The sequence below is a fragment of the Bacillus sp. E214 genome (assembly GCF_008087365.1).
Taxonomy (GTDB): Bacteria; Bacillota; Bacilli; order Bacillales; family Pradoshiaceae; genus Pradoshia.
This window is the reverse complement of the sequence record NZ_VENN01000005.1, coordinates 57,672-115,342: the sequence shown is the minus strand read 5'-3', so window position 1 is coordinate 115,342 and position 57,671 is coordinate 57,672. Positions and strand designations below refer to the sequence as shown.

The window sequence follows — 57,671 nt, the reverse complement described above, 5'->3', positions numbered from 1 at the left end:
CTGGTCTATATAAATGAGTGACTGTTTTATTCTATAAGATGGCTGTATTTTATGTCAATCATTCGTTGCAGGTATATATTTTCGAGAGTAGATAGATTAGAAAGGGTGGTTGAGGTAATAAATTAGTTCTTCCAATGAAAAGAGATGAGTAGATGGGGTTGTAATAGAAATGGTCCCTTAAGGCTAAGGGACCATCATAACTTTAAGCAGCTAATAGCTGTTTCTTGATTAATATTTCTCGATCGGCAGCATAAACAGGGCGATAGCCGTTTGTAATTAGGTTTTTAATATAGATTTTATTATAGATAAAGGCGAAAACGCCGCTTGTTAGCAATGCGCCTAATCCAAATAGAAAAAGATTGATTGTGATGGATATACCAAGCATAATAATCGCCCATTTATAGTCTTTGCGAAATAAAGCAGGGAATATTCCAAAAAAGAGAGTAGTCCAACTGAAGCCAAGCTTGACCTCTTTTATAATGCCATCCTTGTTTATTAGAGATATTTTCATACAATCACTCCTGGTTCATATAGTTCCATCATAAAAGAATTTTTAAAATGAATACATGGTAGTTTATAGAAGCATGTGTATGGTATGCAGATAATTTGAGTAATAGGGAAATATCTATCATATAGGATAAAGGGCCGAACAGAATGAGGGGAATGGTAGGTATAGGAGCTCTTACTTTGGCAAACTCATAATAAGAAAAACGGACAGCGACTAGAACTCGCTGTCCGTTTCGTATAGCTGTATCGATTTTTACCAATCCCAAAGCAAGACGAACATGGAACCGAAGATGGTAACTAGGGCTACAAATAATGCATAAAGGATATTGGTATAGAGTGTTCTTCTTTCCTTGGATTCATTAATATGCATGAACAGGAATATCTGCAAACTTGCTTGTAAGCCAGCTGTGATAAGCAAAATAGCCATTTTAAATCCAAATGATATCTCCAGGAAAAGAACTAATAATGCTGCCACTGTTAGAGCGATGGATGATAAAAATCCTATGATATGCTCTTTAGGGAATAACTTAGCCATTTTACATCAGTCCTTTCAGGTAGACGAAGCTGAAGATGAAAATCCAAACAACGTCCAGGAAGTGCCAGTACAGTGAAAAAATAAATGCTTTATTGGCAGTAAGGTGATTAATTCCGCGTCTGCTCACTTGTATCAGAATTGCGATTCCCCATAGGATTCCTCCGGTTACGTGGGCTCCGTGTGTTCCAAGCAATGTAAGTAATGCAGAAGTGAAGCCGCTTGTTTGGATGGAAGCTCCTTCGTGTACATAATGGAAGAACTCATAAATTTCAATGCCTAGGAAGGCTAATCCAAGGACAAGTGTAATCGAGAACATAACCATCATTGCTTTTTTCATGCCCATCCGCATAGCGTGAATCGCGATCCCAATCGTAAAACTACTTGCCAAAAGAATAAAGGTTTCAGCTAAAACTCCGCCAAGAGCGAAGATATCGCTCCCGGCAGGCCCATCACCTGTACGATTTTCCAGTACAAAGTAGACAGTAAACAGTGTAGCGAATAATACAATCTCTGCTCCAAGGAAAATCCAGAAGCCCAGTATCTTAAGCTGATTTTGTTCAGTACTATATTCCAATGGTTGAGAGGCATCTAATTTCATTCTGTCTCACCTCGCAATTTTCTTTCTTCTTCCTCAATTTCTTTCACAGATATATGGAACCCATGATCATCATTGAATGAACGTACAAACATTAGATAGATAATTGGAATCGCAGCGATAATAGCTGGAATCCACATACTAAATACCATAAAGAATCCCCAGAAGAAGAATGCCACTGCCATTAGAAACGGTTTAAAGTCACTGCTAGGCATGTGAATTTCTTCGATTTTTCGTGTGAACAGATTATGTGTACCTTTTTTGTGATCCCACCAGGAATCTACAGAATCCACTTCGGGAGTAATGGCAAAGTTATAGGCTGGAACAGGTGTTTTTGTAGCCCATTCCAATGTACGGCCACCCCACGGATCTGAGTCTCCTTTTAGTCTTGGAGCATAACGGAAGCTCCAGTAGAAGCTATAAACGAGAACAATGAATCCAATTGCTAAGCCTACAGCACCTAATGATGCGATAAGATTCAAAGGTCCATACCCAGTTTCTTCAGAGTACGTATACATTCTTCGGTTCATCCCTTTAAGTCCCAATGCGAATAGAGGCAGGAATGTAACGTTGAATGAAATAGAAATAATCCAGAATGCGATTTTTCCTAATTTCTCGTCTAATTTAAATCCAAAGATTTTAGGGAACCAGAAATACATACCCGCAAGTACCCCAAACACTGTACCCGGTATTAAAACATAGTGGAAATGGGCTACCAAGAACATTGTATTATGATATTGATAATCCGCACTTGCCATCGCTAGCATAACCCCTGTGACTCCACCAAAGGTGAAGATTGGTATGAATGCCAGGGCATACAGCATTGGCGTGGTAATTTCAATTTTTCCTTTATACATCGTAAGGAGCCAGTTAAATATCTTAACTCCTGTAGGTACAGCGATTAACATCGTAGTAATCGAGAAGAAGCTGTTTGCCATGGCACCTTGACCCATCGTATAGAAATGGTGAACCCATACAGTAAAGGATAGGGCAGAGATGGCAAGCATACTGAACACCATTGATTTGTATCCATACAGATTTTTTCTCGCGAATGTTGAAATAACCTCACTGAATATACCAAAGGCAGGAAGAATAACGATATATACTTCAGGATGGCCCCATACCCAGAACAGGTTAGCCCAAAGCATATCCATTCCGCCATCTTGCATAGTGAAAAATTGTGTACCAAACAAACGGTCAAACATCATTAAGGCAAGAGCTACTGTTAAAACAGGGAAAGCAAAAACGATAATGATGCTAGTGATTAAAATAGACCATGTGAACATTGGCATTTTCCATAGAGTCATACCAGGTGCTCTCATTTTTAAAATTGTAACGATAAAATTAACACCCGTTAGCAGCGTCCCAATACCGGCAATCTGAATCGCAATACTGTAGTAGTTATTCCCCACAGTAGGGCTGAATTCTATACCTGCAAGCGGGAAGTAGGCTGACCATCCGGCATCCGGTGATCCACCAATAACGAACGAGATATTAAATAACATTGCTCCGGCAAAAAATAACCAGAAGCTGATTGCATTTAAATAAGGGAAAGCAACGTCACGCGCCCCAATTTGAAGAGGCACTACAATATTCATTAAACCAATGATAAATGGCATTGCCATAAATAAAATCATAACCACGCCATGCGTTGTAAAGATTTCGTTATAATGCTGTGCATCAAGCAGTCCGTTTTCAGGCCTAGCCAACTGGCCACGCATTAATAAACCATCAACACCGCCGCGGAATAACATAACTAAAGCACAGAGAATGTACATAACCCCAATACGTTTATGATCAACAGTGGTAAGCCATTCATCTTTAAGCCAGCGCCATTTCTTAAAATAAGTCAGGCCGATAACAATAGCCAGCGAAACGGCGACAATACTTACCATTGCGCCATAGATTAACGGGCCACCATGTACTATAAATTTATCCCAATCCAAGGTTGTAACTCCTTTCTTATGAAAGCTTTAATTTTAATGATTTGAATGATCTTCGTGCTCTGTATTACCTTTTTCTGTATCTTCATCAAACGTGTTGTCTGCATCATCGCTCTCGTTTGATGGAGATGGCTCAGAACCATGATGATGTCCTTCAGGTGGAGGGCTGAAATCCAAGTGAGTAGAAGAATATGATTGTCTGCCGACGTGTGCTGTATCAAGCAGCTTTTCAAATTTTTCTTCTGTTAACTTGCCTTCATTTGCTTTTACTTCACTAACCCATTCTTCGAAATCATCTGGAGTCATAGACAGTGCTTCAAAATCCATATGGGCGTAACCTTCACCACTGAAGTTTGCATTTCTCCCCATCATGGAAGCAGGTGTTTCAGCTACAAAATTTAATTTTGTTACCATGTCACTCATGGCGTATTTCTGGCCACCGAGCTGTGGAATCCAGAAGCTTGTAATTGGTCCGTATGAATATAGACGGAATTCTACTACTCTATTAGTTGGAATGTTTACATAGTTAACCGTTTCAATACCTTGCTCTGGATAACTGAAATGCCATTTCCAGTTTGAAGAAGCTGCGTAGATAACCAATGGTTTTTGATCTTCATAGCCTTTTGGCTTTCCTTCTACTTCAAATGTAGTTTTAACTGTGACTACAGCTAATATGGCTACAATAATAATTGGTATGACTGTCCATGTTATTTCAAGCGCCTTGCTGCCTTCCATATGTGGCGGCTCGTAATCTTTTGGAGCTTTGGATGCTCGGTATTTATATAAAATAACGATAAAAAGTACATATACTACAAGCACAACAGCTGCCATTAAAGCCATTGAGAAAAGAATGGCATTGGATTGTGTTTTTGCAACAGGACCATTTGTGTCGAATACAACCCAGTCACATCCCGCTAACATAAGAATAGACGCCATCATGGAACTCAAAAGTGCCCATTTTTTATTCATATTTTTCCCCTTCCTAATGTAATAAGTAAATTTAAGCTATGTAAGGGAAATTCATGTAAATCTGCACACCTTAATAGTTATAATTTCCCTTGATTGCTGCTATTTAGGTATAATTCTTCCTTTTTCCATAGCCCCTGATTTTCAATATAATAACTGAATTTCAAAATTACAAATATATGAAACTAAAAGAAGACATGGAAATCTTCAATTTTGACAAAGTTGTGAACAAATTAACAATTAATTATATTCTTAGAATTTATTGTAAAATTGTCGCTTTAAAGTAGCATTTTTATGTGAATACTAGGATGTGAAATCTGAAAACGCCTATTATATAGAAAAAGGCTTTCGATCAGTATCAAAAAGGCTTAAACTTATGAATAATCTAGATAAGTGAAACGGAGTTATACAATGAAAGAAAAAGATTATGATGATTTATTACATATAAAAACAGTCGGTAATCAAACTGGATTTTATAATTCTATGCATTATCACCGATATGAGCCGACTCCGTATTGGGTTTTAGAAAAGTTATTGGATGAGTATGACCTTAATAGTGATGATCATATGGTCGATTTTGGATGCGGAAAGGGGAGACTAAATTTTTTTCTTCATTACAAAACAGGGGCATTTGTAAGTGGGGTAGAAATGAATGAACAATTTATTAATGAAGCTGAGGAAAATCTCAAGAACTATAATTACAAGGGGAAAGACCGAATTCAATTTCACTGTTGTCTGGCAGAGGAGTTTCAAATTCAACCAACTTATAATAGGTTTTATTTCTTTAATCCTTTTACGATACAAATATTCCGCCAGGTTCTAACGAACATTCTGTTGTCCGTTGAAGAAACATATCGCGAGGTACACCTAATATTATATTATCCATCTGAGGATTATATATATTTTCTTGAAAATCAATCTGTGTTTGAACTACACAAAGAGATTGTTCTAAATGAAACGAATCCGTTTGAGAGAATACTGATCTACCGGCTAGCTTATTAAATTGAAAAAGGCGTTCCCATTGGAATGCCTTTTTTCGTATAAAATATCAGAAGGTTTATGGAGTAGTGGTAGATTCAGTAATATAAACAACCAATTTGTAGCTCTTTAGGGCAAACAGCCGGATACCTATCATTAATTTGGGCTTGGCCTTTTTTCTGTTTTTTCTTCATATGGTTCCACATGAACATGGACACGATAGACTCCATGATCCTTCATTAAATCCTTTTCTACAAGAGTAGCAATATCATGGGCTTCTTTAATATTTAACGTGTTGTCTACCAAAATAATGATATCAATGACTTCATTATTTCCGTAATTTCGTCCCATAATTTTTTTAATTCCTTTAACCCCTTCTATTTGGTCAATGGAATTTTGATAGATTTTAATCTTAGACTCATCAAAGCCATCTGATAAGTAATGGGATGCTTCTCTAAAAATATCCCAGGCTGTTTTGCAAATCAATAACCCTACGAGTATGGCAGTAATTGTATCGAGGAAAGGCATATTTAGCTGGGAGCCGAATATGCCAATTGCTGCTCCAATACTGACATACGCATCAGAAATATTGTCTTTGGCAGCAGCTTTAACGGAATGGCTGTTGATTCTTTTTGCTAGCTTTATATTATAGCGATAGACGAAGTACATGACGAGGGCGGAAAAAATCGCCGTGTATGCTGCCGTTATATCAGGTATATTTTTTTCCCTGCTTAAAATGGATTGGAATCCATCCGTTAGAACTTGGATACCTACTGTCATCATGATAAAAGAAGATAGGAGAGAGGCAATCGACTCACTTTTCCAGTGCCCATATGCATGATCGCTATCGGGAGGCCGCTGGGAAACTTTTAAACCAATTAATACAGCTACTGAGGCAATGATGTCAGTTATATTGTTCAGCCCATCTGCACGTAATGCTTCAGACTCACTTATATATCCAACAATCAGCTTTAATATGGAAAGAAATACGTATGCAGCAATGCTTAGGATTGCTCCGCGTTCACCTAATTTAAGGTCCCTGTATTTTTGTTTCTCCAAAAAGGTCACCTCAAGTTTTTTATTGAATTCACCATTACTTATTAGTATAGAATAAATCCATAAAAAAGAGCATTCCAATTAATTAATCATTTGGAATACTTTTGTTTTTTATTTCCCGATTAATTCACGCTGATGCAATTCATTTTCAAATCTTTGATGAATGACGTGAGTGCCATCCCTGCGTTTGATAATGAATGGTTGCCAGTTGATGAGAACTGATTATACGTGCAAGGATCAGATAGTAAATGGACTGAGGAAAAGATTAAAAATCGTTATTTGGAAATGTTTTATCCATCTGAACAAAAATGGCGTGATAAAGCAATTGATGATTATGAGTAAGGTCTAACGGGAATATTGACTAACCGTCAAGTAATACAATAGATTTGAATTATGAGTCTACACCGAAGATACAGCATCCTATTGATAAATCAAATATCGGGGGTATTAAGGCGTATGAATCCATTTATGAAAGCCGCTGTTGAAGAAGCGTATGAAGGAATTAAACAAGGGCATGGCGGACCTTTCGGAGCTGTCATTGTCAAGGATGGTAAAATCATTGGAAAGGGCCATAATATGGTGGTTAAGGAGCTTGATCCAACCATGCATGGAGAAATAGTTGCGATTAAGGAAGCATGCCTTCATGAAAATCATTATGACCTATCCGGAGCAGAGCTTTATACAACGGCTGAGCCTTGTCCTATGTGCTTAGGGGCCATCCTTTGGGCAGGTATCACGACTGTTTATTATGGATGTGATCGATTGGATACAGATAAAATAGGGTTTAGAGATGATGTCTTTTATAAAATGATTGATGGGAAGCGTTCATATGATTTACAGCGAGTTGATCATGAAGAATGTAAGGGATTATTCAAGGCCTATCAAGCAATCGAGAATAGAGTTATATATTAATAGTGATTCGGAAACTGAATAAATTTTTTAATCAAGACCTGATGTAATACCGTCCAGTCCAATCTAATCATAAAGGAGAATAAACATGTCCAATAGTTCTCATGTTATCCCAACTAATGATTTCAGAAAAATCTTAATGGGACGCCGTTCCATAAAAAGTTACGATCCTATGGTTAAAATCAGTCATAAAGAGATGACAGCAATATTCAGTGAAGCAACCAGCGCACCATCTTCAACGAATCTACAGCCTTGATTTTTTCTTGTTATAGAAAGCGATGAGGCAAAAGCAAAATTGATGGATATTGCCTCACCGACCAATCATAAAAAAATTGATACATCAGCGGTGACGATTGCAATTTTTGGCGACTTGCACAATACATTAAAAGCTGATGAGATTTATAGCGCAAATGTAGAGCTTGGGTATATGCCTGCTGAATATAAAGAACGCCAGCTTGAAGGTGTTTTAGGATGGATTGCTTCACTAACTGAACAGGATCGCAGAGATATCGTCATGACCGACTGCGGCCATGTAGCTATGCAATTGATGCTTGTGGCTCGTGCTCACGGATATGATACCAATCCTATTGCGGGATTCGATAAAACCCGTATTAATGATGTGTTTGGATTGGATCAAGAACGACATGCTCCGGTCATGATTATGACCATGGGTAAGGCGGCTGATAATGGATTCCCGACTATGCGTCTTGCAGTAGACAAAGTTGTCGAATGGAAATAAAGAGGTCACAAATGAATGTGTATGGTAGGGGCAGGTAATAACCTGCTCCTTTTCTATTGACTATGATAAAGGGATATTCTGCGACAGTCTCCTGTATATTTAAGTAACTGTCACTATTCTTTAAAGTAGTTAGTTAACCTTTAAGGATTTGATTGTAAAGTTTATGGTGTCGCTTACTAGATGTCTGCTATATAGAAATTCCCCTGCTATATTCAACGAATAAGTCAGAATAACAGAGATGGAGAAAACAATTTGTTTTCTCCATCTGTTTTATAAAAGCACTGTATAGGAAACCTCATATATTTAAATTCCCCATACCATGCCTGCAATACGGGTATACTCAACATTATTTAAAAATAACTGCAATGCTTGTAACATACCTGTAGTATCAGTAAAGAATCCTCGATTATTAAATACCTGTCAATAATTATTTTATAGGATAAAAGTGGGGATTTTACAAAAAGAGGGACTTGATATCCGGAATATGGAAAAAAGAGAGATTTAAGCAGGACTGTTGATATATCAATATATTAAGTTAGGTGTGCGCTATATGAGAAGGATGTCTATTATCCTATCTCGAGGTGTCTGGTAGTTTATGGTTCAAATGTTACAAAAAACTCATGTTACGATGTCTTTGTCGATTAAACAAACATCATGACAGGAGGAGATTTACCAATGAAACATAAACTTATCGTTACAATTGCAGCAGCCGCAGCGCTTTCCATTACAGCTATAACAGGAGCGGAGGCAGCCAGTGTATCTTCTAAACCGAATACAACAACTTCATATAAAGTGATGATCAGCGGAGGCATTATTAAATTTCCATGGGGATCTGTTCAACTTCCAACTATTGATAAACCAAGTCAGGATACGGATTCTGGTTCAAACAATGCCGTGGAACAAAATAAACCAAGTACGGATGCTCCAACTGTGGAAGAAGATAATTCTGATTCCAATGATACAGAATCAAACGATTATGAAGTAAGTGCATATGAGCAGGAAGTACTAGAACTTACTAACGCGGAACGTGAAAAACAAGGCTTAAAACCTTTAACACTAGATACAGAGCTAAGTAAAGTAGCGCGTATCAAATCAGAGGATATGCAGAAGAATAACTATTTCAGTCATACAAGCCCAACTTACGGATCTCCATTTGATATGATGAAACAATTTGGCATTTCTTATAGAGCGGCAGCTGAAAATATTGCTATGGGTCAACGCACGCCAGAAGAAGTAGTAAATGCGTGGATGAATAGTGACGGTCATAGAAAAAATATCTTAAGCTCCAGCTATACACATATCGGAATTGGTTATGTGGAGAACGGCAACTACTGGACACAAATGTTTATAGGCAAATAAGAGAGTACTATAAATATAGATTTTATATAGACTGTCCCAAAAGGAAGTGAAAACTTATCTTTTGGGACATTTTTTTATTAGCATTAATGAATGTTCCAAGCTAGAAAGCCTTTTCCTGTGTTTTTTTCCTGGCAGCATAGTATGTTATACTGTGATTTAATATTCTGGTATAGCAATTTATAGGTAAGGAAGGGAAGCTATGAAGCAGCTGATCATATCAAAAACATTGATATTTATCTTTGTTATCCTTTTTGTGACAGGCTTTGAGGCTGTGTTTGGGCAGCATAATGTTTTGATTGGGGTCACGACTGTGGTTGCTCTGCTCATGTATTTAGAGAGGGATTTTACTGTATCCCCATGGAAGAGTTTCATGCTGATTTTGGCAGTCAATTTGTCCCAAGGAATATTTGGTCAACTGGCCTTGATCAATCCCTGGGTAGGAATTTTAGTAAACTTTATCGCTATGTTTATTGTAGGATACTTTTTCACATCTAACATAAAAGGACCTATCCAAATTGCGGTTGGTTTGCAATATTTATTCATTTTGACCGATCCAGTTCCGTTGGAGGAATTCCCATTGAGACTAATGTCTCTGGTTGCAGGGGCTTTGATTATCATGATGGTACAATGGGTATTTAATAGAAGGAAATTATCTAAAAGGGGCAATCATTATTTCTTGCAGGTATGTAGCCATTTGCAAGAAAAGTTAAATCGTATTCGAGATAACCAGCCTGATCAAGAGTTGGATTCCATCATTCTGTCTGATATCAACGAGTTCAGGAAGGTGATTTATTTTCGGAGTGTCAAGGGTTATTATCTGACTCACGAAGGCAGAGTTCGTTTGAAGATTTCGGTCTGTCTTGAAAAACTGCATTTGATGTTAAACCGCAAAGCTGCAAGTGACTACCCAGAGGATGTCTTGGATGCTCTGAATTTTGAATTGAGACAGATGAGGGATTACGCCAATAAAGGGTCAAGCTTATCTGATGATTCATTGAATAATCTAAACATAGCGCTTAACAAACATGAATCCGCATACATAGTCGAAATGATTAGTACGTTGAAATTATTGCGTGAATTATTGAGGTACCTTCATACCAGTGAATCATCTGAACTGAACAAGGTTGAGAGTGTGGTAGAGATTCCTAGAGGCTACCGGAATACCTATCAATTTTTAAAGGACATTAATCGACATTCAGCTCGTTTCACATATGCACTGCGATTGGGTATCACTATTGCAGCTGTTGCTTTAATCGTTGATTATTTTAACATCAATGAAGGACGCTGGATTTTATTTACTATATTTTCTGTGACGCAACCTTATTATGAGACAGCTAAATATCGCTTCAAGGAACGCGTGATCGGCACTTTAATGGGAGCGGCTATCTTTGTACTATTATTTAGTATTTTTCATGAAACGACTATACGCTCCTTCCTGGTCTTGCTGGTTGGGTATTTGAATGGCTATGCGGTGAAGTATAGAAATGTCGTATTGACTGTCACGATATCTGCTCTTGGAACAGCTGCTCTCACGGGCGACCCGACGCTCCTGTCAGTGAGAAGAGTTATGCTTGTACTGATAGGGATAGGTATTGGTATGCTTGCAAATCGTTTATTACTTCCACATACGCTGGAAAAGGGTACAAGAGATTTGATGAAAAGCTACAAACAAGTATCCAAGGAATTACAGCGTGAAGTGTCCGCTTATTTAAACCAAAGAAATAATGCGCATACAATCAATCATTTATTTGCTGTTTCCGCTTTAATGGAGGAAAGAATTCTTTTAAATAATCAAATGCTGCAGCTTGAAGAAATGGAAAACTTTCTATCATCTCAGCGCCGTTTGAATCATGCCATTTATGATATGTTCTTGCGGATGCAAAGGGAGGATGTAGATGTCCATCTGATGAGAGAAATATTAGTAAAGATCGATTCGATTCTGGCTTTAGAAGGGGATTGTGTAAATGAGCAGGCTGGTCAATTATATGACAGACTTCAGCTTTCTAATTCCCTGGAAGAATACGTGTTGTTAAAGGACGCACTGCGAATATTAAAAGGATTTAGAAAGCAGGCTTACTTCAAATAGAACTTCTATATTAAATATTGCGATATCCTAAAAATAAAAATGAAAGGGCATACAAGCTCAACTTTTCTTATTTAAATTGCTGAGGAACAAGAAGAAGCATGAGATGTATGCTCTTAAATGGTAGAGAAAAAGTTCTACTTTAACTAATGAAAAATAATAGAAAGATAAGCTTCACATAATTCATTTTATGAGGTGGGAGAGATGGATAAACAATGGTGGAAAGAAAGTGTCGTGTACCAGGTTTATTGGAGAAGCTTTTATGATAGTGATGGGGATGGATATGGAGACTTAAGAGGGGTAACGAGGAAGCTTGATTATATAAAAGAGTTGGGTGCAGATGTAATCTGGCTCAATCCTTTTTATCTTTCTCCTGATAAAGATAATGGATATGATATTTCCGATTATTATTCCATTATGCCGAAAGCGGGCAGTATGGAGGATTTTGAGGAATTAATGAGGGAAGCACAAAAACGAGATCTAAAAATTATTATGGATTTAGTCATAAATCATACTTCAAATGAGCATGATTGGTTTAAAGAATCCAGATCCAGCAAAGATAATCCAAAAAGAGATTGGTATATTTGGAGAGATGGAGACCAAGTGAACCCTCCCAATAATTGGCGTTCTTACTTTTCCCCGTCAGCATGGGAATATGATCAACGGACTGGTCAGTATTATTTTCATTCATTCGCAGCTGAACAGCCCGATTTGAATTGGGAGAATGAAGAAGTCCGTAAAGAAATATATCGAATTCTAAATTTTTGGTTAAAGAAAGGGATTAATGGATTTAGGCTAGATGCAATTGCCCTGCTTGCGAAGCCGGAGGATTTTCCGGATGCAGACGATCCGGATGATATTCGTTATTTGGCCAACCATCCCAAAGTTCATGATTATTTGCAGGAGATGAATGAACAGGTATTCCGTCATTATGATGTGTTAACCGTAGGGGAGGTAGCCTTCGTGACGCCGGAGCAAGGGTTATTATATGTGGATAAAAACCGCCATGAACTGAATACCTTGTTTCATTTTGAAGTTTGTGATGAAATGCCAACCTGGGACTTAAAGAAATTTAAAGAGATTCAGGCGCGCTGGTATGAAGGATTGAAAGAGAAAGGCTGGAACTCACAATTTATTAATAATCATGATCATACAAGAGTGGTAACCAGATATGGTAATGATAAAGAGTATCGTGTTCAATCAGCCAAACTATTTGCTGCGTTGCTGCATTCTTTGCCGGGTATGCCTTATATTTATCAAGGAGAGGAAATAGGAATGACAGGGATTCGCCTTTCTTCTATTGACGAATATAACGATATTGCGATGAAAAATCAGTATGCTGAGTTGGTGTCAAAGGGATGGGACCCGAATACGGTTCTTAGAGATTTGCAGCCATTAAGCAGAGACAATAGCCGTACACCGATGCAATGGACCAATGAAGAACATGCGGGATTTACAACAGGTACACCGTGGATTCGAGTTAATCCAAACTATAAATCAATCAATGTGAACAATGAATTGCATAATCCTGAATCAATCTTTTATTTTTATCAAAAGCTGATCAAGCTGCGGAGTCAGCACAAGGTCTTTGTATATGGGGATTATCAGGAATTATTTAAAGGACATTCTCATCTTTATGGATACAAAAGAAGCTACGCTGATGAGACGATTTACTTTGTTTCTAATGTTCAGCCGAACACTATACATATTGAGCTGAACAGTGAAATGGATTTGCAGGGGACATCTATTCTGATTTCTAACTATAATGAAACGACAAGCACAAAATTAAATGCCTATGAAGTACGTATTTATTTAAAAAAAGCTTAGCTGGGATAATTGATTCCAACGGCAACAATATAGAACAAACAAAAGATAATTAAAATAAGACTCCGAATGATTCAGAAGGTCGTTCTGAAAGTGAAAATGTAGTTCCGAACCATTCGGAGGGGAGCTCCGAGAATCAAAAAGAAGATAAAGACGATAGAACCCAAAACATACCTGGCACTTTTTAGACTATTCATATTAGTTAGATCATCAGGTATGTTTCATTAGTTATGCTGATTGGATTTTAAGGGGGAAATAAAAGGAATGGTTTCAAAACCTGTATCTTTTTGATAAATAGAATTAACTAGAGGTGTATGTACATAATACTTATTATTATTGTGGCTACTTGGTATCTATTTAAGTAATGCCGTTATTTAACGGGGGATAAAGATGAAGATAATCGTAAAAAGAATTATCATCACCATAATTTTGACCAGCGGATATTTTAATATGGGAGCAGGGGTGGGAACAGCCGAAGCCAATAAGGAAGAATTAACTGTGGCATTGTCTCCGAATGTGATTAAAGGATTCGACCCTTTTCTGTATACAAGGGCAAACGGTTCTCCTTTAATTCAAAGTACTTTATTATCCTTTGATAAGGATATGGGAATTACATATGATTTAGCTGATGAATATCAGGTCAGTGAAGATAAAATGACCTGGGAATTTAAAATTAGGGATGATGCTTATTTTTCGAATGGGGAACAAGTGAAAGCGAGTGATGTAGCTTTTACCTTTAATACTGCTAAGTACAATGGATGGTATGATCTATCTTTGTTAAAAGAAGCCAAGGTGATAGATCAATACACTATCCATTTTCGATTAGAGAAACCCTTGTCAACCTTTAGTTATACAGCTGCTCAGCTTGGAATAGTCCCTGAGAATCAGTATGATGAGTTATTCACTTTGAATCCAATTGGATCAGGTCCCTATATTCTGGAGGAGTGGAATGTAGGAGAGCAGGCGGTTTTTGTCAGGAATGAGCGATATTATGGGAAAAAACCTATTTTTAAAAGGGTCATCATTCTTTTTATGGATGAGGAAGAAGCCTATGCAGCGGCGCAAAAAGGTCTGGTAGATGTCGCTCAAACATCTCCGGCATTTGCAAATGTGGGCGTAATAGATGGAATGGATATCAAAGCTTTTAAAGGTAGTGATCAGTATGGAATCTCCTTTACTACTGCCCCACTAGAATCAGATGCCTCTGGCAAAGAAACTGGCAATGGGGTAACAAGTGAATGGTCCATCCGCCAAGCAATTAATTTAACAGTTAAACGTGATCACCTCATAAATGAAGTTCTTTATGGATATGGAGAAGCAGCCTATCATGATGCTGATCGGCTTCCGTGGGGCTACAAAGAAACAGAGTTTGAAGACAATAATATCGACAAAGCTAAAGAAATTTTGAAAATTGCGGGATGGATTGATAACGATGAGGATGGTGTGTTGGAAAAACAGGGAATAGAAGCGAAGTTTAAGCTTTTGTTTCTGGAGTCTGACCCTATAGCGCAGTCCATGGCGACATTACTTATGCAACAATTAGCTGAAATTGGAATCTCAGTAGAAGTGGTTGGTCAGAATGAGGAGAAAATCAATTCAAATAAGTTTAATAATCCATTCATTATGCGTGTGGGTAATCATAGTCCAATCGATTTGTATCATAGGATTCATGAAGGTAATACTAGGATGAATTTACATATATCTGCTGAAGTGAATCAGTTGGTTGAGGGAGCGCTTGCTAGCGGTGATTTTCAAATATGGCAATCAATTCTGAGGCAGACCGCGAAGGATTTACCGTGGATATGGTTGGTCCATCCAGATCATTTATACTATACAAAGAAAGGATTAAATTTAGGAGAGCTGGCATTTCAATCAAATGAACAGCCTCTATCTTTGTTAAATAATATAGAAGAATGGACTTGGGAATAATAAGGAAAACCTCTCCTGTTACTGGGAGAGGTCTTGTGTTTTTTGTAAGTTGATTTGTTCGTCTGCTCTCTTTGGTCGTTTAACAAAGAAGGCAAGGATAAGAGCCAATACAGCAATAAATGTCGCTATAAAGAATGCATCGTTAATCCCATCTACTGTTGCTTGAGTATAGATTTGTGCCTCCAATTGAGCTATTTCTTCTGGACTTGGTTGACCGGTAAGCTTACTCATTGCTTTTTCTGCCAATTCTTCCGCATGTATTTTCGTACGTGATGTCATAACGGAAACAAGTAAGGCGGAACCAATTGCACCGGATACTTGATTAAGTGTACTGTTCATAGCTGTACCATGTGGATTTAATCGGGCAGGCAATGAATTCATCCCGTTGGTCATAATCGGCATCATGACCATTGACATACCGAACATACGAACAGAGTACATCACAATTAATGTTCCATAAGTAGTTTCAGTTGTTAATTGACTGAAGAAATAAGTTGTAGCGACTGTGATGGTTAAACCGATTATGGCAAGAATCCGACCGCCAAATTTATCAAATAATTTACCTGTAATTGGTGACATAATTCCCATAATGATTGCACCTGGAAGCATTAATAAACCAGAATCTAATGGGGATATACCACGTATATTTTGCAGGTAAATTGGCATTAAAATCATGGCTGAAAACATCGCCATATTCAAAACAATCGATATAGCTGAAGATAAGGAGAACATTGGATATTTATAGACACGGAAATCGAGCATCGGCTTTTCCAGTTGAAATTGGCGAACAATCAACAAAATCAAGCCAATTACACCTGCAATCAGTGTACCGAATACTTCAACATCATCCCAGCCTTTACTACCCGCCGAGCTGAATCCATATAATAACCCTCCGAATCCGACACTTGAAAAAATAACGGATAATACATCCAATGAAGCGTTACTTTTTTCTTTCTTATCTTTTAATTTAAAAATCGATAGTAGTAAAACAATAACGGCAAACGGGATGATCATATAGAACAGATATCTCCATTCATAATGTTCAATAATCCACCCTGATAATGTAGGACCAATTGCAGGGGCAAAAATCATAACAAGCCCTAAAATCCCCATCGCACCACCACGTTTTTCAATTGGGAAGCTCGTTAAAAGAACATTCATTAAGAGGGGCATCATAATGGCAGAGCCTGCTGCTTGAATCATTCTTCCAACCAATAATAATGCGAAGCTCGGTGCAAATCCGGAAAAGATTGTTCCGATTGTAAATAGAATCATCGCGGTTATAAATAAGTGTCTAACCGAGAACTTCTGAATTAAAAACGCTGTTGATGGAATGATAATTCCGTTTATCAGCATATAACCTGTTGCGAGCCACTGAATCGTTGTTGGCTCAACTTTAAAATCCGCCATCATGGACGGAAGGGCAACATTCAATAATGTTGAATTCAATATAGATACAAATGCACCGGCTAAAAGAATGGCTATAATCCCATAATTGGGACGCATTTGTTGTCTTTCTGTTGCTGTCATGTACTTCTCTCCTTTTGATTTATACTATATGTTTAATTATTAGACTCATAATTCATGTTGATTATATTACTCTCTTTCTTTTCGTTTAGCAATTAAAATAATTTAGAATATATAAATTTGTATTTACCCTAAAAATAAGCTAATATACACTCAAATAACTGAAGTCATAGGAATGGATTGAGTTGTTATGAACGTAAGAAAAAAGCAAGTTATCAGCCATGCAAAGAAACTTTTCATTGGAAAGGGATATAGAAATACGTCTATTCAAGAAATTATTGAAGATAGCGGGATCTCCAGAGGAACATTTTATAATTATTTTCCTTCTAAAAGTGAACTTTTCAAAGCTGTATACGATTCCTTCCTTGAAGAGTATCACCAACAGCGAGATGAATTAATTATTGGGAGGGATCTCAGTAATATAGACATCTTTATAGAGCAACTTTATGTACAAAGGAAATCACATTCGCATAATCAATTATTTGCCCTTATTGAAGATGTAATGGTATCTAATGATATTGAACTAAAAGATTATTTGAAACAAACGAGATGGTTATATTTAAATTGGATTCACAACCGCCTTGTCGATATTTTTGGGGTGGAGAAGAAACCGTATTTGTTAGATTGTGCAATTATTCTATCCGCCATGGTCCAACACCACATGCATTTTTATAGTATTGCAAAAGGAGATCTTGATGCGAAAAAAGCAATTCGTTATTATTTAGATCGCATAAAGGTGATTGTTGATGATGTAAGTAAGAATGATGTTGTTTTAATAGAACCGGAAGTGTTAACTATGTTTATTCCGGGGGGTCCAAAAGGAAACAGGGATTTTTGCTACGATTTAATCCAATCCGTTAACCAACTAAAGACTTACCTTGAACAAGAGGTTGTTGATGCTGAGTTTCGTGCGGAAAAGCTACAAATAATCGAATTCCTGCAAGATGAACTATTGCATAATAAAGAGCCGCGACATTACTTAGTTAAAAATATGATTGCTTCATTAAATCATGATTCTATCTTGAGGGGTACTTCCTGCTATGGAAGGTTTAGAGAAATCATCATGGAATGGTTGAATAAGTAATAGAAGAGCCATGTTAGCAAGTAGTTTGCCATAGCATGGCTCTTTTTGGGCGAGTCATTTTGTTATGGGCTATTTTGATACAAATTTAAGACCAATGGCAGAGATTAAAATGAGTAATATGAAAATAATTCGTTTTAAGCTTTTCGCTTCTCCAAATAAAAGCATGCCAATTAATGCTCCTCCACTGGCACCAATACCAGTCCATACAGCATAGGCAGTACCCATGGGAAGTGTCTTCATTGCGAATGATAGACAGAAAAAGCTCCCCGAAAAACCGACAATCAAAAGAAGCAGAGATAAGAGATCCCTATTTTTATTCAATCTATTAATCATGCCGACCCCAAATATTTCTAAAAATCCAGCGATAACCAGTGCAAACCAGGCCATTATTAGTTAGCCTCCTTTTTGGAGGTGTCTTCATCAGTCACTATTTTTAAACCAATCACACCTATTAATAAGAGAAGAATTAATGCTATTTTCTCTATTTTTAACGGTTCATCAAAGAAGAGAATCTCCGCAATAACCGTTCCAGCTGTTCCCAATCCGACAAAGACAGCGTATACCGTCCCAACCGGCAGGTAGCGGCTTGCATCAATCATCATATAAAAGCTGATACAGATTGCAGCAAGTGTAATCAGCCACATCCATATACTGTCTGCATTTTTAAGACCGCTTACCCAGATGATTTCAAAGAAGGCCCCTATAATAACCTTTAACCAATGTCTGTTCATCAAAACAACTCCCTAGTGATATAACAATATAGCAGATTGTTTGTACTGTTGTTCATTTTAGCAATTATAAAATTGGTTTGCGAGTAGAAGAATCGAGAAAGAGTTTGATAAACTAATTATATAAGAAAGGTACGGGGGTGAAATAAGATGGATGATCCAACTATTTCGACCAAGGAATTAGTAAAAAAAATTCGCTATATAGACGACACCTATCCGAAAGAGGAACTTGATCTTCTATTGATTCGTGAGGATGCTATTCCTGAACTATTGAGTATATTAGATTTGGTTCGCAAGGAACCAGAATTGTTTCTTAGTGAACCCGATCGAATTGACCATATTTATGCAGCTGTTTTGTTGGGACAGTTAAACATCAGAGAAGCATTTTATCCATTTTTACAAACATTAAAATTACCGGATGATAATGCATTGGAATTATATGATGATTACCTGGTTACAACGGCTGGCCGTATACTTGCTGATACATATCCCGGTGAAATAGTTATGGATGGAAATATCCCTTCCATGCCGGATTTGGATGCATTATTTGATTTAATTGATGATCAATCTTTGGATGAGTGTATTCGTGCTACTGGAATTCAAGCAATTACATCCCTTGTCCTGCAAAAACGTATATCAAGGGAAATGGTTGAATATTACTATCATGATCTACTGCAGGGGGATTTGGTAGATGAATCAGGTTATATGTATACCATTCTAATTGATTCATGTATGGTATTAAATTTCCGAGATTTATATGATGATATCGCAGAGGTTTTTGCCCAAAAGAAAGTGAATGCCCTTGATATGTCGCTCGATGATGTGGAGGAGCAATTTAGGAACTATGATCCGTTATATGCAGATGATTGCCGGCCCATTACAAATGTTCATGAAGAGTTCACTTGGTGGGCTGGTCATTATCAACCCGGAAATTCACAGGCTTCCAGAAGCATAAAAGTGGGCAGAAATGATTCATGCCCATGCGGAAGCGGGAAAAAGTATAAGAAATGCTGTGGGAAATCTTGATTTATACACTTTATGGGTTTTAGCCCCCGTATGTACAAGTTGGGTTTGTGTACATATGGGGGTATTTTGTATGCGTTAAAAGGGAACTTACTCTACGATTTTGATGGAAGATTAAAGGAGCTATTTACTATAATGCTGTTTCAGGTCTTTGAGAGTTAATATTGTACAATTATTGTAATTTTTCAGAGTTTCAATACGTTCGTCGCACTTTATTCCTACATTTGTGCTTATAGGAAAATGGAAGGTTACTATTAGAAATATAATAAATAAACAATTATTTATATATTTGGGATTTTTTATAATATAATTCAACTAAGATAAAGAAATGTTAGAGAAAGTGGTGGATGAGATGGATTTGAAGAAGTCAGATCGACTAAGTAGCGGTGACAGGATAGCTACTGCCAGTTTTTCTTGGGGTGGGGCAGGAGATCCAGATATTCGCTGGCGTTATCAGATAGGGAAAAAACGGTTGGAGGAGTTTGGTTTAGAAGTTATTGAGCTGCCTCATACATTAAAGGGATCAGAGTATGTATATAATCATCCAGAAGAACGGGCACGCGATTTGATGGATGCCTTTCAAAATCCATCGATTAAGGGGATATTCTCTTGTATTGGCGGAGATGACAGCATTCGAATGCTGCCATACATTGATTATGAGGTAATCAAAAATAATCCAAAGATTTTCCTTGGCTATTCTGACTCTACCGTCACGCATTTTATTTGTTATAAGGCAGGGGTAATGAGTTATTATGGTCCTTCGATTCTGGCTGAATTTGCAGAGAATGTAGAGGCTTTTGATTATACGAATCATTGGGTGAAACGAGTTTTATTTTCTGGTGAACCTATTGGCGAAGTTGGACCGCCATCTGAATGGACAAGTGAATTTATCCCTTGGGAAAAGCAAAACTGGACACGTAAAAGAAAAACATCACCGCATAGCGGTTATGAGTTATTACAGGGAGAGGGAATACATAAGGGGAAATTATTAGGAGGATGCATGGATGTGCTGGAAATGCTTAAAGGGACTGTAGTGTGGCCTGCAATTGATGAATGGAAGGATAAACTGATATTTTTTGAGACATCAGAAGTGAAAGTGAGTCCGGATCTGTTTCTTGGATGGCTGCGAAATTACGCGGCGCAGGGAATTCTGCAAAATGCTAAGGGTTTATTATTTTCCAAGCCATATGATGATTGTTATTACGATGAGTATAAGGAAGCAATCCTTAGTGTGGTACGGGATGAGCTAAAGTTAACGGATTTGCCGATTCTATATAATATGAGTTTTGGACATACGGCTCCAATGAGTATTATTCCTCTCGGGGCTATGGCTGAATTGGATTGTGAAAGAAAAACATTTAGCATACTTGAAGCGGGTGTGAATTAAGGTTCGAGGTTTACACACTCCCGAAGCAGGGACTATGAAGGTAACTAAAGCTGAAATAGGAGTTTTAGAGGTCAATCTTCTAAGAAGGGGGAGGTTGAGTAGCCTTCCTTTTAATATTCCATAGCTCTTCATTGAAAGCAGATAAATATGCCATTAGAGGGTAGGTTAAGAACTTCATAGGGGGAAATGTATGGAATATAGGGGACCTAGTGTTTATGATCAGGAAGATTTTTTTTTGGATTATATGAAAAGAAGAAGTAGGAAAGATAGTCCCAATAATGCTATTGAAACTCCAATCATGTATGAGCTAATACAAGATTTTCAAAATAAAGATATACTAGATTTGGGCTGCGGTGACGCTTCCTTCGGCAAAGATTTAGTAGAACGCGGTGCAGCGTCCTACAGTGGAATAGAAGGCTCTGAACAAATGGTGGAAGCAGCTAAGAGGAACCTATCACAAGTGAATGGAAGCGTGCATCTTCATACGATGGAATCATATACATACGGAGAAGAAAAGTTTGACATTGTAACTTCCAGATTTGCAATCCATTATGTAGCTGATATTGATGCTTTGTTTCAAAACATCGATTTGTCTTTAAAAGAGGAAGGTAAGTTTGTTTTCAGTGTTCAGCATCCTCTTACGACCGCATCTTTTACTAGTAAAAAAAAAGGTGATAGACGTGAAAATTGGATTGTGGATGACTATTTCCTGGAGGGGGAAAGAAAAGAACCTTGGATTGAACAAATCGTGGTGAAATATCATCGAACAGTCGAACAGTATTTTAGAGCGCTTATCAGTTCTGGATTTTCAGTGGTTGATTTGCGAGAAGGTACACCTGTGCGTGATAACTTTACCGATGAGAAAGAATATAAAAGAAGGCTTAGAATTCCAGTTGTGCTGGCATTTTCGTGTATAAAAAATAAAAACGTATGAAACAGAACACCTGGCTGATGTGGGTGAAATTGTACTGAGTGGTTCAGTCTATAAGTGTATAGAGGTTGATCAAAAGTAAAAACTCTTTTTCTCTAAAGAAAAAGAGTTTTTACTTCGCTAATCCAATTCTTTAATTAACTACTCGTTTTGCTCCTACATAACGTTTCTTCCAATAATCGAGATTCATATCTTGTGTTTTAACTCCTTTTGATGTAGCGCCAATGAATTTATTATTGCCGATATAAATGGCAACAAATGATACCTTTTTCCCGTCCGTTTTATAAAATACTAGATCCCCGGCTTTTAATTTGTTTTTGGCAACGGAAGTACCTGTTTTATATTGATCGGCACTGGTACGTGGTAATTTTTTTGCAACGCTTTTTGAGAATACATACTGTGTGAAACCGGAGGCATCGGACCCTTTTGGTGTTGTTCCGCCCCATTTATATGGACTGTTCGTTATTTTTTTTGAATAAGCAACCGCCTTTTGACTTTTAGACTGTGCTGCATCAGCATGCATTGGGCTGAAGAAAGTTGAAAAGAGTAGAAGAACGGCTGTTACGACGGCAAACAGAATAGAGGATTTTCTTGCATGTAAAGCTAACGTTAACATCCCTGCTTTCAAAGATTTTTTTGACACAAGGATATCTTATTATTGAGCAGAGCATTTTATGATTCAAATATTACTTTCTTACCTTCCTGCTTAACCTCCCCTTTTTTGTGAAAATAAAAGTATAATAGCACTGTAAACTATGAAATATATGAGGGAACAGCATGATTTTATTGAAAAATACAAGAGTTAAAGGAATTTTACTGGTATTAACTGCCGGTATATTATGGGGAGTATGCGGAACAGTAGCGCAGTATTTATTTCATTATGCCGGATTTACCCCGGAATGGGTTGTGGGTATTCGCTTGCTTGTATCTGGGGTGGTTCTCTTGATTCTAGCCTCTTTAAAAGTAAAGAGTAGGATAGGTGCTATTTGGAAGGACAGGAAAGACGCAATAAGTCTTTTATTGTTCAGCATTTTAGGTTTATTGGCTGTGCAATACACATTTTTTATGGCTATCAATTATTCCAATGCGGCTACAGCCACCGTTTTACAGTACTTAACACCCGTTATCATTACCTGTTATTTTGCCTTAATTTCAAAAAGGTTGCCTACAAATAAAGAAATCCTTGTTGTAGGTTTGGCCATATTAGGGACATTTTTGATTGCAACTAAAGGAAATATGCATAGTTTATCCATTTCGGTTAGTGCTTTGATGTGGGGAATTGGTTCGGCATTCGCTCTGGCATTTTATACTTTGCTTCCGCGTAAGCTGCTTCCTAAATGGGGTTCAACTCTCGTTTTAGGCTGGGCAATGCTAATAGGAGGAATTTGCTTTTCATTTTATAATCCTCCATGGGAGTTTCAGGGAGATTGGAGCTTTTATGCAATACTTGCTGTTATTTTTGTGATTATATTTGGTACGATTGTTCCGTTTATATGCTATTTGGAAAGTATGAAATATATTCGAGCTACAGAGGTAAGTGTGCTGGCATCTGTGGAACCAGTTGCTGCAGCGGTTGTATCCATACTTTGGCTGCATGTTACGTTTGGAATAGCCGAGTGGCTTGGTACAATCTGTATTATCAGTACCGTCTTCATTTTAGCCCTTTTTGATAAACCGGCAGGGAAGAAATCCAGTGATAATCATTGAGTAAAACAAACAGGATCCCAATTTGTTTAAGAATTGGGATCCTGTTGCTGTTTATCGGTACGAATCATGGCTGGGATGAAATAAATGATCTTCCGCGTTTCTTACAATAGAAAAATGTTCTATATTGTAATGGCCATGAAGTGTTTTATTATGATGGTTTATGATTTGTTCCGGGCTTAAAATGTCATTGCCGATTGTGGAATGTCCATCACCAACTAAAGTGACATCGAAGCCATTAATAGTAGCGGTTCTGACTGCACTATCAATACAATGCTGTGTTTCGCAGCCCATTATAACAATATGATTAATTTCATTAGATTTTAAATAATTTAATAGTCCAGTTCCGTGAAAGGAATTCGTTGCTGCTTTGTCAAAGAATTTTGTTTCCACAGGTAGATGAATTTCATCATGAACTTGAAATCCTTTCCCTTTACCTCCGGCTATATCAAGATCTCTTACACAAACTATCGTGGCATTTGCCTCTTTTGCCTTTTTAATTACTAAATTAATATTTTGAATAAGCTGTTCTTTTTTAAAAACAGCCCTCATGTCTTGATTCCCATCTATTAGTTCCTGTTGTGCATCAATAATTAATAATAGTTGATTCAACTGATTTTCCCCTTTCTAATTTGGGGAAGCGCTCTTTTATTTAGCTGTATTCCCCTTGGTTTTTTTTGAGTTGTGATATAGTCCCATATTCATATAATTAACCTCCTTGATAATATAATGCCTAAAAATTAATAAATGTAATTTTCAGACAATTAAACCTTAACATAGCTTCTTTTAAAAAGATACGCAAAAATAAAAAAGCCACCGATCTAGTCGGCGGCTGTATTGCTGTAATGAACGTTGATTAAATACTTTTATTTCGGTTAAACAGATAGCTTTCGCCCTTTTCGTATAGAGCGATGGATTGTCTAATCCATTTTTGTTTAGGAATAATTTTGTGAACGAGCAAAGCCGCACCTATTCCAAGAAGTGCACCTACTAAAATATCAACGGGGTAATGGACTCCTACATAGATTCGGGAAATAGAAAGAAGGAGTGCAAGTGTTGTCCATAAATACCAGAATCGTTTACGAAAGAGGGCAATGGTTATACAAACTGAGAAGAATACAATCGTATGATCACTCGGAAAAGAATTTCCAACCTCTTTTTCAATTAACTTGTTTACATCGGACCAAACGGCAAATGGCTGATGATGTGAATAAATCATACCAATTAACTTGCCCGTTACTTCGGCGATAAAAAAAGCAATAACAGCACTGACAACCATTAATTTATTTCTAGTATTACGAGTTAGCCAGTAAAACAACAGAACCAGTATTAAGCAGTATACTGTATATTCAGCAAAAAAAATAAAAAGTGGATTGATGTCCGGATACTCTTTACCAATGTCATTGACTGCACGAAATAATGTGATATTTGCTTCAGAATTAGTCATTTTTTCATTTCCTCCCAAGTTATTCTATTATGGATAATTTACTTAAATATTTCAAGAGATTCTATATAGTATTTGTATTCTAGACGATATCGTTTAGCTGTATGAAAGGATTATGATAAAATTTAACAAAACTAAGAATAAGAGGAGGCTAAAAATGAAACTGCCATTATCGGGGACGGAACGGAGTAATCTTCGTAAAAACAAGGTTCGAATAGACCAAATACCAACGAAAACAACAGAAGAATTAAAAATCATACTGAATTGTTCTACAGATCGGGCTAAGGAGTTAAAAGGTCTGTTAGACTTTCAGGAAATCCCTTCAATCGGGTTGGGTGCATCTAAAATGATGGTACAAGTACTGGGATTCTATTCTGTAAACGACGTTAGAAATGAAAATCCTGCAGAATTATTCGACCGCTATGAAGAATTGGTTGGATGCCGTGTCGATCCATGTGTGGAAGATCAAATCCGCTGTATTGTTTATCATGCCAATGAATTGAATTGTGTGTTAGTATGGTCTGATTTTACGGACGAGCGGAAGGCATATCGAAATACTCAGGGATATCCTCCTACTCGCCCTGAGAAGTAGTAATCCCCTTGTATGCCCTCTTTAGAAGAATCATTGAAAAAGCCCATATAAATAGGAGGCCAATATGAAAAAAATATTTCGCTTGTTACCCCCCTTTTTGATTATGATGGCTCTGCTTGGTTGTTCAAAGGAAGAGAAAAATGACACGGTTGTTAAACAGACTGAGACAGATGAAAAGCAGCCATATGAGATAGAAGTCGTTGCTGAAGGTCTCAATGTACCATGGGAAATGGTTATAGCCGATGATGGACGAATATTTTTTACGGAACGGCCTGGCCAAATAAGAGAAATCCGTAATGGGAAAGTAAGGGAAGAACCTCTCCTGTCTTTGCCAGCGCCTTTTATCAGTGAAGGGGAGGGAGGATTACTTGGACTGGCACTGGATCCTGATTTCCAAACGAATCATTTTATGTATACGTATCACTCCTATGAAGATAATGGTGAAATCAAAAATCGTATTCTTCGTCTTGTAGTAGGTGACAATCAAGCAAGGATTGATAAAGTGATCCTTGATGGAATTGTTGGAGATACAAATCATAATGGTGGGAGAATTAAGATTGGACCAGACGGGATGCTTTATATTACAGCAGGAGATCGGTATGAACCTGACTTAGCCCAGGATAAGACAAGTATGGGCGGTAAAATTTTTAGAATCCATCTTGATGGTTCCATTCCGGATGATAATCCAATTGAGGGGTCGCCTGTCTATAGCTACGGGCATCGCAATCCGCAGGGACTTGCCTGGCATCCTGTTACAGGAGATTTATTCAGTTCGGAACATGGTCAATCAGCACATGACGAAATTAATTTGATTGAAGCAGGGAAAAACTATGGATGGCCAATAATTCAGGGGGATGAAGCAAAAGAGGGAATGGAAACGCCGATTGCTCATAGCGCAACTGAAACATGGGCCCCGTCGGGAATGACATTTGTCTCGAAGGGTGAATGGAAAAACCAATTGCTGATTGCCAATCTGCGTGGCGTGCAGGTTCTTAAGGTAGAGCTTGATGAATCCGGAAAACAGGTGAAAAGCATAGAATCGCTCTTTAAAGATCAGTATGGGCGCATCAGGAATATCATCGAAGCGCCGGATGGAACCTTATATATGATGACGAATAATAGGGATGGCAGGGGGAATCCATCAGACAAGGATGACCGCATCATCAGGTTGATTCCTAAAACGGGTATTTGACTAATCTATACGAATATGGAAAAAGTGAAGATCCTAAGTCAGGAGACCTACCATTCTTTTTTAACACTACAACACCTACGTGGAGATAGGGAGGTGTGAAAAGTAGTAAACCTAAGTTTTAGGGAACGTTTTTTAAGCATTTCTATCTTTTTAGTAGAAGAGGATAGAAATGCTTTTTAGTTTGGGCTTTTTTAGATAGGGGGACTAGCATGTTAAACAGTATTTGGGATATCCGAGAATCGGAGAACCAAGATTTAAGATTAGCACTTCATATTTAAGAAATCATTCTAAAAATGAAGTGTTTTTTGCATTAAAATAGATAAAAAGGAGAGATGGAGAGGGAGTTGAGATGCATCCCACGCTGTCCGGTCTCTTGGTCAATTAAAGACTGATAGAGTACGAGGACATGTTGATTCATAGAATCCAGCTGTTTCAGCACTTTGTTCGATGAAGAAAATTCACTTTTAACATAGAACAGTGAACCTAAGTTTAAATATATCCAGATAAATCCAATTGATAATAAACTCCAGAAGAAACGATGGCCAATTTGCCATTTGAAGACTTTTTTATACAGAGTAACTCACTCTTTCTAATGGGATTAAAAATTATTTCTACAATATTTTACAGTTTAATTATAGGTTATTTTGTAAACTTTTGGATTTATTTATATATCCTAAATGGAGTGCTGTATAGAAGTTACGATATAGTATTCTCTAAATTTTTGGGGAATAAATATACGTTAATATTCGATATATACCATTTTCTTTTATACTAGGTGAATTTGGAATTGATTGTTAATAGAATTCATTATCTGAGGTCAGTATAATAATAAGGTTGCGATTATTATCATATTATTATGGAGAGAAGAATCAGCATGCTTAAACAATATATTCACGATTTGCATAATGAATTTGCCGGCTATAATTCTGAAAAGCTACGCAAAGATATTATGGCTGGTATTACAGTAACCGCTGTTGCACTTCCTTTATCTCTAGCGTTCGGGGTGAGCAGTGGGGCGGATGCGGCTGCTGGATTAATTACAGCGATTCTTGCAGGATTAATTATCAGTATGCTATCAGGCGCGTCCTATCAAATATCAGGACCAACGGGAGCGATGTCTGCTATATTGATTGCTGTTGTTGCCCAGTATGGACTTGATGGAGTATTTATTGCCTGTTTGCTGGCGGGTATCCTACTGGTGATTGCCGGTCTACTGAAATTTGGCCGTGTCGTTTCTATCATACCGATGCCAGTTATAACGGGGTTTACATCAGGAATTGCTATCATTATAGCGATGGGACAAGTAGATAACTTTTTTGGAGTCGAATCGAGCGGAGAGAATCCAATTGCCCAAATCATGTCTTATATAGAGAATGGTTTTAATCCTGATTTTGCTACATTATTAATTGGTATTATAACAGTTGTCACGATGATTGTATGGCCAAAAAAATGGAACGCCATAATCCCGTCATCCTTAGCAGCCTTACTGATTGTTTTAATTATTAATACCGTTTTAAAATTACCGGTTGCGGTCGTGGGAGATATACCGAAAACATTTTTTCCGGAAAATCGACTGGTATTTAGTGATTTATCCCTCGCTAAAATAGAAGCCTTGATATGGCCGGCAATCAGTATTGCGGCATTAGGAATGATTGAAAGTTTATTATGCGGAGCATCTGCCGGTCGCATGGTTGGAGAAAAAATGAATGGGGATCGGGAACTAGTTGCACAGGGAATTGGGAACATGATTATCCCATTCTTTGGCGGTGTTCCGGCTACTGCTGCGATTGCCCGTACGAGTGTAGCGATTAAAGCTGGTATGGTAACAAGATTGACGGGGATTTTCCATGCGATTGGTTTGCTTTTGTCAATGTTTCTCCTCAGCCCAATTATGTCGAGTATACCGATGTCTGCATTAGCAGGTATTTTGATTGTGACGGCATGGCGGATGAATGAATGGGAAAGTATTCATTATATCTTTTCTCACAAATTCAAAGGCGCTATCTTTAAATTTTTGCTAACATTGCTAGCTACTGTTGTGTTTGATTTAACGGTTGCCATTGTTGCAGGAATTGTCCTTTCAGCCATATTGTTTGTTATTAACAGTGCCGACGTAGAAATGAATGTCAGTAAAGTTGATATCGAAAAATTGGAAGGAAAAGGGATAAAATCAAATCAGACATACGAAGATATTCGGGTAGTTTATCTCACCGGTCCTATATTCTTTGCAACGGTGAGCTCTTTGACTGAGCGCCTTGAAGACATTAATCAAGGAGTTATGATCCTTTCTATGCGTGGAGTATCCTCCATTGACGGTTCAGGAGTACAAGCTATGGTGGAATTCTGTGAATTAAAGAAACAAGAAGGTGTAAAAATCATCTTTAGCGGAGTACAGCGGAGAGTTCTTAGCAGATTTGAAAGAGGTGGTATTCTGGATGTTGTTGGAGAAGACAATATATTCTGGAGTACTGACCAGGCGCTTGCAAAAATTAATCAAATACAAGGTTAATATAAAGATGGAAGGAGAGTGCCGAGTAGGCTACTCTCCTTTTTTTGATGCAAGCTAAGATAGCTTTTTACCTAATATTAGATACCGTTCTTTTGTCTTTTCATTAGGGAAGAAGGAATCATCAATGACAATCCATCCTTTTCTAACATATAGATTCCGTGCAGCCAGATTGGATTGTTGGGTTGTTAATATAGTTGTATCAAAAGGTATGTCTTTCATTAGGGAATCATGTAATAGTGATCCGATTCCTTTTTGGCGCACGGATGGATGAACACATAATTCAACGAACTCAAAACAATTTGCCAGCCATTCATTGGATAAGTCAGGTTTCAAATGGCTTGTCAATAGTTCGCGATAATATTGGCCTGATAGAGAAGCATAACCATAGGCAAATCCAACAGGCATTTCCTCTTCATCCAGGCATACAAATCCTCTGAAACCAGCGTAGTCCATGTGCCGCATGAATCGTTCTGTACAGTCGGTATTAATATTCCATATTTGTTGATACAGAGAAACGATTGGCTTAAGCAAATCATCTGTTCGATTCCACTTTACCATTTGTATCATAATTTCTTATTCAAAGATTGAACTGATTTGTTGGATTTCTTCACGGGATAACATAACTTCCAGTGTTTTAAGATTATCAACGACTTGTTCCGGCTGTTTTGCGCCAGGGATAACAACATCAATTGAATCCTGCGCCAAGTACCATGCCAGGACAAGATGAGCGATTTCAACGTCTTTAGCTTTCGAAATCTTTCGCAGTTGTTCTACTTTTTCTAGGTTTTGCTTAAAAAGTTCTGCCTGAAATAATGGATTACGGGAACGTCCATCATTAAAAGTAGAATGCTTTGTGAATTTTCCGGTTAAAAGACCAGAAGCCAGCGGGAAGTATGGGACAAAGGAAATTTTGTGTTGGGCGGTATAGGGGAGAAGCTCTTTTTCAGCATCTCTTTTAAATAGATTGTACTCAGATTGGATTACATCCACGTATCCATCTTTATTGGCTTCTTTTAATTGCTCCAATGAAAAATTGGATACCCCGATCGCACGGATTTTTCCGGCATCTTTTAGTTTCTTTAAGGCGCCGACTGCCTCGTCCTTTGGTGTATCCTGATCTGGGAAATGAATGTAGAAGAGATCTATATAATCTGTACGTAAACGCATTAGACTTTCTTCCACAGTTTTAATAAGGAATGCAGGGGAGTTATCAACTACAACATCATTTTCAATGAATTTATGAGCCCCCTTTGTAGCTATAACAAGGTTTTCACGATTGCCTTTTTCTTTAACAATTTCTCCAATTAATTCTTCTGACCGTTCCGGGCCATAAATATAGGCAGTATCAATAAAATTCACGCCATAATCGATGGCAGTCCGTACGATTTCCCGTCCTGTTTCCTCATCGAGATTTGGGTAGATATTGTGGCCTCCAACTGCATTAGTTCCAAGACCTATCGGATTTACAAGTAAGTCTGTTTTACCTAGCTGAATTTTGTTATTCATAAAAAAACCCCCTTAACATGTAATGATTCAATCATAGCAAAGGTGAGGAAGTATATGGAAATGATAGGGTTTAGAAATAGATAAATAGCTAAAGGCCCTAAGAGATAATCTTAGGGCCTTTATGCAAGAGGGGGGGGATTTATGTTCTATGGCTTTTATGATGTGTTCTACCATTAGTATAATTCAAATGATAACGATTATCAATATCATTTAGATGAAAAAGATATTAAATTTATTACGAATAAGTAACTAAATTTTCGAGGGGGAATTTGAATCAATATAAAAGCAATAAATTTGGACGAATTCATAATCCGAACCGAAATCATTAACTGCTGAACCCAGCAAACCAATGATTAGCTTCTTCCATGTTTACTTGTTACAAATCATAACCTGCTTACGAATGAGCGTTATGTTTGCTACCCTTTTTGTAACTCACTAGAATAAAGGTCATACAAAGGAGGAATAGTTCATGAATGAAAAATACGCTTCTCTTTTTGAAAGCTTTACACTGCCAAATGGCGTTACGCTGAAAAACCGATTCATACTCGCTCCAATGACACATTACTCTTCTAATCCTGATGGTACGATTTCCGATCAGGAGCTTCCATATATCGCGCAGCGTTCTAAGGATATCGGCTTAGTCATCACTGCTGCAACAAATGTATCCGATAACGGAAAGGCGTTCCCAGGACAGCCATCCATTGTACGCGATACATATATAGCAGGTCTGAAGAAGTTAGCAGATACAATAAAAGGCGAAGGAGCTAAAGCAATCATCCAACTTCACCACGGTGGACGGGAATCAGGAGCAGATCTTGTACCCAATGGGGATGTAGTTGCTCCAAGCGCTGTAGAAAAAGAAGGTGCAGCTACACCACGTGCACTGGAAACTGCAGAAGTACAGCAAATCGTTGCTGATTTCGGCGAAGCAACTCGACGTGCTATCGAAGCTGGTTTTGATGGCGTCGAAATTCATGGTGCAAATGGGTATATTATCCAACAATTCTACTCTCCATTTTCCAATCGCCGTGAAGATGAATGGGGCGAGCGCTTGCGTTTCCCCTTGGCTGTCATCGACTCAGTCAGAAGTGCTGTTGATAAACACGGCTCCAAAGACTTTATAGTTGGTTATCGTTTCTCTCCTGAGGAACCGGAAACTCCTGGATTAACGATGAAAGAAACACTTGAGCTGATTGATGCTCTAGTGGAAAAGCCATTAGATTACCTGCATGTTTCTTTAATGGACTTCCATTCCACAGCTCGCCGCGGTGCGGATGCGAGCGCCAAACGCATTGATTTGATCCAGGAACGCATCAATAATAGAATGCCTCTTATCGGCGTTGGATCCTTGTACTCTGCCGAAGACGTGGCTGCAGCCAAAGATACGGGAGTACCATTGATTGCCATGGGACGTGAATTGTTAATCGACCCGGAATTCGTTACAAAGCTCAAAGAAGGACGCGAAGACGAAATCATCCGCCTAATTGATCCTGCCCGTGAAGATCATCACGGCCTTCCGGATCCGCTTTGGAACATCATCCTGCAGACAAAAGGCTGGGTTCCGACAAAAGAATAGCAGGAGATAGCCAATAAAGGGAAAATTCAGCATTGGTACTTATGCCATAAAGAGATTTTGAGTATAAACAGATAGAAGGATTGCTTTTAAAAACCTCTCATATGAGAGGTTTTTTGTAGGCTTTTTTTCTGCTAATTCATGATTTATTTTATTGATTGAGTGAGCTGCAACTAACCTGTCACTTCTCAAATTCAAAGTAAGTCTATCCTCATCAATGTGGTCCGTCTTGAGAATGTTCAGGTCACTTTTACTGCGTCCCATTCACTCATAAAACTGAGAAAAGGCCGATTGTGCTATGGTATATTGTAGTTAAATGAAGAAAAGGATGTTCGGTATATATGCATATAACAATAATTGGATCAGGTATAGCAGGTTCGGTTACCGCATATAAGCTTGCCAAGGCGGGCTTACAGGTAACTGTGATCGATCGTTTTGATAAAGGACAAGCGACAGATGCTGCAGCAGGGATTGTTTGTCCATGGCTCTCCCAGCGTCGAAATAAAGATTGGTACCAGCTGGCCAAAGGTGGTGCTCGCTATTATCCAGAAATAATTGAAGAACTTCGTCAAGATGGAGAAACTGAAACAGGTTATGCCCGTGTAGGTGCATTGAGTCTGCATGAGGATCCGAAAAAACTGGATGCGATGCTTCAACGTGCTGAAATGCGAAAAACGGATGCACCGGAGATGGGCAAGATAAGCTTTCTTAACGAAAACGAAGCAAAACGGTTATTTCCTATGCTTACTGAAGGATATGGAGCGGTACATATCAGCGGTGCTGCGCGCGTTGATGGACGGGCTTTACGAAATGCCTTGCAAAGGGCAGCTAGGAAATACAATGCACGATTCGTATCAGCCGAAGCACAGCTTTCTATGAAAGCAGAACGAATCGTTGTGACAGCTGGCAATGAAGAATGGATGCCTGACCAGGTCGTAGTTACTGCTGGGGCTTGGGCAGGTCAATTATTAGAACCCTTAGGATATCAGATGCAAGTCAGCTTTCAGAAAGCGCAGATTTGTCATTTACAGCTGCACAATATTGACACACATGATTGGCCGGTAATTATTCCGCCTAACGATCAATACCTGCTTGCTTTTCCAGATGGAAGGATAATAGCTGGTGCTACGCACGAAAACGATGAAGAGATGAATACCGGGGTAACGGCAGGCGGTGTACTGGAAGTACTAACTAAAGCAACTAAGCTTGCTCCCGGTCTTGCGAATGCAGCTTTGACCGAAACAAGGGTCGGCTTCAGGCCTTTTACTCCTGGATTCCTTCCCGTATTCGGCCGCATGCCGCATCACTCTAATCTTTATGTCATAAATGGCCTAGGGGCATCAGGTCTGACGATGGGTCCATTTATCGCGTCACAGCTCTCAAAGTTAATAGTCGGGCAAGAAACGGATATCGATATATCCGCCTATAATCCAGATGGTGCTCTTGCTTAACAAAGGGTCCATGTTTATCATGGACCCTTTGTCATACTCAAAATAGAAAATTATTCGACTCCCAGGTGAACCATCACTTTCTGAAGCTGGCATTTTTATATAGACGAATTGTACGTTCATTAAAAGGATGCTATACTCCCTGGCTTTTACGTGCAAATGTATTTATCATTCCAAATGACTGCTAATAGTAATGTAGTCTAATATGCTCGATTGTTATAAAATGGTAATATGTGATTGGTTGATAAATTTAGAGAGGCAGGAAAAAGTAGTGGAAACTATTTATAGCCATGAAGATTTGCTGAAGATGATGGACCAATTATTAAAAGAAAAAACCAGATTTGACTGGGATCAATTTTATTTGAATCGTGATCAGAATGTACCTTTTTTTTCTAATCAGCCTGATGAAAACTTGGTAGAGTATTTCGATAAGGGCTTGTTTGTTCCAGGGAGTAAAGTATTAGAGTTGGGATGTGGTCCCGGGAGAAATGCAGTCTTTTTTGCTGAACAAGGTTGTCATGTTGATGCCGTAGATTCATCTGAAGAAAGTTTGAAATGGGGAAGAGAGCGGGCCAAAGAGAGTGGATTAACAATTAACTTTATACATAAAAATATATTTGATTTAGCTATTGATGAAGGAAGCTATGATATTGTGTTTGATTCAGGATGCTTTCATCATATAGCACCTCATCGGAGGGGTACCTATAATAATTTAGTTAAAAGAGCGCTAAAAACAGATGGTTTATTTGGCATTACGTGTTTTCTTGAAAATGGGAAGTATGGCGGATCAGATATAACTGATTGGGATGTGTATAGATTTTGGAGCCTAAAGGGAGGTTTGGGGTTTACAGAGCAAAAATTAAGAGGCATCTTTAAGGATCTGAAGGAAATTGAAATAAGAAACATGAGACAAACAGATTCAATGGATGGTGTATTTGCTGAGGAAGGTTTTTTAACAGCTATATTTAAAAAGTAAATTTAAATATTATAAAATATAATAGATTTAAAAGAGTGTGGCATCGTTTAAAGAACTTTGCCACACTCTTACTGCGTTCTCTATTGATGCGCTTTTAACCACATCATTGCCGTATAAGCATGCATGGCGGCACCGGTTGGTAGGATATCTTCATTAAAAACTACCTGTGGATGGTGCATGGGAAGTCCATAATGAGGGTCCTCTTCTTTTGTGCCGGCTCCCAGCAAAAAATAAACGGTAGGTACTTCATAACAGTACGAAGCGAAATCTTCAGAACCCATGCCTCCGCCTTCAAAAGAGATGACAGATTGTTTACCGACTACATCACTCACATAAGAGGACAATTGATTGGCCAAGTCTTTATCATTCGTTAAGGGCGGAACAGATGCAACAATCTCTATTTTAGCTTCACCTCTAAACATTTCAGCTGTTGATGTTACTATTTTCTCCATCCTTTTGTAAATAAAATCTCCTAAATCCGCATTTAAGTAACGAATCGTACCTTCTAATATGGCTTGGTCAGGGATTACATTATGGGTACTTCCTGCCTGAAACTTTCCAATCGTGATAACCACCGATTCGGTTGCTGAGATTTCTCTTGCTATGATTTCATGGATGGAGGTATAGATATGCGCTGCAATATTAATTGGATCAACGCCGGTTTCAGGCATGGCTCCGTGACACCCGACACCTTTAACAGTAATTCTGAAGATTGTACAACCTGCGATTGCGGTTCCAAGCCCATATAATACCGTATTAGTTGGTGTACCGGAATGTACATGTAAGGCCATTGCTGCATCCACTTTTGGATTCTCCAAAACGCCCGACTTCAACATTAATTTGGCGCCTTTGAAGCCTTCTTCATTTGGCTGGAATACGAGCTTAACGGATCCTTCCAGTTCGTTCTCATATTGTTTTAATAATTTGGCAGCTCCTAGTAGCATAGTTGTGTGCATATCATGACCACAGGCGTGCATATTTCCATTTGTTGATTTAAACGGGTAATCTGTCTGCTCTTTAATCGGAAGAGCATCCATATCGGCCCGCAAAAGAAATGTTTTTTTTGCATCAGGTTTCCCTGCCAGTGCTACAATCCCACTTTCACAGATTTCTTTTGGTTCATAGCCAAATTCCTTTAACTTCTCCATTACGTATTTCGTGGTTTGAGGAAGGTGGTCGCCTACTTCAGGATTTTGATGAATTTCTCTTCTATATTTGATTAACTCATCTTTCATAGCCCGTGCATTTTCTAAGAATTGATTCATATATACCTCCTGCATAGCCTTCATAGTTTGCTTCTTTGTATTTTGTGCATTGCAGGCAGTTTATATTAACGTTCTTCAATATAAATTGGAATAAAGTTCATAAATTTAGTAAATGGGGTTAAGAAAATAAATAGAGACCTAAGGAGTCTCTAGATTTGATTAACTTTAAATAGTAAAAGTAAAAAGTGCGGAAAATAACCTAGATTAATTATCAGCATAGCAAATAGAGTTTACTCTAAGCCTTGAATAAACAAGCGAGGGAGACAAATCTAATGGCTAGTCTCTAAATCTGTTAAATAAGCAATGCATCGTTCTGCAAATTCTAGTACATGATTAGGAATTGGGTATAAGCCTGTTTCTTCTGCGGGTTTTTTTCTGATTTCCCAAAACTGATTCATTAATTCCTCATTCCCTTGAAATGTATCATTTGATAGTTTAATTAAATCAGAAGCAATTTGGGCTCCTATTTCAGATTCGGGTTTAACTTTGTTTTGAATACAATACTCAATTTGTTTTAGTAAGAACATATACTGTTGCGTTGTTTTATCATTGCTGCTTAGATTTGGTATGGATTTCTGTAAAAGTAGCTTTTCATCCTGATGGAAGTAATCAATCCATTTTTTTGAGTTATTTTGTGAATTTTGAACCAGTTTTAAAACATCTTCCCATGATAAGGATTCTTGCAGCTCGCTCATATTAATTAATGATGTAGTATTAGAAATGCTTGTTTGAATATTCGTGAGTTGATCTTGTAGATAATTGTAGTGTGAGATGAGAATTTGTTGGAAGGATAGACTGTCTAATATATCGCGAATAGTTTCTAACGGAAGTGAAAGGGATTTGAGAATAATGATTTTTTCAAGTTTGAATAAATCATCTTCTGAATAAGATCTCCTCCCGTTATCTGCTTTATAACTAGGGGTAAGCAAATTAATCTGATCATAATAACGCAGGGTGCGAACGGATATATTTCGCTGCTTAGCTACCTCTCCTGTCGTCCATTGTTTCATTTCATTTCCTCCTGAAAAAAACTTGCAGGTGACGTAACGTCATCTAATATAGTTGGATTATACCATATATAGGGAGAGGGCTATCGGATGAAAATGAACTGGAAAGAACAAGATGATTGGGGGCTAAAGGAATTCATATTATTAATCCTTTTGGAATTTGTGTTTGTAATTGGTTTTGTGAAATTGATATTTAAACCAATTATTACCAATTGGCTCGAGAATGATTTATATTCAGGGACATTAATTGGACTAATAATAGCCATTATTTTAATTTCAGGTGTTTATTATATTGCTCTTAATCCGAAAAAATTATCTTGGAACGAGGTAGGGATAAAATCATTTAATGTGAAAGTTTGGAAGCTTATTATTCTGTATTCAACTATTTTATTAGTTGGTTCGGTGATTATAATCTTGTTTACTAGTCTTATAGGTAATTCGTGGGAGAATAACAAAACAGAGGCTTTACAGCAAAATGTAACTTTATTCACCTTTTTAATTGCTTTTATCTCCGCAGCTATTATATCTCCAATATATGAAGAAATCTTTTATCGAGGATTTTTATATCGCTGGCTGCGTACACGGATAGGATTTGTTGGAGCCATTTTACTTAGTTCAATCATTTTTACGATCGTACATATTCCGACCTATAATGTGATGCCAGTAAATTTCTTCAGTGGTATCATTTTTGCGCTGGCATATGAACGAACTAATTCAATTTGGCCAGCGGTTATCATTCACGGTTTGACTAATGGGATTATGGTTCTGCTGACAAGCTTCAGTTAAGGAGGTTGCTCCCGAGAGTTGAAAGATACCGTGTAATTATCCAGGTTTCCAAAGCTGATACTATTAAGTAATGGCCATTTGAGGCGATATTGAACAATTAATTTAGATTCATAGGGATATATCAACAGGTGAGATGAAAGGTATTAATTCAAAAAGGATTAATACCTTTTTATGTTGAATTATAAATGGTAGTAAAAGCTCGAATTTGTAGAGGGAATCTTCGGAACAGGGGAAATTGGAGGTGTGGAAAGTGGTTAATATTTTAAAAGCGAATGCAAGTCATGTTGAGGGGATTGCGAAAGTATGCAGTGATGGGTACTGGGCAACTTATAACGAATTACGATCTGAAGAATATATTAAGAGAGTTATAAAAGAGTTTTATAATCATGAAAGAATTCTGAAGGAAGTAAGTGAAACTGGGGTAGAATGGGGTGGCTATTTTGTTGCTGTTGAGGAGAACAAAGTCATTGGGGCAATTGGAGGCGGTATGATCGATAAGACTTCTGGGGAGGTCTTTGTCTTATATCTTAACCCCAATAGACGTAATGAAGGAATTGGGACAAGGTTATTAGATGTTCTTACAAAACAACAAAAAGAGGAATTTCATGCAACTGAGCAATGGGTATCTGTAGCAAAGGGAAATCAAAAAGGAATTCCTTTCTATGAAGCAAGAGGATTCATTTTCAATAATGAACAAAGAGGATACGGAAATACCAAGGAAGAAAACTATATCTCATTAAGATATGTTCGTAAGATATAACTGTAATTTTTGATGAAAAGGGAAGAATGTATATGAAAAATAAGATTGTGTTTTATATCTTAATCATCAGTTTAAGCATAAACTATTTTAGAACTGCTCAAAAAAGAAAAGCACAAGTGCATCGGCACTTGTGCTTTAATCGTTTACTGCGGAGCGTTAATATATAATAATCCTTCCGCTCTTTCAATCGTTTTATTGCCATAGTCATCTTCTGCGGTTACTTGAACGGCTGCCCCGTTTGCTTTGATATTTTTAGTGGCAGTATAGTAGCCGACATAGTGTCCTTCCGATGTCTCACGCATTGGAAGCTCAAGTGCATTTGAGACGCCAAGGTTTGTGACTGGAGCAAGGATTGAGAAGGTAGCGTCTAGCCCAGGTTCACTATCAAATTCGATTTTGACAGAATCGCCGCTTTCCAATACTTTGTCCTCAGCAGGAAGTATGTTGGAAAGTTCAGGTGCCGTATAATTGGCATCAATTGTGATGATCTTTTTAATGCTGTTGCCTGCTTTATCCTTAGCTTGAACAGTAATCTCATTTATACCTTCATCAAGAAGGATACGCTTGCTGAATTTCCCGTCGCTTACAGTTGCAGTTTGACCATTTACTTTAACCCAATCCAGATTGGCATCAGCAATTGTTCCTGTAACTGTAACGGTTTCTTTATTTGTTTTAGAACCATCTGTCGGTGAAGTAATAGTCAGTTCAGGTTTATCCTGATCAAGTGTAATCGTAACTGGTTCAGATGGGTCTGTTGAACCGACATCAGTTTTTGCTTTAGCAGTCAGTGTATTTGCACCATTTTTCAACTCGACTGCAACTGAGAAGTCGCCACTTGCATTCGTTTCCGTAGTAGCAGTTTGTTCTCCATCATTGAATAAATCAATGGTTGTTTCAGGAGAAGATTTACCCTCAACTGTCACAGATTTTTTATTCGTAAATGCTCCATCTTTAGGAGAAGTGATGGATGGTACTTGTAATTCATAGTTGACGGTCGCACGGATCATGTAGTTTCCTTCAGCCTCTGGTGATTGAGACCATGCACCGCTTACACCTTGCCAGCTGCGTTTAGCATTTGGACCGTCCTCATCAGTTGCCAAGCCAGGTGAATTAGGATTTGCTTTTGTTTGTGTATAGACAATGAAGAAGTCTCCTTCTACCATGATGCCGTGTTCGGCAAGGTCAACATGTGTCCAAGTGCCGTCACGTAAAGCTGTCTCGTTGAAAGGACCTGCCAATTTAGTACCAGGACCGCCGTTTGCACCACTGGCATCATAAACGGATACTTGGAATTCAGTACCGCCTGGGACTGGCCATTCCATATCCCAGAAGCGAAGGAGTGCACCAGTTACTAGAGCTTGATCTTCCCCTTCTTTTAATGACATTTTAACAGCCCAGCTATTGCCTGCCGCATTGAAGGATCTGGCATTTTCAGCTGTTCCATCATCATACTTAATCTCACCTGCATAGCCAATGAATGGACGTAACTCAACATTTTTAACGACTGGTTCGCCTGCTTCAATGGTTACAGTTGTTTCGGAACTGTAGTAGGATGGTGCAACAAATTTTAGTGTGTAGGTACCCTCGTATGCAGTAAGGGAATACTCGCCATCTTCATTTGTAGTCACAGGCGTAATGGCAGCATCTTCCACAAGGTAAACTGTGGCGCCTGCAACAGGATTTCCTGTTACTTTATTTGTAATTGTACCGCTGACAGTACCTTTAGGAATTTCCTGTAGTGTAAAGTTTGCGGTAGCAACTCCACCATCTTCAACACGTACTGCTTGTGTTTGAGATTGGAATCCATATGTTTCTGCTTGAACAGTGTAATCACCTGTTGCGTGCGTTAATTCATAGGTTCCATCCTGTGGGTTGGTGTAAACAGAACGGCCAGTTTCAAGAACGGTTACCTCTGCTTGAATTGGTAAAAGCAGTGGTCCCGGGCTTTCATTGCTAGGTTTTTCATTTTTTGAACTATCTTTTTCAGATATTGGTTTGATTTTTGCTGCGTCTACTTTTTCTTTTGCTGCTTTTTTGTCGTCTTTAGGGTCTTTAGCTTTTGTATCTTTGATTTTAGTATCAGTAGCTTTTGTATCTTTCTTCACACCATGTTTAGCTTTTGACGAAGGTTGGATAGGAGTTGCCGATAATTTGACATCATCCAAATACCATCCAGCTTTCTGGACAGACCCATCAGTTGTAACATTGAAGGAAATGTAGATGCGTTGTCCTGCATATTCGCTTAAGTCAACTTCGCCATCAATCCAACCATCGGATGTTTGGTTGAAACGAGCTGCCTGTGTCCAGTTGGTACCATCAGTAGAAATAAATACATGCCCAAAGTCATAGTTTCTTTCTAAATCAAACCATTGTTTGAACTGTAAGTAGCTGGCTCCTTCAGGAAGATCAATTGGTGGCATTTCCAGGCTCATATTAGAGCTGTTTGCATAGTTTCCTGTCAGATTTGTTGCATATACCTTTTCACCAGAGAATGCAGCGCCAGGGCCTGTTGTTGGTACTCCCCATTCCCATGAATTATTTGTACCGTAAGATGTCCATCCGATTGGGTTTTGTTCAAAATCTGTTTCATAGCCAACTGTAATACCCGGAAGTAATTCTACTGGATAAACAGCTGTTTCTTTTGAATTGCCTCCAAAGTCATATGCGATAAATTGGTATTCTGTTGAATCACCGGTTAAATCAGCACCAGGTATGGTTGCTTCGTATTCACCGGATTTATAATTTCCGCTTACACGTTCCGCAGCGACTTCAGTCCAGCTGCCATCTGCTTTTTTATATTTCAAAACGACAGATGTTACGGATACATCGTCCGTAGCGGTTGCGCTAAGAGGAAGGTCCATTTCTTTATAAGAAGTAGTCACAGGCTCTGTTTCAATTTCAGGTGCATGAGTATCATCACCTTCCTTGGAGACAGTTCCTTTAATTTTTCCTAAACCACTAACAACTGAAGAGACAGCATCAAAAGCATTTACCAAACCGTGACCATATCCATAGTTAGGTGACTCTGGATAAGCGCTGTCAGTTAATGGTGTTGCTGTTAAGTCCATAATCTCTTCCATTTGATCGACAGTTAAGCTCGAATCAGCTTGTCTAAGCAGGGCAACTACTGCGGCCACATGAGGCCCGGCCATTGATGTTCCATTATAGGAAGCATAATCGTTTCCAGGTATAGCTGAGCGAATATTTACACCTGGTGCAGCTATATTTGGTTTCATGACTCCTTCATATGGAGAAGGTCCCCTTGAAGAAAAGCTTGCCAAAGCATTATTGATATCTGTTGCGGCAGTTGCGTAAGATTCAGGATAATTGGATGGAGCTGCTATAGTTCCTGCTCCTCCTCCGTCATTTCCTGCTGAAAATTCAGGGAAGATATCCGCATTTTTCCATGCTTGAACCATTGGACGGAACCATTCGTCCAATCCTGGTCCGCCACCCCATGAGTTGTTTACGACATCTGGTGCGTATTCAGGATGTGGAGTTCCATTAGCATCTTTAGGAGCTAATACCCATTCACCTGCTTCTAACAAATCAGCACTCGAGCCTCCACCTGATGCAGAGAGAGCTTTAACCGCTATGAATTTAGCGCCGGGTGCTACGCCGATTTGGTTAGTACCGTTTGAATCTGATCCGACCATTGTTCCAATTGTATGTGTACCGTGACCATTATCATCAAATGCTGCAGGGCGGTTTGTAGAAGTAGCATCAAACCAGCTGAACTCATGGGTCGGGTTGTCTGGATTAGCAGGGTTGTACCCACGGTATTTTGTCTTTAGGGTAGGGTGATCCCATTGCACACCAGTATCTATGCTGGCAACGACTGTTCCAGCTCCATCAATTCCCATTGCCCATGTTTGAGGTGCGCTGATTTTTTCGATATTCCATTCAATCGAGGAGACTTCTGCCTTTGTCTCTGTTTTAGAAGGTTTCTCCTTAATATTGGACTCGATTAGTGGTTTCTCAGCTTTGGATTGTTTAACAGGTTCTACAAGGTGTACTTTTTCATTCGGTAAAAGTTTTTCTACTTCAGGAAATGCGGCAATTTGTTCCATGACTTCTTTTGTAGCCGTAACAGCCATACCATTAACGATGTAGAAGGATTGAATATCTTTAACCTTACCGGCTTTTTCTTGTTTCTCTAAATAGTTTTTTAGCTCATGCTGAGTTTCTTCAGCAGTTGCGCGCAGATTTGTAACGATGGAAGATCGTTTTGTCAAGGTCGTCTTGGCTGATGAAAGCTTTTGTTTTTTTGCAGTAGCAGTAGCTTCTTTTGCTACCTTGGCAGTGTCGACCTGCTCTTTAAGTTTAATTAAGAAGGTGACTTTTTCTTCTTCCTTAAACTCATTTTGAAGATCTTTGGAGATTTTGTTACTGCTATTCTGTATAATCGTAGATTTTGCTGAACTATGGATGGATTCTGAGGAAGCAGTAGAAGATGGTGAAGACGTAAATCCTGTAGTTAAGAGCAATGATGGAATGAGCATAGATGTTAGAATGAGTGACGACAGTTTTTTTCTCTTTGTTTTCAACAAGTATTCCTCCCTATACTAGATTATTAAATTGCCAATATGCCAAGTATTTTTTCACCTCCCTGTTAAGTAATATCGAATTATGTAATCCTGCTGATATTTCTACCATAACGAATTGAAGTAAACAAATGCTGTCACTAAATGTCGCAAGTATACTATGGAAATTGAAAATGAATCATTGGATGTAGTTTGGCTACAGCTGTAGGTGTCATTCTAATTAGGAAATGATTAGAAAAGAATATACTTATACCTGATTTCATATGGAGATAGTTGTATGAAAAAGGAGGGAGGAAGAATTTTAATATACTATTATAATAAAAATAAGCCATCTGACTTATTAAGCTATTTAATTACTAGTCTTTCTTTGTCTTATTCAAAAAAAGACTGGGGATTAAGGTGGGATATTTTGTTACTTATATGAAATAAGGTGAATCCAACTCTCACCTTTATCCCAGAAAAATATTCAGAATCGGTAGTTTTAATTTATTTAGATAAAGAAATAGGCTATGTTTATTGTTGGAAGATGTCGAACTATAGCAGGATATTTAGAGGATACTGACATAACTGATGTAGAATATGGTTTATGTGCTTTTGTCTTATGCTTGTCGGAGGCCAACAGGATGTTGGTCACAAAGACGTTGCCACACGATGTGGCGTATTTAGTCTTTGTTCCTTGATGCAGTCGTTTCAGCTTTTTATTCAATCTAGCTTCAGGGCCTAGGAGCTCGGGACATAAGCAAAGCCACTGCGGGGGGAAGTACATCCCCTACGTGCCTTTGTCTTATGCTCCTCGCTCCTGACCAAGGCCCTTCAGCTTTTTTGTTTTGAATTGCTTGAAAAATTAATGAAATTTGATGATAATTAAATAAAACATGTATACTGGCTACATGCTGATGTTGGTAGAGAATATTTATACGCTTTATATAAGGGAGAAATCATGATGTTAACAGTGACACCCAAATTACCTGGAGAAAATAATAAACATTATTCGTACAGAATTATTAAGAATGGCATTATGTCTCTAGAATTAAAACCAGGACAAGCAATCAGTGAAATTGAGCTGGCTAATGAATTAAGGATTTCTCGTACTCCAATCAGGGAGGTAATCGGAAAATTAAAAGAGGAACATTTGGTTGAAGTATGGCCGCAGGTCGGTTCATACATATCAAAAATTGATTATAAATTGGTTAAAGAGGCGGCCTTTATGCGCTCTGTACTAGAAAAAGAGGTTCTTAAGTTAGCCTGCGAATCTATTTCTGATGAAACATTATTAGAGTTAAAGAAAGTTATCAGTTTACAAGAAAATTTTATAGGAAAAAAAGGAATGGAAAGAACTTTTCATGAATTGGATCAGGAATTTCACTCCCTATTTTATAAAGATCAGGAAAAAGATCATATCTGGGATGCAATAAATCGGTTAAGTACACATTATAATCGAATCCGATTGCTATCTGAAATCGAATATGATTATACAGATATTATTAAACAACATAAAAACATTATTGATATTATTGAAAATAAAAAAGTTGATCAAATAGATGAGGCTGTTAGTCACCATATATTAGGACCAGAGAAATATTGGAATAGTTTGCTGGAACCGGATAGCCAATATGCTGAATACTTTGTAGAATAATCTCATATGTCCTTATCATCAATGGTATATTGGATTATTCGATCAGCCCTTATTCATGGAATAAGGGTTTTTACTGTTTAAAAGGGTAATATAAACTTAAATTGGATGTATGTACGTTTTCCCCCCTTTAAATATAATAGATTGATAAAATTTACCGTTACTTTAGTTTCTCTAATACCCTTGCAAATATAGAGGACAGTTACTATAATCACCGATATAGGAAAAACGGTGAATGTTAGAAGAAAAGTGGGAAAGTTGAGAAATAGGGCGAAATGTCTGAATAATCTTGACAAATGTGTTAAAATGGGTAATGTTATATTAAAAGATGTTAGAATTATTAGAAAATTTAAAATGTTCAACCAGATAGAAACGGAGGGTTTTAATTGGGTAATATGAAGAGTAAATCTACAACACTAGCGATTGGCTTTATGCTCTTTGCCTTATTTTTTGGGGCTGGAAATCTAATATTCCCAGTATTAATGGGACAAATGTCAGGGTCAAATGTTTGGGAAGCTACATTTGGCTTCATCATAACTGGGGTGGGATTGCCTCTGTTAGGAGTATTGGCAATTGGGTATTCTGGCCAAAGCGATTTATATACGATGGCTAAACGTGTACACCCAATGTTTGCTATTATATTTACTACAGTTCTTTACTTGGCAATCGGGCCTTTATTTGCGATGCCGAGGACAGGAACGGTTTCATATGAAATTGGTGTTAAACCTTTAATCGGTGATATGAATAGCACAGTAGCAATGGCGCTTTTCACTGTAATCTTTTTTGCTATTACTTGTTTCTTTGCATTAAAACCAGGAAAAATTATAGATATAGTTGGTAAAATGTTAACACCAATATTATTATTTTTTATCGCTTTATTGATTCTAGCAGCTTTGTTTAATCCAATGGGAAGCCTGACAGCTCCGGCTGAACAATATACAGAAAACGCATTCTTTAAGGGTTTCCAGGAAGGTTACCTAACAATGGATACATTGGCATCCTTCGTATTTGGAATTATCATTATTAATGCAGTTCGTTCAACAGGGATTCATGGCAAAAAAGAAATGATGACAAGTGTTATGAAATCTGCTTTCATTGCAGCCGGTTTACTTGCGGTAATCTATGCAGGGCTAGCATATTTAGGTGCTACCGGTGTGGAAGAGATTGGTGCATTTGATAATGGGGGTGCGATATTAGCAGCAGCATCTCATTATTATTTTGGTTCTTATGGAAGATTAATTTTAGGACTTGCTGTTATTGCAGCGTGTTTAACGACTAGTATCGGTCTTGTGACGGCTTGTGCGGCCTACTTTAATACATTGGCTCCGAGATGGTCCTATAAAACATATGCTATTGTTTTATCGGTATTCAGTGCATTAGTTGCCAATGTGGGACTTGCCGACTTAGTGGCTATTTCAGTACCTGTCCTGACAGCTATTTATCCTTTGGCTATATGCTTGATTTTCCTTACATTCATGCACAATGTATTTAAAGGTTTTTCAGAAGTATATATTTGCAGTTTGGCATTAACCTTTATTGTTAGTTTGTTTGATGGTTTTAATGCAGCGGGTCTGCAAATAGAAGCAATCAATAATTTATTTGCTTATTTACCGCTTTACTCCGTGGGATTAGGATGGATTGCACCAGCCATATTGGGCGCTATTATTGGTTATCCGATTGGTATGATGAGACAGTCTGCTCCCATAATGAATGAAGTTCCAGATATGCAGAAAGACTAGTTAGTACATGTAAAGCCAGCGTGAGACACCGCTGGCTTTTATAATTTACTTTTTTACCAATAAAGAAAATAATCCCGGCTCTATGATGGAGCTGGGATTATCTTTTATTCTACACGCTTAGCAAGGTCGATATGATCGGCAGCAGAATTATGAGTAGAAGGCAGTGGATTCTGTATAAGAGATCCTTCTGATGGCTTTACATAATCATCATAGAAGACAGCTAATGAAGTAGTTATAAAAGGTGCAAGGTATATAGCAATACCAAAGATTGTGATATACCCGATAATCAGGCTTGCCATGCCGCTTAAATATACTCCATCATTTACAGTATCAGCACCAATAGCAATAGATACGATTCCGATAAAAATTAATACGATAGGGATAATAAACCATGGTAAAAAAGATAGGTATAGTACAAATAAATCTTTCTTTTTACCATTCATGATTCGTCGGCTTTCTGTAATCGCTTGAAGAGCGGTTAAATCGGAACGGTCACGCAAGATAAATAAAGTCATAGAATAGGCTAACGCTTTAATGATGCCGGGTATAATTAATAAAACTGACCAGAGTAAGGTAAATAAAAAGATTAAAAAGTTTGTTAAGGCATTCCTGAAATAGTTCAATTTAAAACCATCAAATAGTGTTTCAATAGAAGGATTTTGCTGCCTCTTTATAGCTAAGTGGAACCATTGATATCCTACAGCCAATGGGCTTGATATAAAGAAAAATGCAAGAATAAAAAGAAATGATTCAGCAACTCTGCTAACAAGGAGAGTTATGAAAAAAACTCCTATCGCAATTCCCCAGTAGCCAGTTAATTTTTGTTTGGCTGTGTTTTTAATCAGTTTGATATTCATTTTACAACTCTTTCCTTCTTCCTGTGTGTTTATTACTATTTATAAGAATAATATAATCTGACTGAATTTGTAAAACTATATAAGTATTTGTAATTTTTAGATAATTAGTTGGAATTTAAAAGAGCATCAAGTATAATTGGGAGTAATTAACAATACCTACCGGTCAGTATGTGAAAGGAGTGAAGGAATGGATTTTTCCTATTCGAGTAAGGTGATTGACTTGGAGAGACAGTTAAGTGATTTTATGAATAAGTATGTATATCCTAATGAAGGATTATATGAGGTTCAGTTAAATGAGCAAGAATCACGGTGGAGTCTGGTGCCTCCGATTATGGAAGACTTAAAATCAAAAGCTAAAAATGCGGGGCTTTGGAATTTATTTCTGCCTGAGAGTGAATATGGTGCTGGTCTGACCAATTTGGAATATGCACCTTTATGTGAAATAATGGGACGCTCATTAATCGGCCCTGAAGTGTTTAATTGCAGTGCTCCTGACACAGGTAATATGGAAGTATTAGAAAGGTATGGGTCTGCTGAACAGAAAGAGGAATGGCTTAAGCCTTTATTAGCTGGTGAAATACGTTCCTGTTTTTCAATGACCGAGCCAGATGTCGCTTCATCAGATGCTACGAATATTGAAGCAAGTATTGAAAAAGATGGAGATGGCTATATCATCAATGGCCGCAAGTGGTGGTCTTCAGGCGCAGGAGATCCAAGATGTAAAATTGCAATTGTGATGGGGAAGACGAACAAAATGGCAGATCGGCATGAACAGCAATCTATGATTCTTGTACCTCTTGATTCAAAAGGAGTAAAAATCGAAAGAATGCTTCCTGTTTTTGGTTATGATCATGCCCCTCATGGACATGGAGAAATTACATATGAAAACGTTAAAGTACCCGCTGAGAACATAATTTGGGGAGAGGGAAAGGGATTTGCGATAGCACAGGGAAGGCTGGGTCCAGGAAGGATTCATCATTGTATGAGGCTGATTGGGGCAGCAGAGCGTTCACTAGAAATATTATGTAAGCGCATTCAAACAAGAACTGCCTTTGGGCAGCCGCTATCTAATCAAGGTGTAATAAAAGAGTGGATTGCAAATTCAAGAATTGAAATTGAGCAGGCAAGATTATTAACTTTAAAAGCAGCTTACATGATGGATACGGTTGGGAACAAAAAAGCGAAGGCCGAGATTGCGATGATCAAAGTCGTTGCTCCAAATATGGCTTTGAAGGTTATTGACAGGGCTATACAGGGACTTGGAGCAGCAGGAGTTTCAGAGGATTATCCTTTGGCAGCTCATTGGGCAAATGCAAGAACATTGCGATTAGCTGATGGACCCGATGAAGTTCACCGTGCACAGATTGCCAAGCTAGAGCTTAAAAAATATCTAGGGGAGGAACAAGCTGATCATGAACGTTTTACAAATGTTTGATTTAACCGGTAAGACAGCGATTATCACAGGAGGCGGACGTGGGCTTGGAGCCCATATTGCACAGGGTTTGGCAGAAGCGGGAGCAAATATTGTTCTATGTTCACGCAAGATTGAGGCTTGCACCGAGGTAGCAGATCATCTGAATAAAGAATATGGAGTTGAAACCTTGGCCTTAAAATGTGATATCACGAATGCGGAAGATATTCATAGTGTCGTCTCAGAAACACTAGATAAATTTGAAGATATTGATATTCTTGTCAACAATAGCGGTGCCTCATGGGGAGCTTCTGCATTGGATATGCCGCTTGAAGCCTGGAATAAGGTTATCAATACTAATTTGACAGGTACCTTCCTGATGTCCCAGGCAGTGGGAAAGGTGATGATGGAACAGAAGCGAGGAAAAATAATCAATATTGCTTCAGTTGCGGGGCTCGGTGGAACTCAAGCTGACATGATGGATACTGTTGGGTACAATGCCAGCAAAGGAGCTGTCCTTACTTTAACAAAGGATTTGGCAGTGAAATGGGGGAAACATAATATTCATGTTAATGCAATCGCACCTGGTTTTTTCCCAACCAAAATGTCTCAGGTCTTACTCGAACGCGGAAAAGATGCAATTGAATATATGACACCGCTTGGAAGGCTTGGAAATGATGAAGACCTCAAGGGAGTTGCTTTATTCCTAGCCTCTGCTGCATCCAATTATATAACAGGTGAGGTATTGGTAGTTGATGGCGGAAAACACGCCATGGTTTAAATAAAAGATGAAGGAGATTTGACTATGGAAAATATGAAAAAGAAAGCTTGGCTTACGCAATATCCGGAAGGTATTGCATCTGAAATCGAAATTCCGAACAAATCACTGCCAGACATTCTTCATGAAACGACAATCCATTACCCCACAAACAATGCCCTATCTTTTTTTGGAAGAAAAATGACCTATCAGGAACTTTTAGGGACATCCAATCGCTTCGCCGCAGCACTTCAGAATAATGATGTTAAAAAGGGTGATAGGGTGGCAATAATGCTGCCAAACTGTCCTCAGTATGTGATTGCCTATTATGGGGCCCTATCGATGGGAGGAATTGTCACACAAATCAACCCCATGTTAGTAGCTAGAGAACTGGAATATATATTGCAGGATTCCGATGCTGAAACGATTGTTGTCATGGATGCATTCTATCAAACTGTTAAAGCGGTTCAATCTACTACGAATCTCAAAAATATTATTGTAGTAAGCCTGCAGCCATCCGGGACAGAATTTGGAGATGATTGGACATTTGAGCGATTTATCTCTGAAACAGTCATGCCAGTAGAGCCAGTAGTTATTGATCCGAGTCATGATGTTGCTGTGCTCCAATATACAGGTGGCACTACGGGGAGATCGAAAGGAGCCATGCTCACTCATCGTAATTTAGTTGCCAATATCTATCAAACAAAGGAATTTTACAAGAAGATGGTAAATAAGGGGAAGGAACGGTATCTGACTGTCATCCCATTATTCCACGTATTTGGTATGACGGCCTGTATGAATAATTGCATATTAATGGCGAGTGAAAACATATTGCTACCCCGTTTTGATTTAGAAGAGGTCCTTCAAACCATAAAACAGGAGAAGCCAACTATATTCCCTGGCGTACCAACCATGTACGTGGCGATCAACGCTCATCCTAAAGCAAAGGAATATGGGATTGATAGCATAAAAATTTCCAATAGCGGAAGTGCTCCTATGCCTATGGAATTAATGAAGGAATATGAATCAAAAACGGATTCTAAGATTTTGGAGGGTTATGGTCTTTCGGAAGCATCACCCGTTACGCATTGTAATCCGGATTTTGGTGTTCGTAAACCTGGAACAGTCGGAATTGCCTTCCCATCTACAGATTGTAAAATCGTGGATGTAGCTACAGGGGTGGAGGAAGTCCCGGTTGGCGAACTGGGAGAATTAATTGTCAAAGGTCCGCAGATTATGAAAGGCTATTGGAATATGCCTGAAGAAACGGCTGTTGCTCTCCGCAATGGATGGCTATATACAGGGGATATTGCCAGGATCGATGAAGATGGATATCTAACGATTGTTGACCGTAAAAAGGATCTAATCATTGCAAGCGGTTATAATATCTACCCTCGTGATGTAGAAGAAGTCCTGTATGAACATCCATCCGTACAGGAAGCTGTTGTAATAGGAGTTCCGGATGAGTATCGCGGAGAAACAGTCAAAGCAATTTTAGTATTAAAAGCGAATGAGTCAGCTACGGATAAAGAGATTATGGAATATTGTAAAAATAATATGGCAGCCTATCGAGTGCCGACAATTGTAGAATTTCGTGATGAATTACCAAAAACAAATGTTGGAAAAATACTTCGCCGGGCTCTGAGGGAAGAAGTCGAAACAAAGTAAGGGTGACATGAATACACACGAACTGGGGTCTTGATGATGAAACAAAAAATTAAGAACACCAGCATTTCTTTATTTGAACAAAAGGGTTTTGCAGAAACATCCATACAGGATATTGTTGATTCTTTGGGAGTTACAAAGGGAACCTTTTATTACTATTTTGCAAGTAAAGAAGAATTATTGATGAATATTCATCTCGATTATATTAATGGATTAATTGAAAGACAGGAAGCGATCCTAAATACCTCGAAGAAAACCTGTAGACAAAAAATACACGATATAGCGTATTTACTAGTGAGTGATATTCGAACCCAAGGTTTAAGTGCAAAGGTGTACTTCCGGGAAATGAAACTATTATCCGAAGATAAGCTGGAAGAGATTTTGCCAAAGCGTGATCAATTTCGCTTTAATATTGAAGATTTAATTAAGCAGGGGATAAAGACAGAGGAGTTACGTTCAGATCTAAATCCTACCATTATCACATTTGGTATTCTTGGAATATTGAACTGGAGCTATCAGTGGTTTAACCCTGAAGGTGTTATTTCTGAACATGAATTAGCAGACATTTTTGTAGAGATGATCATGAAAGGAATTGAAAAAGGGGAGTAGGATCACACTCTCCTTTTTTGAATAAAATTGCCTAATTGGAGCTGATTGGTGTAAAGATTACGAATATCTTCCGAGTTATACAGCAGGGTGTAAATATGGCGGGATGCTGTGAATGGGTAAAAGGAGGCCGCTATGGAATCAATGGTAACCGTCCGTTTTTCGGAAACAGATGCACTTGGTCATGTGAATAATACAAGTTATTTCATTTATCTCGAGGAAGCTCGTCTTCATTTTTTGAAAGAAATGGAACTGGATTTGAAAATAAGAAATTGGTCATTCATTTTGGCCTCGACTAAATGTGATTTCCTCTCTCAAGCCTATTTTGATCAAATATTAAAAATTAACACGACTGTATCCAGAGTGGGGACAAAGAGCTTTCAGCTTGAACATGATATTTACTGTGCCCAAACCGGTAACCCGATTGCCAAAGGGACTGCCATCCTTGTTCAGTTTAATTTTGACAAACAGGAAAGTGAACCGATTCCTGAATTGCTAAAAGAGAAACTGTTGAGGCTGGTCGAAGCTGTTTAATGAGTCCGATTTTTGAAAGAGGTGGGATAGACATGACCCAAAGAGTTAGTAAAGATACGATTCCCGTACGAAGCGGAGAAGAATTGCAGCAGCATGTACTTGAAGCATTTCTGCGGAGTAAGATTAACGATTTGCCAGAAGGAAACCTGGAAATTGAACAATTCTCGGCAGGTCATTCAAATTTAACCTATCAATTGAAAATAGGAACATGGGAAGCTGTTTTAAGGAAACCACCGCTAGGTCCTGTAGCTCCAAAAGCCCATGATATGCAAAGGGAATACAGCATCCTCTCAGAAGTACATCCTCTTTTCAGTCCGGCTCCAAAACCAATCCTTTACTCAGATGATGAACATGTTGTAGGGAGTCCGTTTTTTATTATGGAACGAAAGCAAGGTATTGTATTTGATACTTCTGTCCCTGAAGGCATTAAACCTTCCCGTGAACTCTTTCAAAACTTATCTCGGGAAATGGTAGGACGGCTTGTTCAGCTTCATAGCATTTCATATCAGGAAACTGGATTAAAGGAAATCAGCAAGCCTGATGGTTTTATGGAAAGACAGACAAATGGATGGATAGCACGTTATGAAAGAGCAAAAACAGATGATATTCCACATATACAAGAATTAGAAAAGTGGTTAGTCGATCATATTCCAGCTTCATGTGATGCTTCAATTATTCATTATGACTATAAATTGAACAATGCGATTTTTAATGAGGATGGGACGGAAATGGTCGGTCTATTTGACTGGGAAATGACGACGGTTGGGGATCCGCTCGCTGATCTTGGAGTAGCTATGAGCTATTGGGCAGAGGGGGACGATTCTGAAGTATTGAAGAAAGGACTGGGGAAGCCATCTGTTACGATTCGGGATGGATTTTATACAAGGGAACAATTTATTTCAGAATATGCAAGACAAAGCGGCCGTGATGTCTCCAATATGAATTTCTATTTAACATTTGCCTATTTCAAATTAGCGGGGATTTGTCAGCAAATCTACTATCGTTATCATAATGGCCAAACAAAGGATCCGAGATTTGCCAGCTTTGATAAGTATGTAAAAACATTGATTGAGCATGCTTATTCACTTACAAGGAATCAATAAGATGCTGAAAGTTCATGTCTTGCTGACCAAGGAAGATATATCACCAGAAAAACTGGCCTCAGGCAACAAGATAGCTGTTGTACTAGATATTCTCCTGGCCACAACCACGATTGTAACAGCTTTGCAGAATGGAGCAACAGAGGTTATTCCCGTTCTAAATCAGGACGAAGCTATTAAAGTAAGCAGACAATTTGAGAACGGACAAGCCTTGATGGCTGGGGAATTACATGCAGAACCAATCGATGGATTTTTTTATCCAGGACCGGTTAAAATTAGCACGCGTATCCATGGTAAAACCTTGATTCTTTCAACTACTAACGGCACAGTGGCTCTACATAAAGCGGCATATGCAAATCTAGTGTATATATCCTCCTTGCTTAATAATGCTGCCGTGGCACAGGCGATACTGAATGATAGCAAGGATGAAACTATTGTCGTGATTTGTTCAGGAAATTCAGGAGAATTCAGCCTAGAGGATTTCTATGGTGCCGGCCATTTAATTGCAAATATAACCTGCAGAACCAATCAAGGGATTGAGCTGAATGACGCTGGAAAAGCTGCATTGGCTTTTTATGACAGCCATTCATCTAATTCATACTCAGTTCTGGCGGCATCCAGAGTTGGATTGCTATTAACCAAATACGGATTAAAGGAAGATCTTCTGTTATCAAGTACAAGTGGATGTTATGAGATTGTTCCTGTGTTTAAAAATAATCGCGTTATATTAACGGTAAAAAAGGAGGTATAGGATGCGATTTCATGAGCAAGTTGCCGTGATCACTGGCGGTGGCAGCGGGATAGGAAAGGCTACAGCTCTGCGTTTGGCTAAAGAAGGAGCAAATGTCATTCTAGTTGGAAGAACCTTAGAAAAGCTTGAAAGTGTTGTTGATGAAATTAATAATCAAAGCCATCATATCCAGGCAACCTGTTTTGCGGCCGACGTTACGAAAGAAGAGGAAGTAACCGCGTTGTTAGATTTTATTGAGGATCATTTTATGGACTTGCATGTGGTCATCAATAATGCAGGTGGTTCAGTGCAATCAAAAATAATGGATACGGCCGTAGAGGCTTGGGATATCGTTCAGGAAGTGAATTTGAAGAGTGTGTTTTTAGTTTCAAAAATACTTGGAAAGTTTATGATGGAGCACGCTAACCGTGGAGGTAATAGGGCATTTGTCAATATAGCGAGTCTATCTGGCCATAAGGCTGCTGCTCATATACCTCATTATAGTTCTGCAAAAGCAGCTGTGTTGAATTTTACGAAGGCACTTGCTTTTGAAATGGCCCCATATGGTATCCGTGCAAACTCCGTATCACCTGGATTTGTTGAAACACCGTTGACAGAATGGTCTTTAACGAATGAAAGGTTTGTTAAATCAATTGAACGCAACACAGCATTGAAAAGAGTAGGAACCAGTGAGGAAATAGCCAATGTTATTGCCTTTTTAGCATCGAGTGAAGCTTCATACATGACTGGTACAGATGTACTGGTCGATGGGGGATGGATGATCACGTAAAAGAGAAAGGGAGATGGATGATGGAACACTTATTAATAAAAGAGATAGGTTCAGTTTTAGTATTAACATTAAATAGACCTGAAAGCTTGAATGCTTTTAGTCCGGAAATGATAACAGGACTAATTAGTGAATTAAAAAAAGCTGATAAAAATCCTAATGTGAAAGTGATTATTTTAAACGGAGCAGGCCGGGCGTTTAGTGCCGGCGGAGATGTAAAAACGATGGGAACCAAATCAGCAGCTACTACCTACGAGTATTTAGGAGTCATAAATGAATGTATTTTAACGATGAAGGAGATTGAAACTCCTATTATTGCTGCGGTACATGGTTTTGCGGCAGGGGCTGGTTTTAATTTGGCGCTTGCCTGTGATTTGATTGTGGCCGCTGAGGGGAGTAAGTTCGCTTTAAGTTTTTCAAAGGTTGGCCTTATTTCGGATGCAGGAGGTTCCTATTTCCTTCCACGCTTAGTTGGTCCGCACTTAGCAAAACAATTTTTCTTTTCAGCTGAACCGATACCAGCAGAACGTTTATATGAACTTGGGGTTATTAATAAACTTGTACCTTTAGAAGCTTTGCGTGATGAAGCGATTCAATATGCGACTATGCTATCCTATGGTCCAGGAAAAGCATATGGGCAAATGAAAAAACTGATTGATTATTCTTTTACGGCCACTATCGAAGATGTCCTGGAGAGAGAACGCATCACTCAAACGATGATGATAGCCACGGAGGATCATCAAGAAGGTGTATCTGCATTTAAAGAAAAAAGAAAGCCGCAGTTTACCGGCAAATAAGAGAAAGGGAGTATGTATTATGAAAGCCATTCAATTTACTGAGTACGGAGGACCAGAAGTATTAAAAATGGTCGAATTAGATAGGCCGAAACCTGGTTCACATGAAGTATTAATTGAAATACATGTAGTTGGTGTGAATTATGCAGATACTGCCAGACGCGAAGGCCAATATGTTGTACCAACCAAGCTCCCTTTTGTGCCAGGAGCAGAAGTTGCCGGGATTGTAGTCGAAACTGGCTCAGAAGTGACGAACGTAAATATTGGAGCAAGAGTGGTCACGCTGATTGAATCTGGAGGATATGCTGAGTATGCTGTTGCAGACGCTCGGTCCGTGATCCTCCTGAAAGGAGAACTGGATTTAAAAGAAGCGGTCTCCCTCCCGCTACAAGGGTTGAGTGCCTACCATATTTTAAAAACAATGGGGCAGTTGCAAGAGGGTGAAACCGTTCTCGTTCATGCGGCAGCTGGAGGAGTTGGGACTTTAGCAGTCCAATTGGCTAAATTAATGGGCGCCGGTAAAGTAATTGCAACTGCCAGCACAGAAGAAAAGCTGGAGCTTGCACGTTCTCTGGGAGCTGATGTTTGTATCAACTATACAAAAGAAGGCTGGTATAAAGACGTGCTGGAAGCGACAAACGGCCGTGGAGTCAATGTTGCGCTCGAAATGGCAGGTGGAAACGTCTTTAAAGATACACTGAAATGTTTAGCTACGTTCGGAAGATTAGTAATATATGGTGTCGCAAGCGGAGAACAGGCCGTCATGCACCCCTCATCCTTAATGGCGAGAAACCAGTCGGTCATTGGATTCTTTCTTCCACAAATTATGAAAAAACCAGAATTGCTGTTGCCGAGCATGCGTGATCTTTTTTCTTTCTTAGAAGAGGGAAAATTAAAATTAATAATAGGTGAAGTCCATCCGATTGAGGAAGCAGCGAAGGTACATGAGTTGCTACAATCGAGGAAGACAATAGGAAAGGTATTACTCCAGGTTCGTCGTTAAGGTGATGACATTCTCGCAAAGCATGCAGTTCTAGCATGGTTGTTATTGTAATAAGAGTAAGTATAAATGTGACATTATTTGATATTGCTATATTGATATGTTTTATATCTATTATAGTGAAGTAAAGAAGCATCATTAAATTTGTATTATGTGCCATTGTTTTTACTAGTTCTTATTTTGTAAACTATTATAGTGAAATAAAAAAATAAGGACTGAAGATAATGGAATGGAAAAACATATATCGTGGTATGTTAATGGGAATCAGTGATTTAATTCCCGGTGTAAGTGGAGGAACCATAGCGTTTATATTAGGTATTTATGATCGCTTATTATTATCAATCAGTGGCTTTTTTAGCCGTGATTGGAGAAGGTATCTGGGCTTTTTATTGCCACTCGCAATCGGTATGGGGTTTACTATACTGACGTTTAGCCGATTGATTGATTATTTGCTGGAGCATCATCATGAACCGACACAATTCTTTTTTGTAGGGTTAATCATCGGTGTACTGCCATTTATTATAAGACAGGCAGAGGTGAAAAAACACTTTACAGGAAAGCATTTTGTGGTTGTCGTTTTGGTCGCGATCATGATGGCAGCACTAGGTTTCCTGAAGCCGAATGAATCTGTTGTTATATCTGATGTAAC

At 38.4% G+C, this 57,671-nt stretch carries 50 protein-coding genes and 1 pseudogene (1 of these 51 only partly in view); 33 read left to right on the top strand and 18 right to left on the bottom strand.

The features are described from left to right. Positions 1 to 202: 202 nt before the first annotated feature. The 5 genes from FHY47_RS15810 to qoxA form a co-directional block, all read right to left on the bottom strand. Entirely contained in the window at positions 203 to 511 is a 309-nt protein-coding gene (locus tag FHY47_RS15810; RefSeq protein ID WP_066108154.1) for a hypothetical protein, read from the bottom strand. A 249-nt stretch (positions 512 to 760) separates the two neighbouring features. Further along, positions 761 to 1,042, bottom strand: coding sequence for a cytochrome aa3 quinol oxidase subunit IV (gene qoxD / locus FHY47_RS15805; protein ID WP_066108151.1), 282 nt, complete (start codon positions 1,040 to 1,042; stop codon positions 761 to 763). 1 nt (position 1,043) lies between these two features. Beyond that, positions 1,044 to 1,640 carry a cytochrome aa3 quinol oxidase subunit III gene (gene qoxC / locus FHY47_RS15800; protein WP_148631087.1) on the bottom strand — a complete coding sequence of 199 codons (597 nt, stop codon included), beginning with the start codon at positions 1,638 to 1,640 and terminating at the stop codon, positions 1,044 to 1,046. Next, positions 1,637 to 3,583, bottom strand: coding sequence for a cytochrome aa3 quinol oxidase subunit I (gene qoxB, locus FHY47_RS15795; RefSeq protein ID WP_148631085.1), 1,947 nt, complete (start codon positions 3,581 to 3,583; stop codon positions 1,637 to 1,639). Before qoxB ends, qoxC begins: the two co-directional genes overlap by 4 nt. 33 nt (positions 3,584 to 3,616) lie before the next feature. Next, positions 3,617 to 4,549, bottom strand: coding sequence for a cytochrome aa3 quinol oxidase subunit II (qoxA, locus tag FHY47_RS15790; RefSeq protein WP_140462169.1), 933 nt, complete (start codon positions 4,547 to 4,549; stop codon positions 3,617 to 3,619). A gap of 408 nt (positions 4,550 to 4,957) precedes the next feature. On the opposite strand from qoxA, the gene FHY47_RS15785 reads away from it, so the two are divergent. After that, positions 4,958 to 5,548: a methyltransferase domain-containing protein gene (locus FHY47_RS15785; RefSeq protein WP_066108136.1), complete on the top strand. Its 591-nt coding sequence runs from the start codon at positions 4,958 to 4,960 to the stop codon at positions 5,546 to 5,548. 132 nt (positions 5,549 to 5,680) lie between these two features. Here FHY47_RS15785 and FHY47_RS15780 read toward each other — a convergent pair whose 3' ends face one another. Beyond that, the gene (locus tag FHY47_RS15780) at positions 5,681 to 6,583 is read right to left on the bottom strand and encodes a cation diffusion facilitator family transporter (protein ID WP_066108132.1); all 903 of its coding nucleotides are present in this window, start codon (positions 6,581 to 6,583) and stop codon (positions 5,681 to 5,683) included. A gap of 453 nt (positions 6,584 to 7,036) precedes the next feature. Between FHY47_RS15780 and FHY47_RS15775 the strand changes: the two genes are divergently transcribed. The 6 genes and pseudogenes from FHY47_RS15775 to FHY47_RS15750 all read left to right on the top strand — a co-directional run bounded on the left by FHY47_RS15775 (position 7,037) and on the right by FHY47_RS15750 (position 15,423). Next, complete coding sequence (locus FHY47_RS15775; protein WP_066108129.1) at positions 7,037 to 7,492, top strand: nucleoside deaminase; 456 nt, start codon at positions 7,037 to 7,039, stop codon at positions 7,490 to 7,492. Positions 7,493 to 7,577: 85 nt separating this feature from the next. Continuing rightward, positions 7,578 to 8,228, top strand: a pseudogene (locus tag FHY47_RS15770) (nitroreductase family protein). Between the two features lie 675 nt (positions 8,229 to 8,903). After that, positions 8,904 to 9,587: a CAP domain-containing protein gene (locus tag FHY47_RS15765; RefSeq protein ID WP_066108126.1), complete on the top strand. Its 684-nt coding sequence runs from the start codon at positions 8,904 to 8,906 to the stop codon at positions 9,585 to 9,587. Between the two features lie 199 nt (positions 9,588 to 9,786). After that, positions 9,787 to 11,673, top strand: coding sequence for an FUSC family protein (locus FHY47_RS15760; RefSeq protein ID WP_140462171.1), 1,887 nt, complete (start codon positions 9,787 to 9,789; stop codon positions 11,671 to 11,673). A 201-nt stretch (positions 11,674 to 11,874) separates the two neighbouring features. After that, positions 11,875 to 13,497, top strand: coding sequence for an alpha-glucosidase (locus FHY47_RS15755; RefSeq protein WP_066108120.1), 1,623 nt, complete (start codon positions 11,875 to 11,877; stop codon positions 13,495 to 13,497). A 387-nt stretch (positions 13,498 to 13,884) separates the two neighbouring features. Then, positions 13,885 to 15,423 (top strand): ABC transporter substrate-binding protein, encoded by a 1,539-nt coding sequence (locus tag FHY47_RS15750; RefSeq protein WP_066108117.1) that lies wholly within the window; start codon positions 13,885 to 13,887, stop codon positions 15,421 to 15,423. An 18-nt stretch (positions 15,424 to 15,441) separates the two neighbouring features. On the opposite strand, the gene FHY47_RS15745 is transcribed toward FHY47_RS15750, so the two are convergent. After that, positions 15,442 to 16,953, bottom strand: a complete 1,512-nt coding sequence (locus FHY47_RS15745; RefSeq protein ID WP_066108113.1) for a DHA2 family efflux MFS transporter permease subunit — start codon at positions 16,951 to 16,953, stop codon at positions 15,442 to 15,444. Between the two features lie 187 nt (positions 16,954 to 17,140). Here FHY47_RS15745 and FHY47_RS15740 point away from each other — a divergent pair, with 187 nt between their 5' ends. Continuing rightward, positions 17,141 to 18,034, top strand: a complete 894-nt coding sequence (locus FHY47_RS15740; protein ID WP_066108110.1) for a TetR/AcrR family transcriptional regulator — start codon at positions 17,141 to 17,143, stop codon at positions 18,032 to 18,034. 69 nt (positions 18,035 to 18,103) lie between these two features. Here the strand turns inward: FHY47_RS15740 and FHY47_RS15735 are convergent, their stop codons facing one another. Together FHY47_RS15735 and FHY47_RS15730 are read right to left on the bottom strand one after the other, a co-directional pair. Then, positions 18,104 to 18,421, bottom strand: a complete 318-nt coding sequence (locus tag FHY47_RS15735; protein WP_066108107.1) for a DMT family transporter — start codon at positions 18,419 to 18,421, stop codon at positions 18,104 to 18,106. A 2-nt stretch (positions 18,422 to 18,423) separates the two neighbouring features. After that, positions 18,424 to 18,765, bottom strand: a complete 342-nt coding sequence (locus tag FHY47_RS15730) for a DMT family transporter (protein ID WP_066108103.1) — start codon at positions 18,763 to 18,765, stop codon at positions 18,424 to 18,426. A gap of 147 nt (positions 18,766 to 18,912) precedes the next feature. Here FHY47_RS15730 and FHY47_RS15725 point away from each other — a divergent pair, with 147 nt between their 5' ends. The 3 genes from FHY47_RS15725 to FHY47_RS15715 all read left to right on the top strand — a co-directional run bounded on the left by FHY47_RS15725 (position 18,913) and on the right by FHY47_RS15715 (position 22,106). After that, the gene (locus FHY47_RS15725; RefSeq protein ID WP_066108100.1) at positions 18,913 to 19,788 is read left to right on the top strand and encodes a DUF1186 domain-containing protein; all 876 of its coding nucleotides are present in this window, start codon (positions 18,913 to 18,915) and stop codon (positions 19,786 to 19,788) included. Positions 19,789 to 20,113: 325 nt separating this feature from the next. Beyond that, positions 20,114 to 21,172, top strand: coding sequence for a S66 family peptidase (locus FHY47_RS15720; protein ID WP_225983647.1), 1,059 nt, complete (start codon positions 20,114 to 20,116; stop codon positions 21,170 to 21,172). Positions 21,173 to 21,362: 190 nt separating this feature from the next. Further along, complete coding sequence (locus FHY47_RS15715) at positions 21,363 to 22,106, top strand: class I SAM-dependent methyltransferase (RefSeq protein ID WP_139892697.1); 744 nt, start codon at positions 21,363 to 21,365, stop codon at positions 22,104 to 22,106. Positions 22,107 to 22,236: 130 nt separating this feature from the next. Here FHY47_RS15715 and FHY47_RS15710 read toward each other — a convergent pair whose 3' ends face one another. Then, on the bottom strand, positions 22,237 to 22,719 hold the full coding sequence (locus tag FHY47_RS15710) for a C40 family peptidase (protein WP_066108561.1): 483 nt from the start codon (positions 22,717 to 22,719) through the stop codon (positions 22,237 to 22,239). 161 nt (positions 22,720 to 22,880) lie between these two features. Between FHY47_RS15710 and FHY47_RS15705 the strand changes: the two genes are divergently transcribed. Beyond that, positions 22,881 to 23,810: an EamA family transporter gene (locus FHY47_RS15705; protein ID WP_066108095.1), complete on the top strand. Its 930-nt coding sequence runs from the start codon at positions 22,881 to 22,883 to the stop codon at positions 23,808 to 23,810. A 51-nt stretch (positions 23,811 to 23,861) separates the two neighbouring features. Here FHY47_RS15705 and FHY47_RS15700 read toward each other — a convergent pair whose 3' ends face one another. Both FHY47_RS15700 and FHY47_RS15695 read right to left on the bottom strand, forming a co-directional pair. After that, positions 23,862 to 24,419 carry an isochorismatase family protein gene (locus FHY47_RS15700; RefSeq protein WP_066108091.1) on the bottom strand — a complete coding sequence of 186 codons (558 nt, stop codon included), beginning with the start codon at positions 24,417 to 24,419 and terminating at the stop codon, positions 23,862 to 23,864. Between the two features lie 244 nt (positions 24,420 to 24,663). Beyond that, the gene (locus FHY47_RS15695) at positions 24,664 to 25,254 is read right to left on the bottom strand and encodes an undecaprenyl-diphosphatase (protein ID WP_066108088.1); all 591 of its coding nucleotides are present in this window, start codon (positions 25,252 to 25,254) and stop codon (positions 24,664 to 24,666) included. 154 nt (positions 25,255 to 25,408) lie between these two features. On the opposite strand from FHY47_RS15695, the gene FHY47_RS15690 reads away from it, so the two are divergent. The 3 genes from FHY47_RS15690 (at position 25,409) to FHY47_RS15680 (ending at position 29,544) form a co-directional block, all read left to right on the top strand. Then, positions 25,409 to 25,843 (top strand): helix-hairpin-helix domain-containing protein, encoded by a 435-nt coding sequence (locus tag FHY47_RS15690; RefSeq protein WP_139063870.1) that lies wholly within the window; start codon positions 25,409 to 25,411, stop codon positions 25,841 to 25,843. Positions 25,844 to 25,907: 64 nt separating this feature from the next. Continuing rightward, entirely contained in the window at positions 25,908 to 27,035 is a 1,128-nt protein-coding gene (locus tag FHY47_RS15685; RefSeq protein ID WP_139892692.1) for a PQQ-dependent sugar dehydrogenase, read from the top strand. Positions 27,036 to 27,909: 874 nt separating this feature from the next. After that, positions 27,910 to 29,544, top strand: a complete 1,635-nt coding sequence (locus tag FHY47_RS15680; RefSeq protein ID WP_066108084.1) for a SulP family inorganic anion transporter — start codon at positions 27,910 to 27,912, stop codon at positions 29,542 to 29,544. Positions 29,545 to 29,598: 54 nt separating this feature from the next. Here FHY47_RS15680 and FHY47_RS15675 read toward each other — a convergent pair whose 3' ends face one another. Both FHY47_RS15675 and FHY47_RS15670 read right to left on the bottom strand, forming a co-directional pair. Continuing rightward, positions 29,599 to 30,111, bottom strand: a complete 513-nt coding sequence (locus tag FHY47_RS15675; RefSeq protein ID WP_139892691.1) for a GNAT family N-acetyltransferase — start codon at positions 30,109 to 30,111, stop codon at positions 29,599 to 29,601. 6 nt (positions 30,112 to 30,117) lie between these two features. Next, positions 30,118 to 31,050 carry an aldo/keto reductase gene (locus tag FHY47_RS15670; RefSeq protein ID WP_139892690.1) on the bottom strand — a complete coding sequence of 311 codons (933 nt, stop codon included), beginning with the start codon at positions 31,048 to 31,050 and terminating at the stop codon, positions 30,118 to 30,120. 469 nt (positions 31,051 to 31,519) lie between these two features. Between FHY47_RS15670 and FHY47_RS15665 the strand changes: the two genes are divergently transcribed. The 3 genes from FHY47_RS15665 (at position 31,520) to FHY47_RS15655 (ending at position 35,047) form a co-directional block, all read left to right on the top strand. Then, positions 31,520 to 32,626: an NADH-dependent flavin oxidoreductase gene (locus tag FHY47_RS15665; protein ID WP_066108078.1), complete on the top strand. Its 1,107-nt coding sequence runs from the start codon at positions 31,520 to 31,522 to the stop codon at positions 32,624 to 32,626. 338 nt (positions 32,627 to 32,964) lie between these two features. Further along, on the top strand, positions 32,965 to 34,074 hold the full coding sequence (locus tag FHY47_RS15660) for an NAD(P)/FAD-dependent oxidoreductase (protein WP_148631083.1): 1,110 nt from the start codon (positions 32,965 to 32,967) through the stop codon (positions 34,072 to 34,074). 220 nt (positions 34,075 to 34,294) lie between these two features. Further along, positions 34,295 to 35,047 carry an SAM-dependent methyltransferase gene (locus tag FHY47_RS15655; RefSeq protein ID WP_139892688.1) on the top strand — a complete coding sequence of 251 codons (753 nt, stop codon included), beginning with the start codon at positions 34,295 to 34,297 and terminating at the stop codon, positions 35,045 to 35,047. Positions 35,048 to 35,127: 80 nt separating this feature from the next. Here FHY47_RS15655 and FHY47_RS15650 read toward each other — a convergent pair whose 3' ends face one another. Further along, on the bottom strand, positions 35,128 to 36,312 hold the full coding sequence (locus FHY47_RS15650) for a M20 metallopeptidase family protein (protein ID WP_139892687.1): 1,185 nt from the start codon (positions 36,310 to 36,312) through the stop codon (positions 35,128 to 35,130). A gap of 269 nt (positions 36,313 to 36,581) precedes the next feature. After that, positions 36,582 to 37,322 carry a MerR family transcriptional regulator gene (locus tag FHY47_RS15645; RefSeq protein WP_066108066.1) on the bottom strand — a complete coding sequence of 247 codons (741 nt, stop codon included), beginning with the start codon at positions 37,320 to 37,322 and terminating at the stop codon, positions 36,582 to 36,584. Positions 37,323 to 37,409: 87 nt separating this feature from the next. Between FHY47_RS15645 and FHY47_RS15640 the strand changes: the two genes are divergently transcribed. Both FHY47_RS15640 and FHY47_RS15635 read left to right on the top strand, forming a co-directional pair. Beyond that, positions 37,410 to 38,105 (top strand): CPBP family intramembrane glutamic endopeptidase, encoded by a 696-nt coding sequence (locus FHY47_RS15640; protein ID WP_066108063.1) that lies wholly within the window; start codon positions 37,410 to 37,412, stop codon positions 38,103 to 38,105. 250 nt (positions 38,106 to 38,355) lie between these two features. After that, the gene (locus FHY47_RS15635; protein WP_066108060.1) at positions 38,356 to 38,865 is read left to right on the top strand and encodes a GNAT family N-acetyltransferase; all 510 of its coding nucleotides are present in this window, start codon (positions 38,356 to 38,358) and stop codon (positions 38,863 to 38,865) included. A 143-nt stretch (positions 38,866 to 39,008) separates the two neighbouring features. On the opposite strand, the gene FHY47_RS15630 is transcribed toward FHY47_RS15635, so the two are convergent. Further along, positions 39,009 to 43,415: a S8 family peptidase gene (locus FHY47_RS15630; RefSeq protein ID WP_187393500.1), complete on the bottom strand. Its 4,407-nt coding sequence runs from the start codon at positions 43,413 to 43,415 to the stop codon at positions 39,009 to 39,011. Between the two features lie 937 nt (positions 43,416 to 44,352). Here FHY47_RS15630 and FHY47_RS15625 point away from each other — a divergent pair. Beyond that, positions 44,353 to 45,045, top strand: coding sequence for a GntR family transcriptional regulator (locus FHY47_RS15625; protein ID WP_066108055.1), 693 nt, complete (start codon positions 44,353 to 44,355; stop codon positions 45,043 to 45,045). Between the two features lie 383 nt (positions 45,046 to 45,428). Continuing rightward, entirely contained in the window at positions 45,429 to 46,781 is a 1,353-nt protein-coding gene (gene brnQ, locus FHY47_RS15620; RefSeq protein WP_373925501.1) for a branched-chain amino acid transport system II carrier protein, read from the top strand. A 104-nt stretch (positions 46,782 to 46,885) separates the two neighbouring features. Here brnQ and FHY47_RS15615 read toward each other — a convergent pair whose 3' ends face one another. After that, on the bottom strand, positions 46,886 to 47,638 hold the full coding sequence (locus FHY47_RS15615; RefSeq protein WP_139892683.1) for a DUF975 family protein: 753 nt from the start codon (positions 47,636 to 47,638) through the stop codon (positions 46,886 to 46,888). Between the two features lie 187 nt (positions 47,639 to 47,825). On the opposite strand from FHY47_RS15615, the gene FHY47_RS15610 reads away from it, so the two are divergent. The 11 genes from FHY47_RS15610 to FHY47_RS15560 form a co-directional block, all read left to right on the top strand. Then, the gene (locus tag FHY47_RS15610; RefSeq protein WP_139892682.1) at positions 47,826 to 49,073 is read left to right on the top strand and encodes an acyl-CoA dehydrogenase family protein; all 1,248 of its coding nucleotides are present in this window, start codon (positions 47,826 to 47,828) and stop codon (positions 49,071 to 49,073) included. Beyond that, positions 49,051 to 49,830, top strand: coding sequence for an SDR family oxidoreductase (locus FHY47_RS15605; RefSeq protein WP_139892681.1), 780 nt, complete (start codon positions 49,051 to 49,053; stop codon positions 49,828 to 49,830). Before FHY47_RS15610 ends, FHY47_RS15605 begins: the two co-directional genes overlap by 23 nt. A gap of 33 nt (positions 49,831 to 49,863) precedes the next feature. Next, on the top strand, positions 49,864 to 51,474 hold the full coding sequence (locus FHY47_RS15600) for a long-chain-fatty-acid--CoA ligase (RefSeq protein WP_140462209.1): 1,611 nt from the start codon (positions 49,864 to 49,866) through the stop codon (positions 51,472 to 51,474). 36 nt (positions 51,475 to 51,510) lie between these two features. Then, positions 51,511 to 52,080, top strand: a complete 570-nt coding sequence (locus FHY47_RS15595; protein ID WP_148631079.1) for a TetR/AcrR family transcriptional regulator — start codon at positions 51,511 to 51,513, stop codon at positions 52,078 to 52,080. A 132-nt stretch (positions 52,081 to 52,212) separates the two neighbouring features. Further along, positions 52,213 to 52,611, top strand: a complete 399-nt coding sequence (locus FHY47_RS15590; RefSeq protein WP_066108042.1) for an acyl-CoA thioesterase — start codon at positions 52,213 to 52,215, stop codon at positions 52,609 to 52,611. 32 nt (positions 52,612 to 52,643) lie between these two features. Continuing rightward, positions 52,644 to 53,714, top strand: coding sequence for a phosphotransferase family protein (locus tag FHY47_RS15585; protein WP_066108040.1), 1,071 nt, complete (start codon positions 52,644 to 52,646; stop codon positions 53,712 to 53,714). 1 nt (position 53,715) lies between these two features. Then, on the top strand, positions 53,716 to 54,462 hold the full coding sequence (locus tag FHY47_RS15580) for a 2-phosphosulfolactate phosphatase (protein WP_139892678.1): 747 nt from the start codon (positions 53,716 to 53,718) through the stop codon (positions 54,460 to 54,462). A 1-nt stretch (position 54,463) separates the two neighbouring features. Then, on the top strand, positions 54,464 to 55,231 hold the full coding sequence (locus tag FHY47_RS15575; protein WP_066108035.1) for an SDR family NAD(P)-dependent oxidoreductase: 768 nt from the start codon (positions 54,464 to 54,466) through the stop codon (positions 55,229 to 55,231). A 20-nt stretch (positions 55,232 to 55,251) separates the two neighbouring features. Next, complete coding sequence (locus FHY47_RS15570) at positions 55,252 to 56,025, top strand: enoyl-CoA hydratase/isomerase family protein (protein ID WP_066108548.1); 774 nt, start codon at positions 55,252 to 55,254, stop codon at positions 56,023 to 56,025. Positions 56,026 to 56,044: 19 nt separating this feature from the next. Further along, a complete protein-coding gene (locus FHY47_RS15565) occupies positions 56,045 to 57,025 on the top strand; it encodes a quinone oxidoreductase family protein (protein WP_139892677.1) in 981 nt (326 codons plus the stop codon). A gap of 221 nt (positions 57,026 to 57,246) precedes the next feature. Further along, on the top strand, positions 57,247 to 57,671 hold the 5' portion of the coding sequence (locus FHY47_RS15560; protein WP_066108029.1) for a DUF368 domain-containing protein. 376 nt of this gene lie beyond the right edge of the window; only the first 425 of its 801 coding nucleotides appear in the window; its start codon is at positions 57,247 to 57,249; the stop codon falls past the right edge of the window.

Coding starts and splice junctions, on each gene's coding strand:
- FHY47_RS15810 (WP_066108154.1), bottom strand. CDS start 511: ATGAAAATATCTCTAATAAACAAGGATGGCATTATAAAAGAGGTCAAG.
- qoxD (WP_066108151.1), bottom strand. CDS start 1,042: ATGGCTAAGTTATTCCCTAAAGAGCATATCATAGGATTTTTATCATCC.
- qoxC (WP_148631087.1), bottom strand. CDS start 1,640: ATGAAATTAGATGCCTCTCAACCATTGGAATATAGTACTGAACAAAAT.
- qoxA (WP_140462169.1), bottom strand. CDS start 4,549: ATGAATAAAAAATGGGCACTTTTGAGTTCCATGATGGCGTCTATTCTT.
- FHY47_RS15785 (WP_066108136.1), top strand. CDS start 4,958: ATGAAAGAAAAAGATTATGATGATTTATTACATATAAAAACAGTCGGT.
- FHY47_RS15775 (WP_066108129.1), top strand. CDS start 7,037: ATGAATCCATTTATGAAAGCCGCTGTTGAAGAAGCGTATGAAGGAATT.
- FHY47_RS15765 (WP_066108126.1), top strand. CDS start 8,904: ATGAAACATAAACTTATCGTTACAATTGCAGCAGCCGCAGCGCTTTCC.
- FHY47_RS15760 (WP_140462171.1), top strand. CDS start 9,787: ATGAAGCAGCTGATCATATCAAAAACATTGATATTTATCTTTGTTATC.
- FHY47_RS15755 (WP_066108120.1), top strand. CDS start 11,875: ATGGATAAACAATGGTGGAAAGAAAGTGTCGTGTACCAGGTTTATTGG.
- FHY47_RS15750 (WP_066108117.1), top strand. CDS start 13,885: ATGAAGATAATCGTAAAAAGAATTATCATCACCATAATTTTGACCAGC.
- FHY47_RS15745 (WP_066108113.1), bottom strand. CDS start 16,953: ATGACAGCAACAGAAAGACAACAAATGCGTCCCAATTATGGGATTATA.
- FHY47_RS15740 (WP_066108110.1), top strand. CDS start 17,141: ATGAACGTAAGAAAAAAGCAAGTTATCAGCCATGCAAAGAAACTTTTC.
- FHY47_RS15735 (WP_066108107.1), bottom strand. CDS start 18,421: ATGGCCTGGTTTGCACTGGTTATCGCTGGATTTTTAGAAATATTTGGG.
- FHY47_RS15730 (WP_066108103.1), bottom strand. CDS start 18,765: ATGAACAGACATTGGTTAAAGGTTATTATAGGGGCCTTCTTTGAAATC.
- FHY47_RS15725 (WP_066108100.1), top strand. CDS start 18,913: ATGGATGATCCAACTATTTCGACCAAGGAATTAGTAAAAAAAATTCGC.
- FHY47_RS15720 (WP_225983647.1), top strand. CDS start 20,114: ATGTTAGAGAAAGTGGTGGATGAGATGGATTTGAAGAAGTCAGATCGA.
- FHY47_RS15715 (WP_139892697.1), top strand. CDS start 21,363: ATGGAATATAGGGGACCTAGTGTTTATGATCAGGAAGATTTTTTTTTG.
- FHY47_RS15710 (WP_066108561.1), bottom strand. CDS start 22,719: ATGTTAACGTTAGCTTTACATGCAAGAAAATCCTCTATTCTGTTTGCC.
- FHY47_RS15705 (WP_066108095.1), top strand. CDS start 22,881: ATGATTTTATTGAAAAATACAAGAGTTAAAGGAATTTTACTGGTATTA.
- FHY47_RS15695 (WP_066108088.1), bottom strand. CDS start 25,254: ATGACTAATTCTGAAGCAAATATCACATTATTTCGTGCAGTCAATGAC.
- FHY47_RS15690 (WP_139063870.1), top strand. CDS start 25,409: ATGAAACTGCCATTATCGGGGACGGAACGGAGTAATCTTCGTAAAAAC.
- FHY47_RS15685 (WP_139892692.1), top strand. CDS start 25,908: ATGAAAAAAATATTTCGCTTGTTACCCCCCTTTTTGATTATGATGGCT.
- FHY47_RS15680 (WP_066108084.1), top strand. CDS start 27,910: ATGCTTAAACAATATATTCACGATTTGCATAATGAATTTGCCGGCTAT.
- FHY47_RS15675 (WP_139892691.1), bottom strand. CDS start 30,111: ATGATACAAATGGTAAAGTGGAATCGAACAGATGATTTGCTTAAGCCA.
- FHY47_RS15670 (WP_139892690.1), bottom strand. CDS start 31,050: ATGAATAACAAAATTCAGCTAGGTAAAACAGACTTACTTGTAAATCCG.
- FHY47_RS15665 (WP_066108078.1), top strand. CDS start 31,520: ATGAATGAAAAATACGCTTCTCTTTTTGAAAGCTTTACACTGCCAAAT.
- FHY47_RS15660 (WP_148631083.1), top strand. CDS start 32,965: ATGCATATAACAATAATTGGATCAGGTATAGCAGGTTCGGTTACCGCA.
- FHY47_RS15655 (WP_139892688.1), top strand. CDS start 34,295: ATGGTAATATGTGATTGGTTGATAAATTTAGAGAGGCAGGAAAAAGTA.
- FHY47_RS15650 (WP_139892687.1), bottom strand. CDS start 36,312: ATGAATCAATTCTTAGAAAATGCACGGGCTATGAAAGATGAGTTAATC.
- FHY47_RS15645 (WP_066108066.1), bottom strand. CDS start 37,322: ATGAAACAATGGACGACAGGAGAGGTAGCTAAGCAGCGAAATATATCC.
- FHY47_RS15640 (WP_066108063.1), top strand. CDS start 37,410: ATGAAAATGAACTGGAAAGAACAAGATGATTGGGGGCTAAAGGAATTC.
- FHY47_RS15625 (WP_066108055.1), top strand. CDS start 44,353: ATGTTAACAGTGACACCCAAATTACCTGGAGAAAATAATAAACATTAT.
- FHY47_RS15615 (WP_139892683.1), bottom strand. CDS start 47,638: ATGAATATCAAACTGATTAAAAACACAGCCAAACAAAAATTAACTGGC.
- FHY47_RS15610 (WP_139892682.1), top strand. CDS start 47,826: ATGGATTTTTCCTATTCGAGTAAGGTGATTGACTTGGAGAGACAGTTA.
- FHY47_RS15605 (WP_139892681.1), top strand. CDS start 49,051: ATGAACGTTTTACAAATGTTTGATTTAACCGGTAAGACAGCGATTATC.
- FHY47_RS15600 (WP_140462209.1), top strand. CDS start 49,864: ATGAAAAAGAAAGCTTGGCTTACGCAATATCCGGAAGGTATTGCATCT.
- FHY47_RS15595 (WP_148631079.1), top strand. CDS start 51,511: ATGAAACAAAAAATTAAGAACACCAGCATTTCTTTATTTGAACAAAAG.
- FHY47_RS15590 (WP_066108042.1), top strand. CDS start 52,213: ATGGAATCAATGGTAACCGTCCGTTTTTCGGAAACAGATGCACTTGGT.
- FHY47_RS15585 (WP_066108040.1), top strand. CDS start 52,644: ATGACCCAAAGAGTTAGTAAAGATACGATTCCCGTACGAAGCGGAGAA.
- FHY47_RS15580 (WP_139892678.1), top strand. CDS start 53,716: ATGCTGAAAGTTCATGTCTTGCTGACCAAGGAAGATATATCACCAGAA.
- FHY47_RS15575 (WP_066108035.1), top strand. CDS start 54,464: ATGCGATTTCATGAGCAAGTTGCCGTGATCACTGGCGGTGGCAGCGGG.
- FHY47_RS15570 (WP_066108548.1), top strand. CDS start 55,252: ATGGAACACTTATTAATAAAAGAGATAGGTTCAGTTTTAGTATTAACA.
- FHY47_RS15565 (WP_139892677.1), top strand. CDS start 56,045: ATGAAAGCCATTCAATTTACTGAGTACGGAGGACCAGAAGTATTAAAA.